Source organism: Xanthobacter sp. NM-25 (assembly GCF_022138605.1).
GTDB lineage: Bacteria > Pseudomonadota > Alphaproteobacteria > Rhizobiales > Xanthobacteraceae > Xanthobacter.
In genome coordinates, this window is sequence record NZ_JACBFS010000006.1 from 1 (window position 1) to 53,852 (window position 53,852).

Below are 53,852 nucleotides of genomic sequence, written 5' to 3' on the forward strand. Positions count from 1 at the left end.
CCCGACCCCGATCACCATGGACGAGCTGGAAGACCTGCTCATGGAGCACGGCATCATGAAGGCCGTGGACGAGAGCCAGGTCGGCAAGACCGCCGCCGAGCTCACCGCCTGATCGGCTGACCACTCGCGCTTCAGGCGGAAATATCAAAATTTCTGCCTGAAGCGATTTTTCCTCCGGCCCTTTCTTTCAAGTCCTGTCCTTTTTCAGACGGCCGGACACTCCTCATAGTCTTTGTCGAATTTTATCGACTTTTCCTAACCTTCCCCCATTCATCATCTGGCCTCTCGCCACCCGGCGAGAGGCCATTTTTCAAGCTGCCCGAGCGCCGCGCGTCACGGCGCTCGCAGCGATCCTGTCGGCATTCATCCATGGGCGACAGCCCCGTCGCACGACTGCGACGAACCTCTCGCGCGCCCCTGCTGCCAGCGCTGCGATCGGGCGCGTGTCGTGGGTTGCTTCTGCGAATCTGTCGCGTTCCCGACATGGTTTGGCGCACCCCCGGCGCCATCACCGGCAACGCCCGGCTGCGGCGCCTCAGCGATCTTTATAAGTTATTGTAATCAAAATCTAATATGACACGCGACTGCATTGGTACGGTGCTTGCTAGTCCTGGCCCAGGAGCCAAAACAAGGGCTCGGAGCACTCTCATGCACATCGTCGTCTGCATCAAACAGGTCCCGGATTCGGCACAGATCCGCGTCCACCCCGTCACCAACACGATCATGCGGCAGGGCGTGCCGACGATCATCAATCCGTATGATCTGTTCGCCCTCGAAGAAGCCATGCGCCTGCGCGACAAGTTCGGCGGCGAAGTGACCGTGCTCACCATGGGCCCGCCCTCGGCCGAGGACAGCCTGCGCAAGGCCCTCACCTTCGGCGTCGACCGCGCGGTGCTGCTCACCGACCGTTTCTTCGCCGGTTCCGATACCCTGGCCACCTCCTTCGCGCTGGCCACCGCCATCAGCAAGATCGGCGAGACCTGGGGCAAGCCGGACATCGTCTTCACCGGCAAGCAGACCATCGACGGCGACACCGCCCAGGTCGGCCCCGGCATCGCCAAGCGGCTCGGCCTGATGCAGGTCACCTATGTGGCCAAGGTCGCCGAATATGACGGCGAGGAGCGGACCGTCACCCTGGAGCGCCGCGCCGAAGGCGGCACCCAGGTGCTGAAGAGCTCGCTGCCGTGCCTCATCGCCATGCTGGAAGGCACCAACGAGATCCGTCGCGGCACCATGGCCGACGCCCTGCGCGGCGCCCGCGCGGAGATCGTCAAGTGGAGCGCCAAGGACGCTGGCGTCGAGGACCTCACCAAGTGCGGGCTGAAGGGCTCACCCACCATCGTGAAGCGCGTGTTCGCGCCGAGCCCCCGGGCCGAGAAGGCGCAGATGATCGAGGTTCCGGAAGGCGCGTCCCTGGCCGACGCGCTGATCGACGACATCTTCAAGCGCCAGCCCAATCTCGAACCCGATCTCACCGCGCTGGCCCGCGGCTTCTGACCGGCGGACCCCAACGAGGACAAAGAAGAAGGCACTAGCCATGAGCGAGCCGAAAAAGACCCCCGCCGCCGGCGGCCGCGCCTCCACCAAGAAAGAGCTTCCGGAACACTTCAAGGCGTACAAGCACGTCTGGGTGTTCGTCGAACAGGAGCGCGGGCAGGTTCATCCCGTGTCGTGGGAGCTGCTCGGCGCCGGCCGCAAGCTCGCCGACAAACTGGGCGTCGAGCTCGCCGCCGTGGTGCTGGGCGCCGAAGGCGAGACCGTGCGGCACGCCGTGGCCGAATCCTTCTGCTACGGCGCCGACCTCGCCTATGTGGTGGCCGACCCGGTGCTGACCGATTATCGCAACGAAGCCTACACGGCTGCGATGACCACCCTGGTCAACACCTACAAGCCGGAGATCCTGCTGCTGGGCGCGACCACCCTCGGCCGCGATCTCGCCGGCGCTGTCGCCACCACCCTGCTCACCGGCCTCACCGCCGATTCCACCGAGCTCGACGTGGACGCGGACGGTTCCCTGGCCGCCACCCGCCCCACCTTCGGCGGCTCGCTCCTGTGCACCATCTACACGCTGAACTACCGGCCGCAGATGGCCACCGTGCGGCCCCGCGTGATGTCCATGCCGGAGCGGGTGGAAAAGCCGGTGGGCAAGGTGATCGAGCATCCCCTCGGCGTGGTCGAGGCGGACATCGTCACCAAGGTTCTGAATTTCATTCCCGACCGGGACTCCTCCAAGTCCAACCTCGCCTATGCCGACGTGGTGGTGGCGGGCGGCATGGGCCTCGGCTCGCCGGAGAACTTCCAGCTGGTGCGCCAGCTGGCGCTCACCATCGGCGCCGAATACGGCTGCTCGCGGCCGCTGGTGCAGAAGGGCTGGGTCACCTCCGACCGCCAGATCGGCCAGACCGGCAAGACCATCCGGCCGCGGCTCTACATCGCCGCCGGCATCTCGGGCGCCATCCAGCACCGAGTGGGCGTTGAGGGCGCGGACCTCATCGTCGCCATCAACACCGACAAGAACGCCCCCATCTTCGATTTCGCCCATGTGGGCCTCATCACCGATGCGGTGCGCTTCCTGCCGGCGCTGACCGAGGCCTTCAAGAAGCGCCTCTCCGCCCATTCCACCGACAAGCTGGCCAGCTGAGGAGACGTGCCATGATCGACGAAAGGTTCGATGCCATCGTGGTGGGTGCCGGCATGGCCGGCAATGCCGCCGCCTACAGCCTGGCCACCAAGGGCCTGAAGGTGCTGCAGCTGGAGCGCGGCGAATATTCCGGCTCCAAGAATGTGCAGGGCGCCATTCTGTATGCCGACATGCTCGAGAAGATCATTCCGGACTTCCGTGAGGACGCCCCGCTCGAGCGCCACCTCATCGAGCAGCGCTTCTGGATGATGGGGGAGAGCTCCCACACCGGCCTGCACTACCGGTCCGACGACTTCAACGAGGAGAAGCCGAACCGCTACACCATCATCCGCGCCCAGTTCGACAAGTGGTTCAACAAGAAGGTCCAGGAGGCCGGCGCCCTGGTGGTGTGCGAGACCACGGTGACCGAGCTGGTTCAGGATGCCTATGGCAAGGTGATCGGCGTGAAGACCGATCGCGGCGGCGGCCAGATCCATGCCGACGTGGTGGTGCTCGCCGAAGGCGTCAGCGGCCTGCTCGGCACCCGGGCCGGCCTGCGCAAGATCCCCAAGCCCACCGACGTGGCGCTGGCGGTGAAGGAAATGCACTTCCTGCCGCAGGAGGTGATCGAAGAGCGCTTCAACCTCAAGGGCAACGAGGGCGCGGTGATCGAGGCCGCCGGCACCATCTCCGCGGGGATGACCGGCATGGGCTTCATCTACACCAACCGGGAGTGCATCTCGCTGGGCATCGGCTGCCTGGTGTCGGATTTCCAGAAGAGCGGGGAATCCCCCTACACCCTCCTGGAGAAGTTCAAGAAGCACCCCTCCGTCGCCCCCCTCATCGAGGGCTCGGAAGTGAAGGAATACGCCGCCCACCTCATCCCCGAGGGCGGCTACAAGGCCATTCCGCAGCTGTTCGGCGATGGCTGGGTGGTGGTGGGCGATGCCGCCCAGCTCAACAACGCCATCCACCGCGAGGGCTCCAACCTCGCCATGACCTCCGGCCGCATTGCCGCTGAGGCCATCTTCCAGGTCAAGTCCCGCAAGGAGCCGATGACCGCCAGCAACCTCGCGCTCTACAAAAAGATGCTCGAGGACAGCTTCGTCATGAAGGACCTCAAGAAGTACAAGGACATGCCGCAGCTGCTGCACGTCCAGTCTCAGAACTTCTTCCTCACCTATCCGCAGCTCGTCAACAAGGCGATGCAGAACTTCGTGCGCGTCGACGGCACGCCGAAGAAGGAGAAGGAGAAGCTCACCATGAAGTCGTTCACCTCGGCGCGGTCATGGGCGGGCCTGTTCGGCGACGCCTTCCGCCTCGCCCGGGCGTGGCGCTGAGCACCGAACTGTCACGACAACGCCGCGTCCGGATGAGAGCACGGACGCGGCTCACCGAGGGAGATGGACATGGCTACCGAGACCGCAGTCCGCGTCGAAGACAAACTCTTTCAGAACCGCTACCTGGTGGATGCCGGCCGCGCCCACATCAAGGTGCGTCCCCACAATGAGCCGACCCCGGCCCTCAAGGCCCTGCTCACCGCCTGCCCGGCGCGCTGCTACGAGCTGAACGACAAGGGCCAGGTGGAAATCACCGCCGACGGCTGCGTCGAGTGCGGCACCTGCCGGATCATCGGCGAGCCCTCCGGCGACATCGAGTGGAACTATCCGCGCGGCGGCTACGGCGTGCTGTTCAAGTTCGGCTGACCCCGCGCCGGCGGGCGCAGGCCCGCCCCCGCCCCGGCCTTCTCCGGCGGTCCGCCGCCTCGGATCTCACGTTGGAATTGCCGATCTATCGACCCGGTGAGGCGCCGTTCTTTCAGCCTTAAGTCCGCGGTAGATCATATGCATTTGCGCTTGACCATTCGTCGCCGTCTTCAGCCGCATGGGGCCGCCGCCCCATGCGGCTGACTTGCCTCTGCGGCCCCGTGAGGCTGATGAGCGCCACCCGCCGGCCCGGCTTCGCTGCCAGGAGCCGGACCGCGCGCCCGGGCGCGGTTCAGCGGATCTCGCCGTTTCCGACGGCAAGGCGCGCACCGCCTTCGGGTGCACGGCCGCCCGCCCCTGTCCAGGCTGCTCAGCAAAAGCAAAAGGCGCGGCAGACTGGATCTGCCGCGCCGCATGCGCATCCTCGATCAGCCGCGCCCGCGCACCGCACCCGGCGCGCGGCTCACTCGATGCCTTCGCTGCGGGCGCGCCACATCATGGCGATGCGAAAGCGCTCGTTGATGGCGGCCGGGCTCGCGAGAATCTCCGCTTCTGCCTCCTTGAAGGCCTTCTCCACCAGATCGGCTTCCTCCTGGTTCAGCGTTACCCGCCCCGCCATGTGAGTGGCGTCCGGTGCCACGTCCCAGATCTTGCGGCGATTGGGGTGCAGCTTCACCTCCATGAGATCGAAGGCTTCGAGCTTGCCATCGAGCATAATGGCCAGGCCCACCACCTCGAGCTTGCGTCCGTCCGCCGTGGTCTTGATCAATGTGGTTGCCATGATGATCACCCGTCCTGAATGGCCAGCCAGCTGTACCCCCCCTGATCCCAGAGCTGAGCCAGCATCTGGTCACAGGCCCAATCCGGATATTGCGCCTTCACGGCGTCGAAATCCGACCGGAAGCGTTCCGCGTCCTCGCCCTCGAGCAGCGCGCTCAGCTGCTCGGTCTTGAAGCGCAGCAGATAGCGCGCGCCATCGGCGGAGGCGTGGAGGGAATAGTCTTCGCCGTCGCAGAGCAGGTCCGCCGGCTCATCTTGCTGCGCGCCCATCGCTGGCTCCAAGCTGGCTTGCGCGATGCCACCGTCACGCGGCGGCTGCGGGAGTGTCCTCGGCCTGGCCCCATTCGGCCCACGAGCCGTCATAGACCGCCGCCGCGGGGCAGCCGATCAGATGAAGTCCGAGCGCCAGAACGCAGGAGATGGTGCCGCTGGCGCAGGTGACCACGATCGGCCGCTGAAGGTCGATGCCGGCCGCGGCGAACCGCGCGGCAATGGCCTCCTGAGGAATGAACGCACCGCTGTCCGGCACGATCAGGTCGCCCCAGGGCACGTTAATGGCGTTGGGAATGTGGCCATTCTTGCGCACCGGAAAGACATCCGGCTGGCTACCGTCAAACTTCGCCGGGCCGCGCGCGTCCAGCACCTGTTCGGCGCCGCTGGTGATATTGCCCCGCATCTGGTCCAGGGTGCGCACCAGGGCGGACGAGAAGGTGGCGGTGAAGGTCTTCGGTTCCGGCCGCACCGGCGACATTTCGGTGGCGCGCTTTTCCGCCACCCATTTGCCATAGCCGCCATCGAGCACGGCAACCGTATCGTAGCCGAAGACGCGGAACATCCACCACACGCGGGCCGCCGCCGAGCCGCCGCAATTGCGGTCATAGACCACCACCCGGTCGCCGTCGCCAATGCCGAGCAGGCCGACCTTCTTGGCGAAATCGGCGGCGGAGGGCAGCATGTGGGGCAGGCTGGTGGCCTTGTCGGCCACGTGGTCGATGTCGAAATGCACCGCGCCGGGCAGGTGGCGTCCGCGATACTGCGTGCGGCCGTCGAGATTGGTGCTCTCGTGATGCCAGGTGCAGTCGAGGATCTTGAGATCCGGGTCCGAAAGATGCTCGGCGAGCCACTCGGTGCTGACCAGGGGCCCGGGAAGTGGAGTGCTCATGAGGTCCCGTTCTCCTTCTCGACAAGCCGGCGCGACCATCTGAGCCGCCACCGGGCGTGATGACCTGACAGGCGCACGGGGCCGGCGCGCAAGGGGCCGGCGCGCCAGAGGCCGGCGCACACGACCCCGGCCGGCGCCTCAGCGCACCTTCGGCAGTTCGAAACCGGGCCGCGGATGGCTGTCGTAATAGTCCTCGCGCTCCGGCCAACCGCCTTCCGCGTTGAACTTGAACGACGCCACCTTCACCGGCGCGCCATTGGAGCACGACACTTCGGTGAACTTGATCTCGCGATCCCCCGGGCCGGCGGAGAAGTCCGCCACCACCGTGCCATCCGCCTTGCAGGCGCGGGCAAAGCCGGGCGTGCCCACATCCACCGCCGGCACCGCGGCGACCACGAAATTGGGCACCTCCGAACCGTCCTCAGAGGGGGTATTGAAGGCGGGCGTGCCGAAGGTGAAGGCCGCCAGCTTGCCGCTGCGATCCACCGCGGCATCGGCCGACAGGGGCCGCGCCACCGAATAGACGGTGAGCGTGCCACCAGCCAGGGCTTCCTTGATCTCATCGAGGGAGCATTTCGCGAAATCCGACGCGACGATCATTGGCAATCTCCAAAGGCAATCAAACGGGTGCTGTCGACGAATTCATCAAATTTCATGCCAATTGATCCCATGGCGCAGACGAGGCAACGACCCGGAACCGCGTAGCCTTTGCGCGGTCAGGACTTTCCGTGTTTCCGCCCCGCCCTGATAGAGGACGCCGATTGGCTCGCCCGCCCCGCGCCGTGTCAGGAAGCCGCCGCGCGGCGCGACAATGCCGACGTCCGTGTCGCAGTTGGCCCCAGCCGGCGCGGCGCGGGCACCTCGCTGTTCTCTGGTCGCCGACCGCGAACCGCTGCCATGCCTTGCGTTTCGCCGCTGGCGGGGGCGGCGCGCGCGGGACGGCGGCGGTGAGCGCGAATCTTGCAAGAGCTCCAAAGACGCGCGTCTCGCGAACACGTCATGCGAAGGACAGTCCATGCTCGACACAGCGATCATCGGCGGCGGACTTTGCGGCCTCGCCCTGGCCCGGCAGCTCCACCGGCAGGATCGGGATTTCGCCCTCTACGAGGCGCGCCCCCGCCTCGGCGGCCGCATCCTCACCGCCGTCTCGGCGACCAGCGGCGAAGCCCTCGACCTCGGCCCCACCTGGTTCTGGCCCGACAGCCAGCCCCTCATCAGCGCCTTCCTGACCGACCTCGACATCCCCACCTTCCTGCAGCACGACGAAGACGCGGTGCTGCACCTTACGGAAGCCGACAAGAGCGCCCAGCCGGTGGCCACGCAGGGCGTGCACGGCGGCGCCCGGCGGGTGGAGGGCGGCCTGTCGCGGGTGATCGCCACCCTCGCCGCCGAGCTGCCGGAAGACAGCATTCATCGCGGCCACGTGCTGGTGGCGCTGGCGGACAAGGGCGATCACGTCACCCTCACCCTGCGTTCCGGCGACTGCCTGATGGAGGTGGACGCCCGCCATGTGGTGCTGGCGCTGCCGCCGCGCCTGGTGGTGGAAACCGTCGCCTTCACCCCCGAGCTGGACGCCGCCACCCGCGAGGCCATGGCTGCCGCGCCCACCTGGATGGCCGCCCAGGCCAAGGTCGTGATCGTTTACACCGCGCCCCACTGGCGCCACGCCGGCCAATCGGGCAACGCCTTCGTCACCCACGAGCAGGCGGTGGTGGGCGAGATCTTCGATGCCTGCAACGCCAATGGCACCAAGGCGGCGCTCGGCGGCTTCCTGGCCTTTCCGCCGGAGCTGCGGGAGAGCTTCGCGGTCGGCCTGCCCATGCTCATGAAGAGCCAGATGGTGCAGGTGTTCGGCACCGCCCTCGATGGCGAGGGCGAGCTGCATTACCAGGATTGGGCGCGCGAGCCCTTCACCTGCAGCGCCCGCGACCGCGCCGAACCGGCCGGCGAGCATGTGGCCTTCTCCAATCCCCTGCTGCGCCGGCCACTGTGGGACGGGCGGCTCTATCTCGGTGGCTCGGAGACCGCCACCCAGGGCGCCGGCTATCTGGAAGGGGCGCTGGAGGCGGCGCGGCGGATCGACCGGGCCCTGACCCGCCAGCGGGTGGCCGATGCGCTGAACGACGGCCTGCCCACCATCGCCGGCACCGTCAACGCCATCAGCCTCGCCCGCTTTGCCGCCTGGGTCTCCGGCCAGAACGATGCCGCGTTCGACATGTATCGCAGCCGCCTCAACCGGGCGCTGGCGAGCCAGGAGCGCGAGCAGCTGACCCAGCGCGCCATGCTGGGCGCCATCGAGGATATCTATGAGCGGGCGGTGGATCTGCTCGACACCCTGCCCTTCGACATGCGCGAGGTGCCGGTGGAAAAGGGTCGCTCGGCCTTGATGACCCAGGTGCAGGCGCCGTTCCGCGACTTCATCCAGACCCTGCTCGACGACGTGGTCGCCTTCAACCGCACCTCGTGCGCCTTGTCCAACTTCCCCGGAGAGCACCATCTGTCGAAGGACTATGTGCAGACCATCCTGAGGGACGTCGCGGCGGCCTGGCGCGACTTCTCCCTGGCCGCCAATCGCCGGCTGCTGGCCAAGGCCGAGCAATCGGCCGCCCAACCCCATCTGGCTTGAAGGCCCAGCCCCATCGACCCGCTAAAGAGGACCACATGGAACCCAACGTCGCGCAAGACGAAGCCCCCGGCGAGATCATCGCCTACGCCATCTGCTCCATGAGCGACATTCCCAGCCAGCGGGCCCGTGGCTTCCAGCTGGTGCGGCTCGACGAGAACGGCGTGGAGCAGCCGTTCAACATCGTCGTGGTGCGCTGGGGCAAGCAGGTGTTCGGCTATGAGAACGTCTGCCCCCACAACCAGGTCAATCTGGATTGGGAGCGCCACCAGTTCATGGACCCCAACGGCATCCGCCTGATGTGCGGCAAGCACGGCGCCATCTTCGAGATCGGCACCGGCGCGTGCCTCGATGGGCCCTGCAAGGGCGAGGGCCTCACCCCCGTGCCGCTGGCGGTGCTCGACAATGAAATCTGCGTGGTGGGCATTCCCCTGGCGGAGGACGAGGAGGAGGACATCACCTCCTGCTCCGACGAGGGCGGCGGCGTGTGAGCGCGCGCCCGCATCGCCAGTCCCGCTGTCGCGCGCCCCCTGCAGCACCGGCCGCCCGGCCGGCTCCGAGGCCGGCCTGCAGCCGGCCTCGGGCGGGAGACACTGAAGGGACAGGATGGGAAAGGACGCGGCTCAGACCGGCCGGTTCGCGTTGCGGTTCTTCACCGGCTCCATCACCTCAAGGCCCTTTTCATAGGTGATGGGCTCATACTCCTCATGCCAGGCCGCGGCTGCGTCCAGCACCACATCGGTCTTGGCGCCGGTATCGAGCTTCTTGATGTCGTTCTTGTCGATGCTCAGGAGGTCGGTCATCTCCTTCCACACCGTGGATTCATCGCAGGGCAGCACATAGAAGGTCTTGCCGCCGTAGCTGACGCGATACTTCGCTAGAAGGTCGATGTTGTTGCAGAACAGGAAATATTTTCCGTCGGGCGCAAGCGCGTCGCCCATCACCTCGACCACGTCCTTGAGGAAGGCGAAATTCTGCAGGTAGCCGGCCAGCACCGGGACAGCGGACTTGCCCGCCTCGCCGAAGGTGATCACCTGTTCCATGGTGTATTCCGGCGGCCGCTTCTCATCGGCGAGCTGGGTCTGGAACTTCAAGGCGATGTCCCCGCGGAAGTCGAACCGGCCAGCCTTCGTGGGCTGCTTCAACACCGCGTTGAGCAGCCGCCCTTCCTTGTCGAGGCGGCCCAGGGGAGTATCGTCGATCGCAGTCATGTGGTGTCTCCGAGTTTTCGCGCACAACGGCACCGGCGCATGTGGCTTCCGCCCCTCGGCGCGACGTGCGACCCGCGCGAACGCAGGCGCGATCGTTATGCAAAGGCTTTGCCGAACCGCCCGACGCCACCGACGAACTCTGAGCAAACGCAATAAGGCATTGACCGAACGCGTCTTTCTTCTGATGGGCGCGGCCCACACGCGGCCCTCGCCATGACACCTCCCAGGCTGTCCGAAACCGGACAAGCGTCGCAAACACAACAGCCGCCCGGCGAAAAATTGATATAAATCAGTTCTTTGGATATTGGCACGCGACTTGCTGATTGAGGGCGGAGCGCTCCTCTTCAGCGAAGGTCGAAGCGATGATTAATCTGACCGACAGCGCCTTGAACGCCGTGCGCGAGGCGATCGTCAGCGCCCCGGAACCCATGGGCGGGCTGCGCATCATGGTCGAGGCCGGTGGCTGCGCCGGGTACAAATATCTCATGGGCCTCGTCAACGATGGCGAACCGGATGACACGGTCATCGAGCGCGAGGGCGTGAAGGTGTTCGTGGACATGAACAGCCATGAACTGCTGGCCGGCACCACCATCGACTTCGTTGTGGCGCTGGAGGGCTCCGGCTTCACCTTCGAGAATCCCAACGCCACCAGCAGCTGCTCCTGCGGCAAGTCGTTCGGCTGACGCCGCCGCACGCTCCCTGCGCCCGGTCCACCCCGGGCGCCGAACCGACCCTCTTCACGAAAAGGACAGTGCGATGTTGGTCGAGACCGACGAGCTGAAGACCGAGAACCGCGCCCCCGCGTCTGCCCGGCAGGCGGAACGCGAGGCGATCATCCGCGCCGTGATCGAGGAAGTCCGTCCCAACCTCAAGCGCGACGGCGGCGACTGCGAGTTGGTCGAGATCGACGGCAACAAGGTCATGGTGAAGATGACCGGCGCCTGTGTCTTCTGCAAGCTGGCCAGCGAGACCATCGAGGGCATCCAGTCCAAGATCGTCGAGCGGCTCGGCGAGCTGGTGCGGCTGATCCCGGTGGCGGGCAGCCTCAACAAGCCGCTGGTGAACCTGAAGGCCCCCGCCCCGGCGCAATGAGCGCCGGGCCCGCCGTCCCCGCCCGAACCCGAAGGGATTAGCCGTGTCGCCCGTCTATCTGGACAACAACGCGACGACCCGGACCGACCCGTCCGTGGTGGACGCCATGTTGCCGTTCTTCTCGGAGCACTTCGGCAACGCCTCGTCCACCCACGCTTTCGGCGAGACGGTCGGCGAGGCCGTGAAGGCCGCCCGCAAGCAATTGCAGGCGCTGCTGGGCACAACCCATGATCACGAGATCATCTTCACCTCCGGCGGCACGGAATCCGACAATGCCGCCCTCCTCTCGGCCCTGGAGGTTCAGGACGGCCGGGACGAGGTGGTGACCACCCAGGTGGAGCACCAGGCTATCCTGGCGCCCCTGGCGCACCTAGAAAAGACGCGCGGCATCAAGGTCCATTACATCGGCGTCGACCGCAACGGGCGGCTGGATATGGACGCCTACGCGGCGGCGCTCGGCCCGCGCACGGCCCTCGCCACCGTCATGTGGGCGAACAACGAGACCGGCACCCTGTTCCCTGTGAACACCCTGGCGCAGATGGCCCACGCCGCCGGCGCGCTGTTCCACACGGACGCGGTGCAGGCGGTGGGCAAGCTGCCCATGGACCTCAAGTCCATGGACATCGACATGCTCTCCCTGTCGAGCCACAAGCTGCACGGCCCCAAGGGCGTCGGCGCGCTCTATGTGAAGAAGGGCGTGAAGTTCAAGCCGCTCATCCGTGGTGGCCACCAGGAGCGCGGGCGGCGCGGCGGCACCGAGAACGTGCCGGGCGTCATCGGCCTCGGCGCCGCGGCGGTCCTGGCCCTGGGCCATCTCGAGGACGAGGCGACGCGGGTGAAGGCCCTGCGCGATCGCCTGGAACAGGGCGTGCTGCAGCAGGTGCCCCATTGCCTGGCTAATGGCGACAGCGCCAACCGGCTGCCCAACACCGCCAACATCGCCTTCGAGTATCTCGATGGCGAAGCGGTGCTGCTGCATCTCAACCGGGCCGGCATCGCCGCCTCCACGGGCTCCGCCTGCACCTCGGGCTCCACCGAGCCCTCCCATGTGCTCAAGGCCATGAACCTGCCCACCACCGCCCTGCACGGCGCGATCCGCTTCTCGCTCTCGCGCGAGAACACCGGCGCGGACGTGGACCGGGTGCTGGATGCGCTGCCCGACATCATCACCCGGCTGCGGGACCTCTCCCCGGCCTGGAAGAACCGGCCTCAGACCGCCCCGGCGGCCTCCGATGCCTGATCCTCATGCCGTCACCCGGCCGCGTCGTGGTGACCTCCGAATGACCGGACCGCGGGCGCAGCGCCCCGATCATGGTCGCAGCGGCGAGTTGAACGCGATCCAGGAGCTCAACGTATGAAAGTCATGATTCGCCGTTCCCCGGAGATGGGTCTGTCGATCTATGTCCCGAAGAAGGACCTCGAGGAGCCGATCGTCGAGACCGAACACGAAACCCTGTGGGGTGGCTGGATCAAGATCGCCAACGGCTGGGTGCTCGAGCTGCCGGAGATGGCTGCCGACACCAACCTGCCCATCACTGTGAACGCCCGCAAACGGGGCGAGGACGAGTAAGCGCCATGAACCTTCCCGTTCCCCCCGGGGATGTCCTGAAGCTGGCCGACGCCGAGGCGGTCCTCGCCGACGTGGCGCGCGAGCTGCCCTCGGGCAACATCATCCCCTATCTCGGCTCCGCCATCAGCGACGGGGTCAACCCCGCCGTGCCCATGACCCCGGAGGCGCTGGCCGCCTTCTTCGCCACCAAGGTGGCGCTGCCCAAGCGGGCCAAGGGCAATCCCTGGTCGGCCGCCCAGCACATCGAGGGCAGCAAGCTGCGGGCCACGGTCACCCACCTGATGACCGAGGCCTTCAGCCCCGTGGTGGAGCCCACGGCGCTGCACACCCTTCTGGCCAGCCTGCCGCTGCCCGTCATCATCGACACCTGGTATGACGGCACCATGCGGCGGGCCCTCGAAGGGCGGGCCGACTGGGGCGAGGTGCAGGGCATCAGCCGCGCCGGCATCGGCGAGGACCGCTGGTATCGCTTCTATGACACCACCGGCGCCGAGACCAACCGCGACGCCGCCGAAGGCTGGACCACCATCCTCTACACACCCCACGGCAGCGTCAGCCCGGCGAAGAACTACCTCATCTCCGATGCGGACTATGTGGAGGTTCTGACGGAGATCGACATTCAGACGCCGATCCCCGACATCATCAAGCAGCGGCGCACGGAACGCTCGTTCCTGTTCCTCGGCTGTCGCTTTCACGACCAGATGCTGCGCAACTACGCGCGGCAGATCTCCAAGCGCTCCCGCACACCCCATTATGCTTTGGTGGATCCCGACCAGCTCACCAAGAACGAACTGCGCTTCCTGCTGAGCCACGCCATCACCCCCATCGCCGTGCCGCTGGCGCGCGCCACTGAGATCATCACGGCCAACGCCAAGGCGTGATAGGCCCGATCGACGGACACGAGGAGCGGGGCCCGCGCAACGGGCCCCGCTCCTCGCGTTTGTGGGTCGCCACGTTGGCAGACCAATGCATTCGATGAGATGTGTTCAAATTTCCAGGGTTGAGCGCGTCCCGCGATCCGTATTTTTCCGGAATAGATTTCCGGTTCGACTTTGAATAAATGGTGCGTTTGTCGCATGTGCTGTTGTCGTCCATCTGCGTGTAACGTTTCCAACATGTCGTGAGCGCCCCACCTCTGTTTGGGCCCATGTGCGGAACGTGACAGCCGCGACAAACTCCAACGTTTTGAAATTTCTAAAGAAAATTCTCACGCGCAAGCTGGCACGCCTGTTGCTCCAAGCCTCTCAGGATTGAGTTTTTGGGATCCTGCTGAGAGCAAGGAGCAGAACCATGGACGCGACGACACAGCACGAGGGCGAGGCCATCGGCACGCCCGAGAAGCTCGCGGAAATCATGCAGGCCAAGGCCGAGCACCAGGGTTGCGGCACATCGGGCGGCTCGGGCAAGGCGAGCTGCGGCTCGTCTGCCGGCCAGGGCGACCTGCCCACCGAGATCTGGGAAAAGGTGAAGAACCATCCTTGCTACAGCGAGGAAGCCCACCACCATTATGCGCGCATGCATGTTGCCGTCGCCCCGGCGTGCAACATCCAGTGCAACTACTGCAATCGCAAGTATGACTGCGCCAACGAGAGCCGTCCCGGCGTGGTTTCCGAGAAGCTGACCCCCGAGCAGGCCGCCAAGAAGGTGCTGGCGGTGGCCTCCACCATCCCGCAAATGACCGTGCTCGGCATCGCCGGCCCGGGCGACCCGCTGGCCAACCCGGAAAAGACCTTCAAGACCTTCGAGCTGATCAACCGGACCGCGCCCGACATCAAGCTTTGCCTGTCCACCAACGGCCTGGCCCTGCCCGACCACGTGGACACCATCGCCGGCTTCAATGTCGACCACGTGACCATCACCATCAACATGGTGGATCCCGAAGTCGGCGCGAAGATCTATCCGTGGGTGTTCTGGAAGCACAAGCGCTACACCGGCTACGAGGCGGCCAAGATCCTCACCGATCGCCAGCTGCAGGGCCTGGAGATGCTCACCGAGCGTGGCATCCTCTGCAAGATCAACTCGGTGATGATCCCCGGCATCAACGACAACCACCTGGTTGAAGTGAACCGGGCGGTGAAGTCGCGCGGCGCCTTCCTGCACAACATCATGCCCCTCATCTCCTCGCCCGAGCACGGCACCGTGTTCGGCCTCAACGGCCAGCGCGGCCCGACCGCCCAGGAGCTCAAGGCGCTCCAGGACCGGTGCGAGGGCGAGATGAACATGATGCGCCACTGCCGCCAGTGCCGTGCCGACGCCGTCGGCCTCCTGGGTGAGGACCGCTCGGCCGAGTTCACCACCGACAAGATCATGGCCATGGAGGTCAATTACGACCTCGAGAGCCGCCAGGCCTACCAGGCCCTGGTGGAGGAAGAGCGCGTCGCCAAGGTGGCCGCCAAGCAGGCGGAGCTGGAAAGCCTCGCCGGTGAGCAGAGCGACATCAAGCTGCTGGTCGCCGTCGCCACCAAGGGCTCGGGCCTGGTGAACGAGCACTTCGGCCACGCCAAGGAGTTCCAGGTGTGGGAACTCTCCACCGGCGGCGCCAAGTTCGTCGGCCATCGCCGGGTCGATCTCTACTGCCAGGGCGGCTATGGCGAGGAGGACTCGCTGGAGACCATCATCCGCGCCATCAACGATTGCCATGCGGTGTTCGTGGCGAAGATCGGCGGCTGCCCGAAGGCGGACCTCATCAAGGCCGGTATCGAGCCCGTGGACCAGTTCGCCCACGAATTCATCGAGAAGTCCGCCATCACCTGGTTCAAGGACTACCTGGCCAAGGTGAAGAGCGGCGAGATCGAGCACACCGTGCGCGGTGACGCCGAGATCCGCCAGGGCGCCCTCATCAGCGCCGCCTGACCGGTTCCGCACACCTTCCCGGGGACGGCGGCATGGCCCGCCGCCCCCCTTTCACACAGCGCAAGCCAAAGAGGACCCAGCCATGGCGCTGAAGATCGTCGCCTCGCAATGCACCAGTTGCTCCGCCTGCGAGCCCGAATGCCCGAACGTGGCCATTTTCGAGAAGAACGGCACCTTCGTCATCGACCCCAAGAAATGCACCGAGTGCATCGGCCATTTCGATGCGCCGCAGTGCGCCGCCGTCTGCCCGGTGGACGACACCTGCATCATCGACACCTCCTATCCCCGCTATCAGCCGCCCGCGTAGGACCTGCAACCATGAATTTCACCCTCACTCCGGCCGCCAAGAAGTTCATTCGCCTGATGATCATGGCCGATGGCGGCCCGGGGGCCGGCTTCCGCATGGCGGTGTCGCCGGGCGGCTGCTCCGGCCTCAATGCGGACATCTCCGTGCTGCCGCAGCCCACGCCGGGTGATGCCGTGGTGGAGCGCGAAGGCATCAAATTCTTCCTGCCCGCGGAGAGCCGCCTTCTGCTGGAGGGCGTGACGGTGGACTTCACCGACACCGCCGCCAAGACCGGCCTGGTGTTCCACGATCCCAAGGCCACCGGCACCTGCTCGTCCCACGCCCATTGAGCGCGAGAGCGATGGCCAGCGGGGATGAGCGCGGATGACGACGGCCCATTTGGACGACGATTCCGACACGCTCACCCCCGAGGCGCTGATGGCCAGCGCCGTGATGGGCGGCGGCCTGCCGGCCGACGCCCAGGATCACCTCTGGGAGGCCGGCCTCGCCTACCAGCAGGACGAGGTGGCGGAGCGCCATCTGCGGGCGGCGGAGGCCATCGCCCCCGGCCACGCGGCGGTGCTCATCGGCCTCTACCGGTTCTATTTCTACAAGGGCCGGCTGCGGGAGTGCCTGGAGATCGCCCGGCAGTGTCTCGCCAAGGCCCAGCGGGAGACCAACCTGCCCGCCGACTGGCGGGAGGTGCGGCCGGGCGATGCGGAGTTCGACCGCTTCGACCGGCTGATGCCGCGCTTCTTCATGTTCACCCTCAAGGGCTACGCCTATCTCAACATGCGCCTGGGGGAACTGGAGGAAGGACGACAGGCGGCGGAAAAGCTGCTGCAGCTCGACCCCAGCGACAAGATCGGGGCGCGATTGCTGATCGATGTGTTGGACCGGGCGGAAGCCGCCCGAGCGGAGCAGGACGATGACTGACGACATCGACGAGGCGAAGGACTGGCGCGGCGAGGACATCGACTGTGCGAACTGCGCCCATGGCGACCTGCTGGCGCAGGGCCGATGCCGCCTGAAGCACGCCTGCGTGCATGACCGCTACGCCCGGCGCATCGACCGCTTCTTCAACTGGAATCCGGCGCTGGCCAACGGCTATGTCCGGCATCCCCATTTCGAGGTGCGCGCCATCGCCGCCAAGCACGCGGATGTGTTCGTGCTGCCGCCGCTACTGGACGACCCGGAAGAGACGGTGCGCTGGAACGCCGCCCGCCGGCTGCCGAAACGCCTGATCCTGCGGCTGCGCCAGGATCCGCACCGCGAGGTGCGCATCCGCATCGTCTCCCTGCTGGAGGATGCCGACCTCATCCCCATGCTCGCCGACGCCGATTACTACGTGCGTCTGGTGGTGGCCCGCCGGGTGGCTCCGCCGCTGCTGTCCCGCCTCGTCACCGACGAGGAAGCGGAGGTGCGCAAGGTTGTGGCCCAGCGCCTGCCGGCGGAATGGCTGCCGGCGATGATCAATGACCCAGTCGCCACCGTGCGGCTGGAGGTGGTGCAGCGGCTGCCCGTCGACCTGCTCTCCAGCCTGATCCGCGATCCCGACTGGCGGGTGCGCTACGAGGTGGCAGGGCGCATCGCCGTCGACCAGCTCGGCGCGCTCTTGGAAGATGCTGACGATTTCGTTCGAGAGATGGCGCGTTCCCGCCACGAGGGTGGGCCGCAGCTTTTGAAGGAGATGCCGCGATGAGCAATATTGTCCGCGACAGCGATGTGGTGGAAATCTCCGAGCCGCCATACTTCTCCTTTGGCGAGAAGGTGAAGGCCAAGCGCGTCATCCGCAACGACGGCACATATGCCGGCAAGGAGATTGGTGAGGTCCTCGCCCGCAAGGGGGAGATCGGATACGTGGTCTCCATCGGCACCTTCCTGCAGCAATTCTATATCTACGGCGTCGAATTCACCGAGAGCGGCAATCGCGTCGGAATGAAGCGCAAGGAACTCGAGCCCGCCTCGCCGCGGGAAGAAGAAGACATCCCCCTGCCCGGAGTGCCCAGCGCATGATGTTCGAGCCACGGATGCCCAAATACGACTGGGGCATGAAGGTGAAGACTCTCATCGAACTCCACAACGACGGCTCCTATCCCGACGCGCCGGCCGAGGCGCTGCTGGTGGGCCTCGGCGCAGTGGGGGAGATCGTCCAGGTTGGTACCCATACCGAGAGCAATACGCCGATCTACCTGGTGGAGTTCAACGAACGCCTGGTGATCGGCTGCCTCGAAGAGGAGATCGAGCCGGCCTGAGCGGTGCGGCACGGCGACCGGTCACAGACGAAGAGACAGCCCCATGGCGCCGCCGGCCCACCCCAATGAATTCGACCGCAAACGAATCGAGCGGGCCATCCGCCAGCGCCGCCGCTACCGCTATGTGGAGCCGAAGGTGGTGGGCGCCGACCACGGATACCGCATCGAGAGCGCGTGCTGCTCGCGCAACGTGGATCCCGATGGCGGCGTCGTCGACATCGCTCTGGTTCTGCACGATGCCGACAGTGGGAATTGGCATCTTTTTCGCAAGAACCACGGCGCGGACACGTGGGAGCTGGACAGCATCCATCCCCGTCTCCCGCCCCTCCTGGATCTCCTCAACGAGGACCAGGACCGCAAATTCTGGCAGTAGCCGCCGGCGCTGCCACACCGGGCCACCAGCGGCCGACACCCGCGGCGGCCCGGCGATCCGCGTGCACTGGAGTTGAAGCCATGGCTGTGAGCGAAACCGAACTGTCGGAAATCGAGGAGGTGCTCGCGGCGCCGGATCTTGCCCCCGCAGCGGTCAGCGCGCTGCGCCAGCGCTTTCCCAAGCTGTCGTGGACCCAGTGCGATGCCTCCGACGTGGGCGAGACGCCGTTCCGGACCTTCCCGCTGTTCGACCTGCACCTGCTCGACACCGCTGACCACTGCGCGCAGATCACCGCCGATCCGACGCGTGCCACCGGCATCATTCTCGCCAAGCGGAGCTGAGTGTCATGATCGAGCCGGACCTTGTCGCAGACCCGACGGACGACCTGGACGACGCCGCGGAAGCGGCACTGATTCCGTTGTCCGACCCCGACATCACCGTGGGTGAGCTCGAGGCCGTCGCGGCCGCGCTGCAGGCGCCCCGGCTGTCCAGCGGCCCCACGGTCGAGACCTTCGAGGCCGCGTTCGCCGATTATCTCAGCCGCAAATATGCCATCGCCGTTCCCAGCGGCACCATGGGTCTGCTCATGACCCTGCAGGCGTATGGCATCGGGCCCGGGGACGAGGTGATCGCATCCCCCTATTCCTTCCGCGAGACGGTGCACGCGATCAGCCTTGCTGGAGCCCGGCCGGTGTTCGCCGACATCGACTATTGGGCGGGCACGCTGGTGCCAGAGAAGGCCGAGGCGCGGATTACCGAGAAGACCCGTGCCATTGTCGCCGGCAACACCAACGGCCATCCGGCGGCCTGGACCGGCCTCCAGGAGGTGGCCACCCGCCACCGGCTGCACCTCATCGAGGATTCCACCGAGGCCATCGGCTCGCGCTACAAGGACGCGCTGGTCGGCACGTTCGGCGACACCGCGGTGTTCGACTTCTCCCAGCCTTCGCCCCTCACCTGCGGCGAGGGCGGCATGGTGGTGACCGACGACATCGACATCGCGGTGGCGTTGCGGCGCTATCGCAGCCATCGGCTCGACGAGCGCTCGTCGGTGGTGGTGAGCATGACCGCACCCTACCAGGCGGCCATGAGCGACGTGACCGCGGCCCTCGGCCTCGCCCAGCTCAACCGGCTGGAGGAGATCCTGGAGCGGCGCCGCTATGTGGAGCATCTCTATTACAAATACGTCCAGTCCTTCGAGGGCATCAAGGATCCGTTCATCGGCCCCGACGTCACCGAGGTGAACTGGTTCTTGTACGCCGTGCACCTCGGCACCCGCTTTTCCAAATCGAGCCGCGACGCCATCGTCGACGACCTCAAGGTGGAAAAGGTGGAATCCGCCGCCTACAGCACGCCGCTCCATCTTCAGCGTCATTATTTCGACCTCGGCTATCGCCGGGGCGATTATCTCGTCACGGAAAAGGTCGCGGATCGGGCCATCGCCCTGCCGTTCCACACCCACCTCACCGAAGACGAAATCGAGTTCATCGTCGCAACGATGAAGGATGCCTCCATCAACGTGGGGGCGGGCTCCGCCATCTACTAGGCATCCTCAACATCCAAGCAAAAATCTGGAAATGACAGGAGCATTTGATGTCCTCGGTGACGATTAAGATTCTCCCCGCCGGCAAGACCGTGGAGGCGACCGAAGGTTCGAACTTGTTCGAGGTACTCACGGCCATCGAGCCCCGCCTCGCCGATCGGCAGAAGAGCGACAAGGACGGCAGCTTCGGCCACGTCTTCATTCAGGAAGGCCGCAAGGGCCTGTCCAAGACCTCCCGCGAGGAGAATGAAAAGCTCGACGCCATCGTCGGTGTCGGCTCCAAGTCCCGTCTGGCCGACATGGTCACGGTGCTCGGCACCGAAAATGTGACGGTGGAGCTGCTCGGGTTCGACTACGCCGGCCTGTGAGTCTCTTCCGGCCGGCGCGGCTCGCCTGCGCCGGCCTTCTTTTCAAGCCGGACACACCGCGCTGCACTTTTCGGCGCGTAGGGTGTTTTTATTTTTCATCAGTACATATAACTTGATTTTCATAAAATTTATTCTTGATCTTCGCGCCTCACATCCGGATAATTACGGATAGTCAAAGGGCGAATGGCATGAAGCGCACGCTCCCCTGTGCGCAATCCAGCCACCACCTCGCGACGCTGAAGCCGCTCCGCGCGCTGTGTTGTGGCGCAGGCGGCAGCGATGCCAGATACGTCTTGCGCAGGCATTGAAGATGTCTTGTGAAGGGATCGTCATCGGGAAGTCAACGCAGGCGCGGCGCGCGCTCCACGGACGGACAAAGAGCGTCAACCGCTATCCGAGCGTCAGGCTTGTCCAAATTGAAACATGCGCGCGCTGTTAGCGCGCTGATCCAGCGGCAGCGCCGACCAGCAGATCGCTCCGCAGATTAACGAGAACTTACGCGCAGCGGACACACGACCACGCGCGGGACCACTCACCGGAAGAGCCGCGCCAGATTTGGCCGGCGATACACATTAGGCAACTCACGCGCACCAGGAGATTTCAGATGGACGATCAGAAAATCCTCATCCACGCCCGCTTCTCTCCGAACGGCTCCGTCGTCGAGATCAGTGAACGCCCGACCAGCCTGACTGCTCAGGAATGGTTCGACTACCTCGCCAACCATGCCGGCACCACCTATCAGGCTCTCGCCGGTGGTCGTGGCATCTACCGCCTGGCGGCTGCGCAGCTCGCGGATTTCAAGGCCCCCTTCGACTCGAAGGCCGCGTGATCGCGCCGTTTCTGTCTAAGGCGTGATGGCGGTCGCGACAATTGGGGGGAATACGTAGGCCCTCCGTGCGTGGCCGCCACCGCATCGGGCGAGGCCCCAGCATCCACCGCGGCTCTGCGTCGGATGCCGCCCGGCCGACCTCGAAGCGCCCCTGGGCCGCCCCTGTTCAAGCCCCCACATCCTCGCTAGCCTTTCGGCACGGAGGACGCACATGGCGGAGCAGAGCGAAGCGCGAAACGAAGCCCTGGATTGGCAAGGCCGGCCGCTGCGCTGCCAGGACTGCCCCCATGAAGACATTCACGCGGAAGGCCGTTGTGACCTGGGCGCGGTCTGCGTGGCCGATCGGCGCAGCCGGCGCATCGAGAACTTCTTTCGCCGCAACGAGGCTCTGGCCGAGCGTTACTTGCGGCATCCCTATTTCGAGGTCCGTGTTCTCGCCGCGCGCCATGCCAGCCTGTTCGCACTGCCGGCGTTGCTGAACGACCCCGAGCCCGACGTTCGCGCGGTCCTGGCGGAACGCCTCCCCCTCAGCCGGGCGCGGCCTCTGCGCCGCGACCCCGATCCGCAGGTCCGGGCCGTGTTGGCCCGTCGGTTGGAGGGCCCGGAGCTCACCACCCTGCTCCAGGATCCCGATTATGGGGTGCGCATGGTGGCTGCCCGTCGTGTCACGCCCGATGCGCTCGTCCTTTTGGTGCATGATCGCGAGGCCGAGGTCCGGCGCATTGCGGCGCGCCACGCGCCAGACCACCTGCTGCTGCGCTTCGTCGGGGACGAAGATGCGCTGGTGCGGCTGGAGGTGGCCCGGCGTCTTGCCCCCAACCACCTGCACCTGCTGCGCGACGACCGCGACATGCGGGTTCGCCACGCCGTCGCCGAACGCCTGCCCCTGTCCGAACTGGCGGCGCTTCGCGACGATCCCGTCGACGAGATCGCCGAACTGGTGCGGGCACGGCTCTCGGCATCGGCACGCGACGGACTGTAATTACGGCCCAAGGCCAGACCTCAAAGCACCGCGAAAGATATTGCATCAATATAATAAAATCTTCGATCATAGAATACGATCATTATTGGCCCCTTTTCTGCATCCCCACAAGTGTCGAGTGGCGGAACGAGCAAACCTGCCCCTCTCAGAAGACGCTCGAGAAGTGAGGATGCCATGATCGAATTGAGCACAGGCGACAATCAGGTCTTTTCCGCTTATCGGGCCGATCCCGAAGGCGCCCCGCGCGGCGCGGTGGTCGTTCTCCAGGATGTCTTCGGCGTGACCGCGGATATCCGCAAGCTGGCCGATGGCTTCGCCGCCGCCGGCTATGTGGCGGTCGCCCCGGCCCTGTTCGACAAGGTGAAGGCGAGCACGGAGCTCGATTGTTCCGACGATGGCGAGAGCGCCGGTCGTGGCCTGGTGGCGGAAGTGGGCACGGAATGGCCGCTTTCCGCCATTCAGGCCACGGTGGATTCCGTGCAGGACGCGGGCAAGGTGGCGGTGGTCGGCTTTTCCTGGGGCGGCTACCTCGCCTATCACGCCGCCAACCGGGTGCGCGGCCTGGCCTGCGCCATCGGCTATTACGCGGGCGGCATTCTCGACGGCGCGCGGGAAAAGCGGCGGGTGCCCACCCTGCTCCATTTCGCGGAGCATGACGCCTATCTGCCCGAGGAGGACATCGTCCAGTTTCGCGCCGCCCGGCCGGATGTCTCGGCGTTCCTTTACCCTGGCGCGAGTCACGGCTTTTCCTGCGCGGCCGGCGCCACTTACGATGCCAGCGCGGCGCAGGCAGCGCAGGAGCGCACGCTGTTCTGGATCTCCCAGTACGTGGTCGGCCAAGGGCCCGTTCTGCTGAAGAATGCCGGCGCCTATGCCCAGGCGAAGACCGACAAGAAGGGCCGCAAGCAGGCCGACAGCGACATGGGTCCACCCGACGCCTGAGGCGACATGGGTCCACCCGACGCCCAAGGCGTCATGGGTCCACCCGACGCTTGAGGCGCCATGGCCGGCTGGGGCGCAGGCGCAGCCCCAGCCGGCGGTTGTAAGCGCACGTCGCCCTGCTATCCTGTCGTACACGCGACACCGAACGCGGGTTTTGGGCGATTTTCTGCGGGCACAGGCCGGCATGACTGCCGGACAACTGCGGCTGCGGAGATCTTCTCCGGCCGCGTCGCGCCCCTCCCGGCAATGAGGTCCGCCATGAGTGTGATCACCCATGATTTCGGCGGCGACAAGCGACGCGCCACCCGCCGCTTTCGCACCCTGCTCAAGCTGGACGCGCTGCATGAGGCCAATATCGAGGCCAACCCCCTGCCCTATCTAGAACGGGCCAGCGAGCGGATCTTTCAACTGGAGCGCACCATCTTCGAGGCGCTCCTCGCCGCGCGACCACCGGTCCCCGCACCGCCGCAGGACCCCCATGCGGCGCTCGTAACCATTGATGCGGCGGAATATGAAAGGCTGCGCGCCTGCGTGGCGCTGCTCGAGGCGGCCCATGCGGAGCTGGAAAACCCCGACGACGACGGCGAGTGACAGGCCCGGGGTCGCCCCGGGCCCTTCAGGGGCGGCCTTATGGGCGTGCCGTTATTGCACCGCCGGCGGCGTCCATTGATAGAGATCGCCCCATCCGCTGGCCGCATGCACCTCATGGGTGAAGCCCAGGCTGCCCAGGGCGTGCACCAGGCCCTGCTGTTCGCCAGCCTTGACGCTGGCCAGAACCGCCACCTTCTGCTGCTGCAGCCCCGCCATGAGCTGGGCAAACAGATCGCCGCCGCGCACGTCCGGGGCCAGCGCCACATAGGACACATGGATCGCCGGATTGTTGCGCAGGCCCCACTCCAGATCATCGCGCCGGGCCAGCAGCGCCGCCACGATGCCCTTCTCGTCGTCCACCGCCACTGGCGTCAGCCCGGAGGTGCAGCAGGCCATCAATTCCGACAGCATGCTCTCCTGCGCACGCTCATCCTCAAGGGCAAAAGGCACATCCGCCGAGATTTGCCGCAACAATCCCCACAGGCCCTGCACGTCGTCCATGCCGGCTATGCGCTGTGTCAATTCAGCCATCTGAATCTCCAATAGATTATAATATTGTTCTATTATACTTGAATTTCTCTCCCTCAAAAATAGATAAAGAAAATATTCGCAAAATACGATCTCGCCGCACCCGCGGGGCGACCGGCCGCGCCGCGCCGGAGGCCGGGGGCGCGCGTTTTGGCAAGAACCTTTTGGCAAGAACCTTGCTGGGACAACCAGACCCCGGGACCACGCCCCGGGCGCATGTTCGGAGATCACGCATGTCCATGACTGAGGGCTTTTTCGTCGATTGGGATGGCAACATCCGCAGCACCAACGACCCCGGTGGCGGCTACCTGTGCGAAACCGACAGGGTGGCCCGCTATGTGGCGGTGACCACCAAGACCGGGACGCTGGTGCACGAAGGCACCTTCTACAAGAGCTTGGGCGACGTGGAAAAAGCCGGCATCAAGGCGTCCCTGGTGCCGGGCTCCCATCCCTGGGGCACCAAGGAAGACGGCTTCTGAGGCGCGGTGCCCCGTGCGCTGCCGATGGCCCCGCTGCGCTGGCGTTCCCCCTGCCGCCGGCGCATGCTCAATGGCGGATGCGCCGGCCTCACAGCGGCCGCGCGTCCACCCCTGCTGAGAGGTGATCGATGCTCCCGACGACCATTCTCATCGACGAAGCGCCCCGTTGCGTGGTGCGGCCGAACGACATGAAGGCGCTCAACCGCTTTATCAAGAACGCAAAACCCTATCTCCTGGCGGACAATCCCGATGGCAAGATCACCCATCGGGGGGCGCTGGAGGACGAGGCTGCGCGATGGCAGGCGGGCTTTGCCCTGCACAAAGCCTGGGGTGGAGAGGACGAGGATTATTTCGGCGTCCCGCTTTAGCGCCCCGCCGGCGGGCTCAGCCCCCGGCGAACGCCGGTGTCACGGATGGGCGTGATGGCCCCGGGTATCATGCGGATTGTCGGCCGTGTTGCGCATCCAGTCGGCGAGCTTCGCCATGGCGCCGAACAGCTCGTCGCGGGCGGTGGCATCGGCGATGGTCTCATCAAGGGCCCCGCGCATGCATAGGAGCCAGGCGTCCCGCTCCGCGGCGCCGATGGGAATGCGCATGTGGCGCTGGCGCAGGCGCGGATGGCCCTTCTCCGGCGAATAGAGCTTCGGCCCGCCGGTCCATTCGGAGAGATAGCGCTTCAGCACCCGCTTGGTCTCGCCCAGATCCGGCGCATGCATGCCGCGGATGTCCTGCGCCTCCGGCAGACGGTCCATGCGCGCGTAGAAGGCTTCGACCAGGCGGTCGATGGCCACGTCACCGCCCATGCGCGCGTACATGGTCTGGGTCTCAACGACGTCGGACATGTCATCCCTCGACTTCACACGGTCCACACCCGCCCGCATGGCAGCCGCGCCACCGGCGGGCGCCGGCTCATTCGTCCATGTTCGGCAGCAGGATCACTTCCGCCGGGGCGCCGGCCCCCTGCTCCTCGACGAACTCCAGCCCGCTCACCAGCGACAGGCCGCCATCGGCCTCCATCAGCACCACGGCCTCGGGCGGCATCTTGCCCAGAGCGTCCAGCAGCTGCGCAACCGTCATCCGCCCCTCCTCGTTCCGCCGTCAGGCCTGCGCCACCGGCGCGCCCTGCGCATCGAAGCACAGCACCACCGGATCCTCGTCCACCATGGTCACCTCCGCACGGCGGAGCTGGCCATTGTCGTGGTAGCTGTAGCGGTGGGCCAGTTCGATCTCGCCATACACCATCTTGTCGAAGCCCGTGAGGCCGCCGGCCGCGTCAAAATAGGCGCGGATGAAGGTGTTGCGATGATTCAGCTGCGCTTCGGGAATGTGTTCCACCAGCTTGAAGGGCATCTTCACGCCGGTATAGGTCACATAATAGGCGCATCGCTCCGCCTGCTCGGCTGCCGGCTGCGGCGCGCCCGTCTCCAGAGAATCCATGTGTGCTGCACTGCCTCCCAGCCGGACGGGGGCGGGAAACCACCCGTGGCGCCTCCCCCTCAATCGGGGGAGATCATGATTTCCATGGTGTCGTCGAGATCGTCGTAGGGGAAAGGGCGTGCCTCCTCCTCCACCAGCTCCACGCCGCACAGGCAGACATCGCCGCCCACCACCGCCAAAGCGATGGGCTCAAGGTGCTGGTCCTTGCACGGCCCCTCGGTGCACACTCCGCTTTCGATGTCGAACAGGGCGCCGTGCCGGCCACACCGCAGCTGCGTGCCGTCCTTGTTGAAGAACTCGCCGCCGCCGATGTTCAGCCAGGTGCCCTGGTGGGGGCAGGCGTTCACGAAGCCCACGGCCTCTTTCGCTCCTGTGCGGATGACGACAATGCGGAACGGCCGCGCCTCGCCTTCGGCACCGACCCGGGAAAGATTGAAGGCCTTCGCCTCACCCGGATCGATGTCGTCGATCTCGCAGATGGCGTAAACCTCGATCTCTTCGCCGGCCGCTCCTTCAGTCGCCGGTCCCTCAGCCGCAGTCCCTTCAGCCGCAGTCCCTTCAGCCGTCATGGCTCATCACCTTCCAAGCGGACGCGCAACGGCGGCACCGAGACGCCCCGGCGTTTGCGCCACAAGACCTGTCGCGATTGGCACATTCCTGTCGGATTTACTCCCGGCGGATGGCGCCAATACAGAATTGACCCGATATTTGCATGAACCATGCCGGGCTTCGGCCTTATCGATCGCGAGCAGGCAAGGACCGCGGCAGCAGCATGGCCAACATGAAATTCTACATGACCCCCGGATCGTGCTCGACAGCGATCCATATCGTGCTCGAAGAGCTTGAAGAGGTGTTCGAGGCGCACATCGTCAACCTCCCGGCGGGCGATCATTTCAAGGCCGATTATGTGGCCATCAACCCCAAGTCCACCATTCCCGCCCTGGTACGGCCCGATGGCAGCGTGCTCACCGACATGCTGGCCATCGCCTTCTGGCTGGCGCGCAGCCGCCCCCGCGCGGGGCTGTGGCCGGCGGAGCTGGAGGCGGAGACCCGCGCGCTGGAAACCATGGCCTATGTGGTGAATACCGTGCACGGCCAGGGCTTCGCCCGCATCTTCGCCACCCCCTCCTTCGCCGGCACTGCCAGCGACCAGGACAAGGTAAAGAGCCTCGGCCGGGACATCGTCACCCAGGGCTTCGGCATTCTCGACAAGGTGCTGGAGGGGCGCCCCTATATTGCCGACACCTTCTCCGTGGCCGACCCCATCCTGTTCTACGTGGAGTTCTGGGCCGACAAGACCCATGTGCCCCTGCCCCCCAATCTCGCCGCCCATTACCGGCGCATGCTGGAGCGCCACACGGTGCAGCAGGTGCTGCGGGAGGAAGGCTACAACGTGGCACTGCTGGGCGGCGCGGCGCGTGTCCTCAACTGAGCCCCGCGACCCCACGCGGGGTCACGCGGCCGCAATCGGGAAGCTGAACCATGCCTGAAATGCTGCTGGTGGACGAAGCCAATCGCGATGACCTGTCGCGCAAGGCCGGGCTGTTCCTCTACACGCAGACCCGCCTGTGGCTCGACAATGGCGAGGTGCACCGCGCCGACGGCCCCGCCCTTCTCTCCCCTGACGGGGTCGAGCGCTGGTATCTGCATGGCCAGGAAGTCACGCGCGCGGTGAAGGATTTCTTCGCGGCGCAAAGCTGGCCCCTCGGCACCGGCCTCGACACCTGCGAAAAGCGGGCGACCTTCGCCCAACACTTCGGCGCCTGAAACCGCGCACGGGCTGCGGGCGGCTCCTGCCGCTCCCACCCGGTCGGCCATCCGCGGAGCACGGCCCCCGCCCGCGAAACCTGGAGCACCGAGCCCGGGGCACGGGACCCAGCCCCGATCGGGGGCGGCCCCTCAGGTCACAGCAGGCCCAGCTCCAGCTGGACTTCTTCCGACATGCGGGACTTGTCCCATGGCGGATCGAACACGAGATTCATCTTCACCTCGCTAACCCCCGCCACCACGTCGACCGCCTGCTGCACCCAGCCCATCATGGTGCCGGCGACGGGGCAGCCGGGCGCGGTGAGCGTCATGTCGATCTCCACCACGCCGTCCGGCTTCAGGTCGATACGATAGACCAGCCCCAGGTCATAGATGTTCACCGGGATTTCGGGATCGTTCACCGTGCGCAAGGCCGCGACGATCCCTTCGAGCAGCGCCGCATCCTGCGGCGCGAATTCGGCATAGGAGGTCTCGGCCCCGTCCCGATAGAGCGAGGGCGCCGAAGGGGCGTCGAAGCCGTAATCTATGTTCTCCGTCATCTGCCAGTCGCCTCCAGCAACCTCACCGGCACGGGCCATCGGCACCGGGCCGAGCCGCCTCGCCTTCGGGGCGCGGCAACGCAGGCGCCAGTACCCCTCGGCCAAGGCCGTGCCGCGCCCGCCCTCGGCGACGCGCGGCAGATTGAAAATCCCACCCCCGGATCTGATATGGGTCGCTCCCCCGCATTCGGCGAGGGTGCGATCGGGCCCGTTCTCCATGCTCCGGAAATGCCGGCTCCGCCCCACCAGGCACCTCCGCCGGACCCCTCCGCGCCGCGGCGCGAAGCCGCCGTTCGTCGCAGCATATGCGACATCGGGCCGGCCCATCCGCGACAACGCCGCAGCCTTGTCGCCACCATGAGAGGCCTGCAAAGCTGATGCCAAGACAACGTGCCGAGACAACGTGCCGAGACAAGATGCGAGAACAAGATGGCATCACGTCCGCGCCGACCAGGGGCGGACGCCAGCCCGGCGCTGCGCCGGCGCCTAAGCCTCCAGCCCTTCCGCAAGCGCCGCCACCACCGGCCAGCCGACTGCGCCGGTCGGGTCCAACACCTTGAGCGCGGCGAGCTTCTCGGCCGCCGCCTCGGGACGGCTCTGGCGCAGATGAATGAAGGCCAGGGCCTTGAGGGTGTAAAGGGCGAACCGGCCGGCGCCCTCGGGCAGGAGCGGTTCCGGCAGCCATTTGCGCCAGTCGGTGTCCCAGCCGGCCTGGGTTGCCGCCTCCTTCAGCCCCCCGTCGGCCGCCCGCTCCGCTTCCTCCAGATTCCCCTGGTAGGTGTGGATCTTGTAGAGGCAGAAATAGGTGGGCAGTTCATGGGGCGCGGCGGCCAGCGCCTGGCGGAACAATTGATCCGCCTGGGCCCGATCGCGCCGATAGGCGATGACGCCCTGCTGCAGCAGGGCGTTGATACCGGGCGGCAGGTCCCCGAAATTGATGACATCCGTATTGGGGAACAATTCGATCATGAACAACGGCCTGTTCTGAAAAGTGGCCGCGGCGTGGGATGTGGGAACCCGCCTCAGAAGATCGAGCGCAGCTCCTTCTCCGTCGCCTTGGCCTTGCGAAAGGAGAGCGCCCGGCTCACCGCCTTGGAAATGATAAGGGCGCGGGCATCGAGCCCCGTCCAATTGGCGTTGCGCCCGCGCGGATCCAGCTCCAGCAGTTTCACGCCGGCGGGCACCTCGGTGCCGTCTCGCACCACGCCGCGCACCATGCCATCGAACGGGGCGCGCACCGGAATGCCCCCCAGATGACCCACCAGGAAGTCCTTGTAGACCCGGGTTCCGATCTCGATGGCGCTGTGCCAGCGCCCGGCCACCTCGGCATGAACGAAGCGCTCGGAGCGGCTACCGCCGAGCGGGCGGGCCACCCCGTCGGGGGCGTCGGTGGAGCCGTGCTGGATGATCTGGCCTTCCTTGCCCGGCCGCGTCTCAATGGCGACATCGCAATTGGCGCCACCGGTGAAGCCCGGCCCGAGCCCGATGGTGAGCCGCGCCAGCCGGCGCAGGTCGGGGGTGACCTGGTATTTGTTCATCCGCGCATCCACCAGAAGGTCGATGGAGCCGATGACCAGGAGATCCAGCAGGCCGAGATGGGTCACCATCACCCGGCCATCGCGCTGCGACAGGCCGCGGCGGATCTCCATGCCCGTATCCACCCGGGTGGCGGCGATGCCGTCCACATCCACGCCGTCGTCGAACAGCGCGTCGTGAAACGCCATCTTGCGGCGGATCACCGGCGGCATGGGGTCGTGAGAGAGAACAACGCCGTATCCAGACCGATACAGCTTAACCGCCACCGCCGAGGCGATCTCATTGGTCCCGAGGATTGTCGCGAACGCCGGAGACCGGCGGCGGTCCTCATGTCGTGTTTCGCTCATCATCCGTCTCTCATCGCAAAGCTCGAGACCGGCAAGCAAGACACGGGCCGTTCTTCCCACCCGACACGACCGCTCGCCTGCCGCCCGGCTGGAACGGCCCCGGACGCGCCGCGACGTCGCCATGTCGCGAAGGCGACAGCAGGGATCGCGCGAAGGCGACAGTGGGGATCTCGCGAAGGCGACAGCGGATGCGGCAGAGCACCACTGGCCGTGCATTTTTCCTGTGCTGGCCAATGCTTGCCCGCTTCGCCCGCGGCTGGTGCCGAGTTTGCATGCAACAGCCGAGCAAAGGAGCACAGCCCATGGCCATGGACGGAGCCGAAATCGAGCGGTTGGTGAAGACCGCCCTGCCCGACGCCCACGTCGTCATCGTCGACCTCGCCGGCGACGGCGATCATTATGCCGCGCGCATCACCTCAGAGGCCTTCAAGGGCAAGAGCCGCGTGCAGCAGCACCAGCTGGTCTATGCCGCGCTCCAGGGCCAGATGGGCGGGGCGCTGCATGCCCTCGCCCTGGAGACCATCGTTCCCAAATGAGTCCCCCAGCTGCGCGCAAGGCGGGGCGACCCGACGGATCCCCCGGCGCGCGCAGCCCGCATTCCTCACTGCATTGCCTCACTCTGATTGCAGGATTTATCCCATGTCTGCCACATCCGATCGCATCCAGGAGATCATCGACAGCGCCGATGTCGTGCTGTTCATGAAGGGCGTGCCCCAGGCCCCCCAGTGCGGCTTCTCCGCCGCCGTGGTGCAGGTGCTGGGCCAGCTGGCGGTGCCGTTCCGCTCCGTCGACGTGCTGCAGGATTTCGAGGTGCGGGAAGGCATCAAGGCCTTCTCCAATTGGCCCACCATTCCACAGCTCTACATCAAGGGCGAGTTCGTCGGCGGCTGCGACATCGTCCGCGAGATGTTCCAGGCGGGCGAGCTGGCGGCGCTGCTGAGCGAAAAGGGCATCACCGCGCCCGCCGCCTGACCCCTGCCGTCCTTCCCTGCCGCACAGGAACGCACCCGAAGCACGGGGCGCGCGGCAAGCCGGCGCCCAGACCGGGCGCCGAGTGCACGCCGACAGGTCTGAACGTGGCCCGAAACGACAACGGCACCGTGGGCCAGATGGCTCACGGTGCCGTCACCTCTTCCCACTCCCGCCGTGCCGGAGATGCTCATCCACGGCAGCCGAAGCAGACCCTTCAGGGGCGCGCCCACATGAAAGCGCGCTCACGCAGCCCGGCGGAGATCAGGGCGCGGTGACTGCGGCACTGACCGCGCCGGCGGCCCATTCCTGGGGCGTGACGCCGGCGGCCTGGGCCTTCTTGTTGACGCCATCCACCACCGTGGGTGCCAGCGGAATGTCGAGGATCACCGCATCCTCGGTCTCCAGGCTGTACACCGTGCGCACCACGCGGCCGGCGAAGGTGCGCATGCGCTGCAGCTTCTGGGCGTCGGAGAGGGTGGCGTTCGCGGCCACCTCGGGGCAATAGGTGCTCACCAGATTGTCGATGATGAGGGCGCGGCTCATGCCGCCCGCCTGCAGCTTCTGCACGGCGGCATTGAGCACTTCCGGCTTGTCGAGCGGGTCGCCGGCGGCCAATAGAGCCTTCATCTCGCCGGTGGGCATGTGCCCCTCGGGCAGCCAGCCGCATGTGAACTTGGCCGGCGCGGCAAGGCCCAGCTGCGGCAGAGCGCACAGCGCAGCGGTGGTGACGGCAACAAAGAGAGACGCCTTTTTCATGTCGGATCCCGCACTTGAAAGCCCTGCGGCAAAGATCTCATGTGCTCTTGGCACGGGGCGCCGCAGAATGCAATGTCGGGAATGGCCTCGCCAAAGCCCTCGCGGCGCCGATGATCTGGGCGCCGTCAGCCTCGGCGCGCCGCGATATAGTCGATGAGGTCTTCCACTTCCGCCACCGCCTGTCGCTCGGGGTGGAAATAACGGGAATGCGCGATATAGGCCGCGTGGAAGACCGCCTCCAGATCCCGCGCCCGGCCGCGCCGTTCCAGCGTGATGCAGTCTTCGGTCAGGCCCCAGCCGGCGTAGAAGGGCAGCCCGAAGCAATGCACCCGCTTGCCGGCGAGCAACGCCTCGAATCCCAGTTGCGCGGTGACCACGAACACCTCGTCCACCTGATCGAGCAGAGCGTAGGCGTGAATATCGTCCTCGATCACGAGAACCTTGTCGGCCAACCCCAGGGCCGCCAGTTGACCGGCATCGAGATGACTGACAGGCGCCCCCGCGGCCGGGCTCGACGGACGCTTCAGCAGAATGTCGCAATCGCCACAGGTGGCCACCACCTCCTGCAGCATGCGCGGGAAAGCGGTCGCATCGACGCCGCCGGCGGCCACCAATGGGTCGGACAGGGGCTGATCCACCACCAGCACCTTGCGCCGGCCCGCAGTGCCCACGGAGGGCGGGCGATCGGGCGCCACATTGTCCTGCGCCACCCGCAGACGCACCATCTGGTCGATGGCCGCCCGCGCCCGCGCCCGCGCCTCGGCGGTGAGGTCCGGCCCAGCCGCCAGCCAGCGCTCCAGGCGCGTGGGCTGCCGGGCGTCATAATAAGCGGTGCGATCATCGAGCACGATGGACAAGCCGGGAGCCTCCTCCCCCTCCGGCGCGCCGATCAGGCCGGCGGCGAGGCTCGCCGTCGACCGGCCGAGGGCGCGGGCAGCCTCCGCCTGCGCCGCCACCTCCGGGCTATCGGCAACGCCCCAGCGCAGGAACAGGTCCACGGAGGCGATGGGCTTGAGATGGGCGACGCCGCCCACGCTTTCGACACGGGTACGGGCATTAAGAAGGGGCAGAAGATGGGGCTGGCGCGCCTCCGCCAGCTCCGGCAGCGGCGGCACGCCGATCACGTCGAGCCGCTCACCGGCGAACAGGCGCTCCACGGCGGAAGCACGCGGCACCAGCATGTGCTCGTCGGCGGCCAGCTGCGCCAGATAGCGGCCGATGCGGGCCGAAGCCAGACCGTCGAAGGCGCCGGCGCCGAACATCTCCGCCGCCCATGCCATGCCGCTTTCGGGATAGGTCCAGCCGCCCGCCAGCATGCGTTCCAGCACCGGCTCCATCTCCGCCACGTTGCGCGCCGCGGGAATGCCCACCTTCTCCCAGAGCTGGTCGAACTCCACATATTTCATGGACAGCGCCGGCCGCCCGAGCAGCGCCGCCTCGAACAGCATGGTGCTGTTGACCGAGCTGACCACATCGGCGTGAAACAAGGCTTCCTCGGGGGTCACCAGATAGCAATGGGCGTCATCCACCGCCCCAAGGCCGGATTTGGTGAGAAGGTTGCGCGTCTCCGGGCCGAGAACATCGTCCTTCGAGGGAGGCAGTCGCACCAGAAGCTGCGCCCCGCGCGCTTCCAGATAAGTGAACAGATCCTCCACCGCCTGGCGCTGCGACTTGCGGGCCATGCGGGTGTCGAGCTGCGAATCCAGCGGCTGGGTGGCGAACAGCACCAGCTTGCGGTCGGGGTCCAGTCCATAAAGCCGGCAGAACTGCGCCCGCGTCAGCGCAGGCTGATAATCGGCATAGACATCGAACTTGGGCGCGCCGACGACCTTGAAGCGATCCGCCGGATAGCCGCGTTCCAGAAAGATTTCGCGCTGCAGGGCGCCCCAGCCGAGGATCACATCGGCCATGGGAATGGAGGCTTTTGCCGTGGGGTCCCAGTAATATTTACTGCGATCCACGAACACCGATTCATGGGGAATGAGGATCTTCGGAATTTCCAGCTCTTCGCAGACACTGGCGATGACATGGGTCACCGGCGTCCAGTCGAAGGTGAAGATGATGCCGCGAATATGGCGACGCATCTGTACCAGGCGTCGCACTACCAGGCGCCGGTAGCTGTCCGTATTTTCCTGCGCGAAGCGAAAGATGGCGCGGCGCGTGGTGTTATCCTCAATGCCGCTGAACATGTCGAACGGCACGAGCTCGTAATCGTTGCTGGTGCCCAGCCGGGCGATCAGGGCATCGGTATGCTCGGTGATCCACGGCATGTAGAGGAAGACCGCCTTGCCCGTGGCGAAGTGGCGCTTGGTTTCCACCGACAGATGCGGCCGATACCAGCGGGGCACTTGAACCGCCACCTGCGTGCCCTCTCGGGCGGCCAGTTCGGCCTTGGTGGGTCCGCCCCCCAGGGCGCGCGGCAGCACCTTGCGCAGGGCCGAGGAGGTTTCGGAAACGAACTTCTTCAGAGCGCCCATCGCCCAATCCTCTCAACAGCCGGCATCCCGATGCGATCGCGTGGTCGCGGCTCGGTCCACTTGAGCACGAAAGGTTCACCTTTCCCTTCGCACAGGCACAACAGCCCACCCAGGGCGCAAGGCCGCCAACGCCGGTCGCCCCGCGACAGCCTTGGCATGCGCCCGAGGCGCGGTGCGGTTCTGAAAACGATGCGCCCCCTGCCCCATGCGTCGTCCGCCGGACTTCGCGCGGGATCGCCTCGCGACGGACGCGGCTCTAGTGCCGCCTGTCGCCAGCACTGTCAATGCCGCCCCCACAACCCTGCCGTGCAGGCTGCAGGCATCGCCCGCACGGGCGGCTGGATGGCGGCACCCGGCTCCGGAACGGGGCACAGCATGGTGAGGACGATCCGGCCTCAAAACGAAACCGCCCCGGGCCGGCTGGCGCGGGGCGGCATCAAACAGGAACAGGGCGCGGGCAACGCGACGGGGCGCCTCACCGCTCGGGCGCGGGCAACGCGACGGGGCGCCTCACCGCTCGGGCGCGAACACCGGCACCGGCGCGGCTCCCACCAGCTCGGCGGCGACGCGATCGCGCACCGGCTGGGCCGCCTCCACCACCGCATAAGCGGAGCGATCGGCGAGCAGGGCTTCCACCATGGAGAAATTCAGCTTGTGGCCACCGCGAAACGAACGGTAGCGCGCCAGCAGCGGCAGGCCGGCCAGGGCCAGATCACCCACCGCATCAAGGGCCTTGTGGCGCACGAACTCGTCGGCGAAGCGCAGGCCATCAGAATTGAGGATGCCGCTGTCATCGAGGCAGACGGTGTTTTCCAGGGCCGCACCGCGGGCGTAGCCGGCGGCGCGCAGGCGCTCCACGTCCTTCAGAAAGCCGAAGGTGCGCGCGCTCGACAGCTCCCGGCGGAACACCGAGGGCGCCATGGTGGCTGCGAAGCGCTGACGACCGATGGCGTCGTGGGCAAACTCGATCTCGACTTCCAGTCGGAAGCCGGCGTCATAGGGCAGGAGCTCGCCGAAGGCCGCCCCGTTCTCCACCCGCACCGGCTTGAGAACCTTCAGATATTTCCGACGCCCACGCACCGTGGCAACGCCAGCGGCGTCGATGGCCTCCACGAAGGCGGCGGCGCTGCCGTCCAGGATCGGCACTTCCGGGCCGTCGATCTCCACCACGGCATTGTCGACACCGAGCCCGCTGAACGCCGCCAGCAGATGCTCCACAGTGGAGACGAGAGCGCCGGAGCGATCCCCCAGGACGGTGGCGAAATCAGTGGCCTGAACCGACTTGTGAGACACGACCGCCTTGCGCGGCGCGCTATCGGCGAAGGAGCGAATGAAGACGATACCCGTATCGGCAGTGGCCGGCTTCAGAGTAAGGGTCGCCTCGACCCCGGCGTGAACGCCGGCCCCCTTCAGGGCAATCTCGCGAGCCAGAGTGGTCTGCATAATCGGTGTCGTCCCATGCTCGGGGAGCACCGGCCATCAGATGGCCCCAGGCTCTCCCACAAAGCTCCACCTTGCCTTCCCACTTTCGCCCCGGTTGTCCAAAGAAACTGTCAACGCGGGGCATGTGGCCGGTGAAGATGGGCGCACCCTAGTCCTCTCGCGGCACTGCGCCAAATCACGCTTGCTTACCGCCTGTTACCAACTTCGCATCCCATTTTTTCGTTGTTTAACAAATGCTTAAGGCCAACCTTTCGGGTTGGCCTTAAGCCTGTTGTTACAGCCGTTTCGGCGGGATCAGGACCGAATCAGTTGGCCTGACGACGCAGGAAGGCGGGGATTTCGAGCTGGTCGTCCTCCTCGCCACGCTGCGGTGCGGGACGAGAGGGCACTTCCATCACCGGACGGGTCTGCGGCCGCTTGGCGAACTCCGACACGGCCTCGCCGGGATGGCCCTGCATGGCGCGGGGATCCTGAGCCCGAGGGTCCTGAGCGCGGGGCTCGAGCGGACGGCGCTCGGGGGCCCGCATGCTCGGCTGCTCACGGCGCGGCGCCTCGGCCGGCTCCTCCTCGCGGCGTCCCACGTGAGCGAGACGCTGCAGCAGGGTCATGCGCTTCTTGTCGGGCTGGGCCTGCTCCACCGGCGGCTCACCGCGCTGAGCGCGGATCTGGTTCTGCGCCGGCAGCGGCAGCTCATCCACCCGCGGCATGCGCGGCGCGCGGGGGCGCTGGCTCTGCGGCGGGATATAGGGGGCGAACTCATCTTCCTCGTGCACCGGGGCGGGGGCCGGGGCCGGCTCCGGCTCGGAGAAGAAGGACGGCTTCGGCGCGGCGGCGCGGATGGTCACGTTGTCGATGGCCACCGGCTCCTCCTCGTGCATCATGGGCTGGCCCATGCTGGCGGGGGTGCCGAAATCTTCCATGCCGATGAGATCTTCGGTGGAGATGGCGGCCACCGCGTCGCGGATCTGCGCCTCGCGGCCAGCTTCCACGGCGGCGCGGCCGGCGTTGGACATCTTGCGGCCCTGCACCTCGGCCGGCGGCTGGATCTGATCCGGGATGGAGAGCGGATCGATGCCGGTGGCCACGACGGACACGCGGATGATGCCGTCCAGCATCTCGTCGAAGGTGGCGCCCAGGATGATGTTGGCGTCGGGGTCGACTTCCTCGCGGATGCGGGTCGCCGCCTCGTCCACCTCGAACAAGGTCATGTCCTTGCCGCCGGTGATGGAGATCAGCAGGCCGCGGGCCCCCTGCATGGAGGTCTCGTCGAGCAGCGGATTGGCGATGGCGGCTTCGGCAGCCTGCAGGGCGCGCTTGTCGCCGGAGGCTTCGCCGGTGCCCATCATCGCCTTGCCCATGTCGCGCATCACGGCGCGCACGTCGGCGAAGTCGAGGTTGATGAGGCCTTCCTTCACCATCAGGTCGGTGATGCAGGCCACGCCCGAATAGAGCACCTGGTCGGCCATGGCGAAGGCATCGGCGAAGGTGGTCTTCTCATTGGCCACCCGGAACAGGTTCTGGTTCGGGATGACGATGAGGGTGTCGACGCTCTTCTGCAGCTCGGTGATGCCGTGCTCGGCCACCCGCATGCGGCGCAGGCCTTCGAAGTGGAAGGGCTTGGTGACCACACCCACGGTGAGGATGCCGAGCTCACGGGCGGCGCGGGCCACCACGGCGGCGGCGCCGGTGCCGGTGCCACCACCCATGCCGGCGGTGATGAACACCATGTGCGAGCCGGACAGGTGGTCGCGGATCTCGTCGATGACCTCTTCGGCGGCGGCGCGGCCGACTTCCGGCTGCGAGCCGGCGCCGAGGCCTTCCGTCACGGCCACACCCATCTGCACCACGCGCTCGGCCTTGGTGAGGGTGAGGGCCTGGGCATCGGTGTTCGCGACCACGAACTCGACGCCGCTGAGGCCAGAGGAAATCATGTTGTTGACGGCGTTGCCCCCGGCCCCGCCCACACCGAACACCGTGATCCGCGGACGGAGCTCACGAATGTCGGGCATCTGAAGGTTGATCGTCATATTTTCGCTCCGTCGAACCCGCTCGGCTCAGTCCGCCTCTGAATGAATCCGGTCGACCACTTTGTTACGGCTGATTTGGTTAACCATGTCTAAAAGCTGTCCTTCAGCCAGCGTCCCACGCGGCCGAAATATCCCTGGGGCTCAGCCCCAACCGCCTGCCGCCGGCGCGGCTCAAAGTGTTCCAGGCCAGCAACTTGCGGGTAGACGAGCAGGCCCGCGGTGACCGCGAACGCCGCGCCGCGCGCCGCTTCCGGCAAACGAGAAACTCCTAACGGACGACCGATGCGCACCTGCGGCCCGATCGCCCGCGCCACCAGGTCCGCCAGCCCCTGCAACTGAGCGGCGCCGCCGGTGAGAACCACCCGCCGGCCGGCGTCCCCGGCATGGCCGGAGGCCTTCAGGCGCTCTCGAATCAGCTCCACGATCTCCTCCGCCCGCGGACGGACGATGGTGACGAGGCGAGACTTGGGGATCATCTGCGGCTGGTCGCGCGAATCACCCGAGAGGGGCGGCACGGTGAGCATGTCGTGCTCGTCGGCCGAGACCGCCACCACCGCGCCGTGGAGCGCCTTCATGCGCTCGGCATCGGCGAGGCGGGCGGGCAGGCCGCGGGCCACGTCGTTGGTGATGTGCTGGCCACCCAGCGCCACCCCGTCCACATAGACGCAGTGGCCGCCGGTGACGATGGAGAAGGTGGTGGTGCCGGCGCCCATGTCGATGAGGGTGACGCCCAGCTCCATCTCGTCATCGGTGAGGGAGGAGAGGGCCGCCGCATAGGGCGCCGCCACCATGGCCTCGATGGAGAGGTGGCAGCGCTCCACGCACAGCACCAGGTTCTTGAGGGCGGTGAGATCGGCGGTGATGACGTGCATGTCGGCGCCGAGTTCCTGGCCCAGCATGCCGCACGGCTCGCCGATGCCCGCGCGCCCGTCGAGGGAATAGCCCACCGGCAGCGCGTGCATCACGGCCCGGCCATCGCCCACCGCATAGGTGGAGGCGGCCTCGAGCACCCGGCGGATGTCGAACTCCTCCACCGACGGCGCGGTGAGCCGCACCGCCGCTTCATAATGCTGGGAGGCGAGCCGCCCGCCGGAGACGCCGACCACCACGGAGGCGATCTGCACGCCGGAGGCACGCTCCGCCATGTCCACGGCCTGGCGAATGGCGAGCTCCGCCTTCGCCATGTCCACCACCGTGCCCCCCTTGATGCCATAGGCACGGGTATGGCCGATGCCCAGGACGTCGATGGAATGGGTGCGTCGGCGCAGCACGTCGGAGCCACCGCGCGGCTTCAGCTTGGCGATGGCGCACACCACCTTGCTGGTCCCGATGTCCAGCACGCCGACGATGCCGCTCTTCTTGCCGGGCAAGGGGCGCATCTTGGGAGCAAAACCCTGGGCGAGCCGGGACCTCATGCGGGGCCTCCTTTCTTGGCTTTGGACTTGGCCTTCAACGCCTCGTCGCGGGCCGCGGCGGCGGCGTCGGAGAGGCGCACCACCACCCGGTCGGGCAGCCGCAGGTCAACGATGGTGATGTCGCGGGTGAGAATCTTCTTGTCGCGGTCGAGGGCAGCGAGCTCCAGAAGCGCGCCCTCCATGCCCTTCTCCGGCAGCCGCACGTCGATGCCGTTGCGCATCTTCAGGGTCCAGCGGCGGTCCGCCACCAGAATGGCGGCCCGCACCTGCTCCTTCACCGCCGGCAGCCGCGCCAGCGAATCGACGATCTCGCCCACCCGCTTCTCGGCCCCCTCGCCCACCACGATGGGCAGGTCCACATAGCGCGGGTCGTCCGAATAAGGGGCGATGGGAATGCCGTCGCGGGCGATCACCTTGATCTCGCCATTGGCCTGCCACAGCGCGAAGGCCTGGCGCTCGTTGATGGAAATGTCGATGCGGTCGGGGAATTGCTTGCGCACGCTCGCCGCCTGGATCCAGGGCATGGCCTCCAGCCTGGCGCGCATGTCGTCGGCATTGACGAACAGGATGGAGGTGGAGGCCTTGATCCCGGCCCCCTGCAGGATCTCCGCCGGCGTCATGTGGTTGTAGCCGGAGAGATTGACCTCGCGGATCTTGAATCCCGCGAGGTTGGCCGCCGCATCGGCAATGTCCATGCCGATGCCCTTGGCCTCCTCCACGTGCTCGCCGCGCACGATACCATAGGCCGAGAAGCCGCCGATCACCGCCACCGTCAGCAGGCTGGCGCCGCGCCGACCGAGCCGGGACCCCGCCAGCCGCACGTGCAGGCGCCGCAGCAGAAGGGCGAACCGGCTGGCCGGACGCGGATCGGCCGGCAGCCTTTTGTGCCGGCCGGGCGGAACGGGCGCCCCGCGCGGCGTCTGCCGCGAGGCCCTTACCGTTCCAGCGACGCGTCCTCCACCATCCATGTCACTAGCTCACCGAATGAGATGCCCGCGTGGGCTGCCATGTCGGGCACCAGAGACGTTTCGGTCATGCCGGGCTGGGTGTTCACTTCCAGGCAGACGAGGCCAGAGGCATTCCCCTTGGACACGTCGTATCGGAAGTCCGCTCGGGACACCCCCCGGCAGCCGAGAGCTCGGTGCGCCGTTAGGCTTAACATCTGCACCTGCTCGTAAACTTCAGGTAAAATCCGCGCCGGAAGGATGTGTCTGGAGCCGCCGGGCGCGTATTTGCTCTCGTAGTCGTAAAACGGCTGGGTGGCCTCCACCTCGATTACAGCCAGGGGTTGGTCGCCCATCACCCCGCAGGTGAGCTCCATGCCGGGGATGAATTCCTCGGCCAGAAGGGTCTCGCCGAAGGCCCAATCTTCCCTGTGGAGTTCCTGGGGCGGGTGGGCCTGGCCCTCGCGCACGATGAACACGCCGATGCTGGAGCCACCCACCACGTGCTTCAGAACATAGGGTGGCTTCATCACATGGCCCTGCGCCGCCTCAGCGCGACTCACGGTGCGCCCCGCCGCCACCGGCACACCGGCGGCCGCCAGCATGATGCGGGCCTGCCCCTTGTCCATGGCCAGCGCCGAGGCGAGCACGCCCGAATGGCTGTAGGGAATGCGCAGGATCTCCAGGATGCCCTGGATAGTGCCATCCTCGCCCGGATGGCCATGCAGCACGTTCAGCGCCACGTCAGGCGCCAGGCGCGCCAGCACCTCCGCCACATCCCGCTGGACATCGACACGGGTGACCCGATAGCCGGCCCCCTCCAGCGCCGCGGCGCAGGCGGCGCCGGAGCGCAGCGAGACCTCCCGCTCGGACGACCAGCCGCCCATGAGCACCGCCACGTGTTTGGTCATTGTCTTGGTCCTGGATCTGTCAAAGTTGTGGACACCCACCATGGGGCGCGCGCCTTGCGCTTTTGCTAATCGGCGGCCGGCATGGCCAGAGGAAGGCCGATTCGCTTGATCTCCCATTGGAGATCCACCCCCGAATGCTCCCGCACCCGGCGCCGCACCTCTTCGCCCAGGGCCTCGATCTCGGCCGCTGTGGCTCCGCCCAGATTGACCAGGAAATTGGTGTGCAGCTCCGACACCTGGGCGCGGCCAAGGGTGAGGCCGCGACAGCCGGCAGCGTCCACCAGCTTCCAGGCGCTGGTGCCGGGCGGGTTCTTGAAGGTGGAACCGCCGGTGCGGCTCTTGATGGGCTGGGTGGCTTCCCGGCTTTCGGTGATCTTGGCCATCTGCGCGGCGATCTCGCCCGCATCCCCCGGCCGGCCCTCGAAGGTGGCGCGGGTGAAGATGAGATCATCCGGCGCCCCGCAATGCCGATAGGTAAAGTCCATGTCGGTGGCGGAGAGCGTCACCCGGGCGCCGGTCCGCGTCACCGCCTCGGCGCCCACGAACACGTCCTTCACCTCGCCCCCGTAGGCGCCGCCGTTCATGCGCAGGGCGCCGCCGATGGCGCCGGGAATGCCGCGCAGGAAGGCAAAGCCCTCGAGCCCCGCCTCTGCCGCCGCCCGCGCCACCTTCACGTCGGGCACGCCGGCCCCCGCGCTGATGCGCGTGCCGTCCACCGCGATGTCGGTGAAGCCCTTGGCCAGCCGCACCACCACGCCGGGCACGCCGCCATCGCGCACGATGAGGTTGGAGCCGAGGCCGATGACCGTCACCGGCACCTCCGCCGGCAGCACCGCCAGCAGGCCGGCCAGATCGTCCGCATCGGCCGGCAGGAACAGCAGCTGGGCCGGCCCGCCCACCCGGAACCAGGTGAGCTCCGCCAGCGGCGCGTTGGCGATGAGCCGGCCGCGCAGGTTCGGGACCCGGGCGCGCAGCTCGGGCACCAGATCGGCGAACGGCGCCGATCTGGTGCCCGGGTTCACCGGATGTTCCCCCACGCTCATGCGGCCAGCTCCCTTGGTTTTCCGTCCGGGTTCGGCCTGCCTGTCCCACATGGGACGGCCCAGGGCAAGGCCGGCAGCCGCATGGGAGATGCGCCGGGGAACACGGTGCCGTCACCACAGGTGAGGCAAAGGGCGGGTCGTGGCATAATGCACCGGCCCCCTCGCCAGGAACTGCCCCATGCGCGACCTCACCCCCGACGGCGCCGACCCGTCCGCCCCCACCAAGCTCACCACCAGCAAGACCCGCTGGGCGCAGGAGCGGCGCTTCCTGACCGGCCAGCCGGGCCGGCCCGCGGCGCAGCGCCTGCCCCCCGGCCAGCATCTGGTGACCGATTGGCCGGTGCTCGATCTCGGCATCCAGCCCGAAATTCCGCTGGAGGCGTTCCGGCTGGACATCACCGGCGCGGTGGAGCGCCCGCAGTCCTGGGACTGGTCCGGCTTCACCGGCCTGCCGCAGACCCGCCTCGTCAGCGACATCCATTGCGTGACCACCTGGTCGCGCTACGACAATGCCTGGGAGGGGGTCACCACCCGCGACCTTCTGGATCTGGTGGGCCCCACCGCCGAGGCCCGGGCGGTGATGCTGCGCAGCCATGACGGCTACACCACCAACCTGCCGCTGGAGGATTTCGCCGATCCGCAGGCACTGGTGGCCCATTCCTGGCAAGGCGCGCCGCTCTCCCGCGCCCATGGCGGGCCGGTGCGGCTGATCGTGCCCCACCTCTATTTCTGGAAGAGCGCCAAGTGGCTGCGCAAGATCGAGGTGATCCCCGCCGACAAGCCCGGCTTCTGGGAGCGGCGCGGCTATCACATGCGCGGCGATCCGTGGGCCGAGGAGCGCTATGCCGAAGACTGACCGCCCCTAGCCGGCCTTGCCGCCGGTGAGCAAAGTGATGGCCTGGCCGGCGGCACGCTCGCCCGACTGCCACGCCCCGGCCACCGTGCCCCACAGGCGCTCGTGGGCATGCTCACCAGCAAACAGCAGGCGGCTGGCGACCACATCGAGAAACACCCGCCGCAGGTTGCCGGCCCCCGGCATGGCGCAGGACATGGCGCCGAGGGCCAGCGGCTCCTTGGTCCAGCGGGTGTGATGCACCCGGCCGATGCGCTTGGCCGCCTCGGCCCCGAACTCGCGGGTGATCGCCTCCTCCAGGAAGGCGCGCACCCCACCAGGGGTCGCATCCGCCAGAGTGGCCGCCAGGTCACCGCCCACGTCGAGGCTGTGGAGCCGGGTGCCGGCGAGCCGCGCCTGCAGCATGTAGCCACGCCCCGCCTCGGTGCGGAAATACACCAGCTCGTCAGGCCGCAGGCCGCCGGGATTGCCCGGCCACTCGAAGCCGATATGGTCATAGGCGCCCAGCGGAATCCGCTCCACGGCGGTGCGATAGCGGGCCGGCAGATTGGGCAGAATGCGCAGCCGGCCATTCGCCAGCAGGGTGGGCGGCACGGCCACGATCACCATCCGCGCCTGCAGGGTGCCGCGATTGGTCTGCACGCTCACCCCGCGTCGGGCGTTGAGATCGACGCTGCGGGCGGCGGTGTCGAGCTGCACCGTCAGCGGCGTTGCCAGGCTCGCGATCAGCGCCCCCAGCCCCTGCCGGCAGACATCCGCCAGTTCCCGCTCCTCGGCGTGGGATACGTCGACGGTGGAGACATCGGCGAGATCGCGGCCGCGCAGGTAGGGCCCGGTGACGAAATCGGCGGATGCGGACCACGGGCCCAGATCCGGCAGCACCCGGGCCGCGGGCAGATCACGACCGGCATCGCCGGCGGCGACGATGGCCCGCTCGGCCCGGCGTACGGCGCCCACGAACCCCTCATATTCGGAATCCGTCGCTTCCTTGCCGCCCAGGTAGAGCCGGCCGGCCTCCGGCGCGCGCGCCACGTCGAAGCCGGCGACCCGCCCCAGGGTGGAGATCTCGGTGGCGGCGGGGAAATGAATGCGATTGGCCCCCAGGTCGAACGGCAGGCCGAAGATGGCGTTATCGGTGAAGGCGCGCCCGCCGACCCGGCGCCCCGCCTCGATCAGCGCATAGGTGATGCCGGCCGCCGCCAGCTTGCGCGCCGCGGCGATGCCCGCCGCGCCGGCGCCGATGATAATCACGTCGGGCTGGCTGCTCTGCCCGAGCGCGGCGGCCCCCGCCAGCGGCGCCGTCGCCAGCGCCAGGCCGCCGGCCAGAAAACGGCGACGATCCAGAATATGGCGGCGATCCGGAGATCGGGAGACGGCGCGGAGCGGGTTCACAGTCACGATGGGGCCCCTGGAGCCGGATCCGCCTCGCGGCAAGAGCGGTGCAAGCGTTTCAAGACCGGCCCGGCAACGCAGGGCGCCGCCGGCTGGCCGGCACTCTAGCATGGCCGCCCGCAGCGGAGGAACGGCCGCAGGATGATCCCCTCAGCTCTGCCGTTCCGCAACGAAATGCGCCGCCGCCGCCAGGGTCGCCCCGCGGGCGCCGAACGGCGCCAGCGCCGCCTCGGCGGTGGCCACCAGCCCGTTGAGGCGGTCCCGCGCCGCCGGCAGGCCGAGGCGCGACACCAAGGTGCCCTTGCCGGCGGCAATGTCCTTGTGCACCTTCTTGCCCATGGCTGCGGCATCGCCCTCCACGTCGAGAATGTCATCGGCGATCTGGAAGGCAGCCCCGAGCGCGCGCCCATAGGCCGTCAGCGCCGCCCGCTCCTCTGGGGAAGCCCCCGCCAGCAGACCGCCCGCCTCAGCCGAGAACAGCAGCAGCGCCCCGGTCTTCATGCTCTGCAGCCGCAGGATCTCCGCCTCCGAAAGAGCCAGGGGGGTACCGTCATCGAACCGTCCCTCGGCGGTGAGATCGAGGACCTGCCCGCCCACCATGCCGCCCAGCCCGCCCGCCCGGGCCAGAGCGCGCACCAAGGCGACCCGCACCGCTGGATCGGGATGGGCATCAGCCCCGGCCAGCAGGTCGAACGCCAGCGTCAGCAGGCCATCCCCCGCGAGAATGGCGGTGGCGACATCGAAGGCCTTGTGCACGGTCGGCCGGCCACGCCGCAGGTCGTCGTCGTCCATGGCTGGCAGATCATCATGGACCAAAGAATAGCAATGCAGGCACTCCACCGCCGCCGCAGTGGTCACCGCCGCTTCGGTGGGCAGGCCGAACAGCGCCGCGCTCTCGATCACGAGGAAGGGGCGCAGCCGCTTGCCGCCCGCGAGCGCTCCATGGCGCATGGCAGCCAGCAAACGGTCGGGACGCGCGATCTCCCCTTCCGCCGGCGTTGCGGCAAGGGCAAGGGCGAGGCGCGCCTCGGTGGCGGCGGCGGCGGCATCGAGGCGGATCGCGAGCGGCTGGGTCACGGGCGGCCTTCACACGGAATGGGACGGTGGATGGAACGCCGAGCGCCGGCGCCCCGTTGACGCAAGGCTTCCGGTGCCCCAACCAGGAGGCCAGGTCAAGGCGCGGCGCGTCAGGGCCGCTGTCGTCCTCGCGCTCCCGGACCCAAGGGTGACCGATGATCCGCTTTCTCATCCAGCTCGCCTGTGTGGCCATCGCGGTGCCCCTGGTGCTGGCGGTGCTCTACAATGTGGGCCATCCCGCCTCGACCCTGATGCTGGCCCGCATGCTGACCGGCGAGCGGGTGGAGCGGATCTGGACCCCGCTGGCCGACTTCTCCCCGGCCCTCGTGCGCACGGTGGTCGCCTCGGAGGATGCCCGCTTCTGCGTCCACCACGGCGTCGACGTGGAGGAAATGCGCAAGGTGGTGGAGAAGGCCGACGATCTCGAGGACCTGCGCGGCACCTCCACCATCACCATGCAGGTGGTGAAGAACCTGTTCCTGTGGCAACGGCCGGAAGTGCCACGCAAGATCATCGAGCTGCCCCTGGCGGTGTGGCTCGACGCGGTGATGAGCAAGCGGCGGATCCTCGAAATCTACCTCAACATCGCTGAATGGGGCCCGGACGGCACCTTCGGAGCCGAGGCGGCGGCGCAGCAGCAGTTCGGCATTGCCGCCGCGCGCATCAGCGCCGACCAGGCCGCCCGGCTGGCGGTGATGCTGCCCAACCCACAGCGCCGCAGTGCCGGCAACCCGGGCCCCGGCCTGCGCCGGCTGGCCGACCGGCTGGAGGCGCGGGTCCCCCGCGAGGGCCCCGAGCTCATCGCCTGCCTGTGACCGCCCGAACGGCCGAACCCCGCGCCTTTGCCTTGATTGTGCCGGCCATCCGCGCCACATGGGCAGCAGGAGACCTTTGCCCCATGACCGAAGCCGTCAGGCCGCCCGCCCCTTCGTCCCCCTCGGCGTCCACCCGCGCCCCTATGAGCCCGCTGCTGAAAATCGGCCTGGAGATCGGGCCCCTGGTTCTCTTCTTCGCCGCCAATGCCTATGGCGGCATCTACGCCGCCACCGGGGTGTTCATGGTGGCGACCCTGGCCTCCCTCGGGCTGATGTGGGTGCTGGCGCGCCGCATCGCGGTGATGCCGCTGGTCTCGGCGTTGGTGGTGATGGTGTTCGGCGGCCTGACTCTGTGGCTGCAGGACGACCATTTCATCAAGATGAAGCCGACCCTGGTGAATGGGGTGTTCGCGGTGCTGCTGTTCGGAGGGCTGGTGTTCAAGAAGCCCCTGCTGCCCTACGTCTTCGACGGCATGGTTCAGCTCACGGATGCGGGCTGGCGGGCGCTGACCCTTCGCTGGGGGTTGTTCTTCCTGGTGATGGCGGTGCTGAACGAGGTGGTGTGGCGCTCCTTCTCAACCGACACTTGGGTCGCCTTCAAGACCTTCGGCTATCTGCCCATGACCTTTGCCTTCGCCTTGGCCCAGGCGCCCCTGATGGCCCGGCACGACCTCAAGGCCAACACGGACGGCGCCGATGGGGCCGCGTGATCCACGCGGCCCGTTGACGCCGCCCACGCGCAGCCCCATAAGCCAAGCGGAGGGCGCCGCATGCTGACGAAAAAAGGAAAATACGGGCTGAAGGCCGCTGTGCATCTGGCGCGGCTGCCGACGGGCGGCTCCACGCAGGTGGCCGACATCGCCGAGGCCAACAACATCCCGAAGAAGTTCCTCGACGTGATCCTCGGCGAGCTGCGCAATGCCGGCTTTCTCGCCAGCAAGAAGGGCAAGCTCGGCGGCTACCGTCTGGCCAAGCCGGCGGAGGACATCCTCGTCGGCGACATGATCCGCGCCCTCGACGGCCCGCTCGCCCCCTTTCCCTGCGCCAGCCGCAATGCCTACGAGCCCTGCGAGGACTGCGACATTTCCACCTGCGAGGTGCGATTGCTGATGGTGCGGGTGCGCGATGCCATCGGCACGGTGCTCGACACCACCACCCTCGCCCAGATGCGCGACATGTCGCAGGAACAGCTGGCCTCCTTCGTCGACTACATCTGACCGGCAGCGCCGCCCCCTCGCACTTCCAGCATGCCCACACGACCACGCCAAAGGTGCGCCCGCCGCCTTCACTGCTGCGCGGCGAGGAACTTGCGGAAGCGGGCCAGCGCCACCGAGAAGAACAGCATGCCCACCACGAACGTGGCGAGGAACCGCGGCCAGACCGTCTCCATGCCGGCACCGCGATAGAGGATCGCCTGGGCGAACGCCACGAACTGGGTGGAGGGCGACACCTGCATGGTGGCCTGCAGCCATTGCGGCATGCTCTCCAGCGGGGTGAAGCCACCGGACAGCATGTTCATGGGCAGCACGGTGAGAAAGAACAGCAGTCCGAACTGCGGCATGGACCCCGACAGCGTGCCGAGGAAGATCCCGAGCGCGGCCGTGAAGAACAAATAGAGCGCGGTTCCCACCAGGAACAGCGGCACCGAGCCGGCGATCTCCATGCCCATCACCAGCTTCAGCACGACGATGATGCTGAAGGCGGTGCCCACCAGGATCACGAGGCCGTTGGCGAGGATCTTGGCCAGCATGATCTCGGAAGGGCGCACCGGCAGCACCAGCAGATGCTCCAGCGTGCCATGCTCGCGCTCACGGATGAGCGCCGCCCCGGCCAGCAGCACCGACAGCATGGTGATGTTGGTGATCAGCCCCATGGTGCCGGTGAACCAGGAGGATTCCAGCCCCTGGTTGAAGGCGATGCGGATCTTGAGCTCCACCGGCGTGGCCGTCTCCCGCGCGGTGCGCGAGACGTATTCGTTCACCTGCTGCTGGAAGATGGCCGAGATGTCGGTGGCCCCGAGGCCGGCCTGCATGAGGGCGGTGGCGTCGATCAGCAATTGCACCGAAGGCGCGCGGCCGGCCAGCACGTCCTGCTGGAAATTGGGCGGCACGTTCAGCACGAAGGTGTAGCGCGCCGCGTCCATCTCCTTGTCCACCTCATCGGGCTTCAACGCCACCGGCGGCTGGAAGCGCGGTGGCAGGAAGCCGTCGAGAATGGCGTGGGACAAAGGCGAGTTGTCCTCGTCCACCACCCCCACCGTGGCCCGGTTGAGATCGTGCTTCATGCCGTTGGCCTGGATGTAGATGGCCGCGGTGAAGGCATAGAGCACCAGCACCAGCAGCGCCCGGTCCCGCCACAGGCTGATGAGCTCCTTCTTGAACAGGTTCACCACATTAGTGATGCGTGCGGCGAGGCGCTGCCCCAGGGAGCGCCGCGGCCGCGATGGCGCCGCCATCCCACGCGCGCCGGGGCCTTCTTGCTTCACGTCCGTCGGGGCCATGTCAGCGCTCCTGCTTGCGCAAGATGAGATGGGCCAACAGCAGCAGCGCCGGCCAGAAGGCAGCGGTGGCCAGGATGAACGGCAGCAGCTCGCTGAAATCGAGGCCCTTGGTGAAGGCCCCGACGCTGATGCGCATGAAATAAGTGGTGGGGAAGAAGGTGCCCACCACCCAGGCCCCGCCTTCCAGGGTCGCCACCGGCTGCAGCAGGCCGGAGAATTGGGTGGCCGGCATCATCGTACCGATCGCCGTGCCGAACAGGGCCGCCACCTGGGTGTTGGTGAGGGTGGAGGAGACGAGCCCGATGGCGGTGGTGGCCAGCACATAGACCACCGCGCCGAGCAGCAGGCCGAGGAACGAGCCCTTGAGGGGCACCCCGAACAGCAGCAGCGCCAGCGCCACCATGACGAAGAAATTGAACACCGCCACCGCCACATAAGGCGCCTGCTTGCCGAGCAGGAATTCAAGCTTGGTCACCGGTGTCACATAAAGGTTGGTGATGGAGCCCAGCTCCTTCTCCGTCACCACCCCGAGCGCTGTCAGGATGGCGGGAATGAAGATCAGCATGAGCGCGATGACCGCCGGCACCATGGCATCAATGGAGCGGAACGACTGATTGTAGCGGTAGCGCATCTCCAGGCTGGCGGCGCTCGACAGGCTGCCGCCAGCCGCCTCGGCCATCTGCTGCAAAAACAGGAGATGCACCTGCTGCACATAGCCCTTGATGGTCTCGGCGCGGAACGGCATGGCACCGTCGATGGTCACCAGCACCTCGGTGGGCCGGCCGGAGCGCAGATCGGCGCCGAACTTGGGCGGCAGCTCGATGGCGAAGGCGATGTCGTTGGCTTTCAGTCGCCGGTCCAGATCCTCAGGACTGGTGATGGGGGCCTCGACCACGAAATAGGTGGAGTGGGCGAAGCCGTCGATATAGGCGCGGCTTTCCGCGGTCTGGTCGCGATCGAGCACAGCAAAGCGCAGCTTGTCCACGTCGAGCGTGATGCCGTAGCCGAAGATGATCATCAAGATGGCGGTGCCCACCAGCGCGAAGGCGAGCCGCACCGGATCACGCCGCAGCTCCAGGGCCTCGCGCCATGCATAGGCGCCGAGCCGCGCCCAGGAGAAGCCACTCGGGCGGGCATGCCCTGCCTGCGGCGGCGGCAGGCGGGCGTCATTCGCCGCCTCGCGGCCTCCCATCTCCATGTAAGCGATGAAGGCTTCCTCAAGGGACGCCGACTGCTTGGCCGCCTTCAGCGCGTCGGGGGCCCCGGTGGCGATCACCCGGCCCGCATGCATGAAGGAGATGCGGTCACACCGCTCCGCCTCGCCCATGAAATGGGTGGAGACGAAGATCGTCACCCCTTCCTGCCGCGACAGACGCTGCAGGTGGTCCCAAAAATTGTCGCGCGCCACCGGGTCGACGCCCGATGTGGGCTCGTCGAGGATCAGCAGCTCGGGATCATGCAGGATCGCCACCGCCAGGGACAGGCGCTGGCGCACCCCCAGCGGCAAGCCCTCCGACAGATCATCGAGATGATCGGCCAGGTCGAAATCGGCCACCAGCTTGGCGATGCGGGCGCCGGCCGCCGGCTCGAGCAGTGAAAACAGGCGAGCGTGCAGCTCCAGATTCTGCCGGACGGTCAGCTCGCCATAGAGAGAAAAGGCCTGGGACATGTAGCCCACGCGCCGGCGGCTCTCGATGTCGGACGGGTCGACCGGCACCCCGAACAGCAGCGCTTCGCCCTCGCTGGCCGGCAAGAGGCCGGTGAGCATCTTCATGGTGGTGGACTTGCCGCAGCCGTTGGAGCCGAGAAAGCCGAAGATCTCGCCCCGGCGGATCTTGAAGCTCACATGGTCCACCGCCACGAAATCCCCGAACCGCCGGGTGAGGCCCCGGGATTCGATGGCGATGGGCGCATCGTCCGCCAGCGGCGCCACCGGGCCGGAGCCCTCGCCATCGCCCCGCCGGTCCTCTGGCAGCAGCGAGATGAAGGCCCGTTCCAGGCTGGGCTGGCCGGTGGCGGTCAGCAGTTCCGCCGGCGTATCGTCCGCCAGCAGGCGGCCGGCATCCACCATCACCACGCGCTCGAAGCGCGCCGCCTCTTCCATGTCGGAGGTGGCCACCAGAAGTGTCAGCTGGGGCCGGTCGGCCCGAATGCTGTCGACGAAATCCCAGAACTGGCGCCGCGAGAGCGGATCGACGCCGGTGGTGGGCTCGTCGAGGATCAGCAGATCCGGATCGTGCACCAGCGCGCAGCACAGGCCGAGCTTCTGCTTCATGCCACCCGACAGCTTGCGCATGAGCCGGCCGGCGAATGGGGTGAGGCCTGTCGCCTCCAGCAGCGGCGCCACCCGCGCGCCCTTGGCGTCGGCATTCTCACCAAACAGGCGGGCGAAGAAAGCGATGTTCTCCGCCACCGTCAGGTTGGGATAGAGGTTGCGCCCCAGGCCCTGGGGCATGAAGGCCACCCGCGGCTGCACAAGATCACGGGCCCGGCGCTGAGCGAGGTCCGCCCCCAGCACCTCAACCTGCCCCTGCTGGATGCGCTTGGCGCCCGAGATCAGGCCAAGCAAGGTGGATTTGCCCACCCCGTCGGGCCCCACGAGAGCCACGGCGGCGCCTTCGGCGATCTCCAGATCAATGCCGTCCACGGCCAGGGTCTTGCCGTAGCGATGGTGCACCCCGGCCAGCCGAACGGCGGCGGGGCGCAGCCCGGATGCCGGGCTCACTTGTCGGCCTTCCCGTCGGCCTTCCCGTCCGCAGCGCCGTTCGCCGGCGGCACGACGATGGCCTTGCCGCCCTCATCCGGCACCGCTCCCGCGCCTTCGGCCTGCTGCACCAGATCGGAGTCCAGCCACGCCGGCCACGGAGCGTTGGCGTCGATCCGCACATAGCCGACACCAGTCACGCCGGTCTTCACCTGGTCGAGATACTTCTCCACCAGCACCTGCGGCACCCGCAGCTTGGCGCGGAACATCATGCGGTCGCGCTCGCTCTGGGTCTCCACCTGCTTCGGCGTGAACTGGGCGCGGGCGGACACGAATGAGACGTTGGCCGGCACCGCCCGATCGGGCAGCGGCTCCAGCAGCAGCCGCGCCTGCGACCCGAGCGCCAGGTGGCCGGCCGCGGACGCGGGCAGGAAGATGGTCATGTAGACGTTCGAGAGGTCGAGCAACGTCAGCACCTTGCCGCCCGCGGCCAGCACCTCGCCCGGCTCGGCCAGACGATAGATGACGCGGCCCGTCTTGGGCGCCACCAGCGTGCCGTCCTCCACCAGCCGCGTCAGCCGCTCCACCTCCGCCTGAGCCGCGCGGATGGCCGAATCACTGGCCGCGAGGCTGCTTTCCGCCGCCGCCAACGCCGCCTCGGCGGTGAGCTTCGTCGTGCGGTATTGATCCACCTTCTGAACGGTGGTGAAGCCGCTGGCCACCAGGGTGGTCTGCCGCTCCAGCTCCTTGGTGGCGAGATCGAGCTCGCTCTTGCGCTGCTCGACGATATGGGCCGCCTCGTCGCGCGACTTGATGGCCTGCGTCTCGCGCGCCTGGGCGGTGCGCAACGCGGCGGCGGTGTCGGCCACATCCATGTGGGCCACCACCTGGCCTTCGCGGACGAAGTCGCCCTCCTCCACCAGAACATCGATGATCCGACCGGCGGCCTTGGTCGCCACGTCCACTTCGGTGGCCTCGATCCGGCCATTGCCCGAGGCAAAGCCCGCTGGCAGGGTGCGGGCGCGGGATGCGAGGTAATAGGCGCCAGCGCCACCGATGGCGACCACGATCAGAAGGGCGGAAACGATGAAAACAGTCCGCTTCATCGGCGGGGGACCTCCAAAAGACCAGCGACAACCCTGTGCACGGCAGGGTGCGATCGAAGTTCGCCCCCCGAGCTCCGATCGCATTTTGATGCGCCCCCTTCATCCCACACTCTAGGGAGGTGCCGCAATGCGGCATGCGCGAACTTCAGCCGGAACCCCGTCGCTCCACGAAGACAGCCCCACCGCAAGGGCGCGGCGCCACAACGGGGCCCGTGCGCGGACACAGCTGTTCTTGGGGCCGTGCATCCGAACCCGGCCTTGCCACCTGCGGCCGCCCCACCGACCGGCGCGCAACGGGTTAGACGCGGCCCTTTCGACGGATCGTCCCGCCACGCGGACAGCACCGGCCGTGGCTTCGGCAGGCCCGGCCGCGCGGCCGCCGGACCCGCACCGCGGCCACGGGCTGCAACGCCAAAGAGGAAGATGCGCAGTTCGGGGATAGCCCATCAAGAGCGCTTGCCCGAACGGCTCCGGTCCGCTAGAAGCCCCGAACCACGATCGCGCGTCGCCCCGGCGACGTCCCTCTGCGGAGAGGTGGCAGAGTGGTCGAATGCACCGCACTCGAAATGCGGCATGGGCGCAAGTCCATCGGGGGTTCGAATCCCCCCCTCTCCGCCATTCTATCTGCCTTATGTGGCTGGTATTTAAGAAAAATTTCGTCCCGGGAAAATGGTTGCCCCAGCATCTGCCCCAGCGCGATCGTCGGCTTTCGGCGGATATGTACGGACGAGCTGAACTTCAGCTGGATCGATTCTGGATGCTCTTGGGTAACGTCGAATCTCGAGGGATCAGACTGACCCGTTCTTCTCGTCTTGTACCAAAGCTGGGTCAGTAACGGTATCCGAATGGCCGGCGGCCTTGAAAGGCCAAGTCTTCGCTACGGTTCTTTCCCTCCGGACCCGAAGCGGACGACGCTCGGTGTCTTGCTAACTCGGCGCAGTTCACCCCGACGTCGCCGATGATCGGCCCATGGGCCTAAACAGACGGGCGACCAACAT

The 53,852-nt window shown here is 67.1% G+C and carries 62 protein-coding genes, 1 tRNA gene and 1 pseudogene; 38 read left to right on the forward strand and 26 right to left on the reverse strand.

All coding sequences use genetic code 11. From position 1 onward, the window contains the following. The 5 genes and pseudogenes from nifH to MEU52_RS16595 form a co-directional block, all read left to right on the forward strand. Positions 1-112, forward strand: a pseudogene (nifH, locus tag MEU52_RS16575) (nitrogenase reductase); the annotation flags it as partial. A 536-nt stretch (positions 113-648) separates the two neighbouring features. Beyond that, positions 649-1,497, forward strand: a complete 849-nt coding sequence (locus tag MEU52_RS16580; RefSeq protein WP_238123442.1) for an electron transfer flavoprotein subunit beta/FixA family protein — start codon at positions 649-651, stop codon at positions 1,495-1,497. Between the two features lie 40 nt (positions 1,498-1,537). After that, on the forward strand, positions 1,538-2,641 hold the full coding sequence (locus MEU52_RS16585; RefSeq protein WP_238123440.1) for an electron transfer flavoprotein subunit alpha/FixB family protein: 1,104 nt from the start codon (positions 1,538-1,540) through the stop codon (positions 2,639-2,641). 11 nt (positions 2,642-2,652) lie between these two features. Then, complete coding sequence (locus tag MEU52_RS16590; protein ID WP_238123438.1) at positions 2,653-3,960, forward strand: FAD-dependent oxidoreductase; 1,308 nt, start codon at positions 2,653-2,655, stop codon at positions 3,958-3,960. Between the two features lie 69 nt (positions 3,961-4,029). After that, positions 4,030-4,326 (forward strand): ferredoxin family protein, encoded by a 297-nt coding sequence (locus tag MEU52_RS16595; protein ID WP_238123436.1) that lies wholly within the window; start codon positions 4,030-4,032, stop codon positions 4,324-4,326. 463 nt (positions 4,327-4,789) lie between these two features. Here the strand turns inward: MEU52_RS16595 and MEU52_RS16600 are convergent, their stop codons facing one another. The 4 genes from MEU52_RS16600 to MEU52_RS16615 all read right to left on the reverse strand — a co-directional run bounded on the left by MEU52_RS16600 (position 4,790) and on the right by MEU52_RS16615 (position 6,868). After that, positions 4,790-5,107 carry a hypothetical protein gene (locus MEU52_RS16600; RefSeq protein ID WP_238123435.1) on the reverse strand — a complete coding sequence of 106 codons (318 nt, stop codon included), beginning with the start codon at positions 5,105-5,107 and terminating at the stop codon, positions 4,790-4,792. Between the two features lie 5 nt (positions 5,108-5,112). Further along, positions 5,113-5,376 carry a hypothetical protein gene (locus MEU52_RS16605; RefSeq protein WP_238123433.1) on the reverse strand — a complete coding sequence of 88 codons (264 nt, stop codon included), beginning with the start codon at positions 5,374-5,376 and terminating at the stop codon, positions 5,113-5,115. A 34-nt stretch (positions 5,377-5,410) separates the two neighbouring features. Beyond that, positions 5,411-6,268, reverse strand: coding sequence for a sulfurtransferase (locus MEU52_RS16610; RefSeq protein WP_238123431.1), 858 nt, complete (start codon positions 6,266-6,268; stop codon positions 5,411-5,413). 138 nt (positions 6,269-6,406) lie between these two features. Beyond that, positions 6,407-6,868, reverse strand: a complete 462-nt coding sequence (locus MEU52_RS16615; protein ID WP_238123429.1) for a hypothetical protein — start codon at positions 6,866-6,868, stop codon at positions 6,407-6,409. Positions 6,869-7,283: 415 nt separating this feature from the next. On the opposite strand from MEU52_RS16615, the gene MEU52_RS16620 reads away from it, so the two are divergent. Together MEU52_RS16620 and MEU52_RS16625 are read left to right on the forward strand one after the other, a co-directional pair. Beyond that, positions 7,284-8,894, forward strand: coding sequence for a flavin monoamine oxidase family protein (locus MEU52_RS16620; protein ID WP_238123427.1), 1,611 nt, complete (start codon positions 7,284-7,286; stop codon positions 8,892-8,894). 35 nt (positions 8,895-8,929) lie between these two features. Next, on the forward strand, positions 8,930-9,382 hold the full coding sequence (locus tag MEU52_RS16625; protein ID WP_238123426.1) for a Rieske (2Fe-2S) protein: 453 nt from the start codon (positions 8,930-8,932) through the stop codon (positions 9,380-9,382). A gap of 132 nt (positions 9,383-9,514) precedes the next feature. On the opposite strand, the gene MEU52_RS16630 is transcribed toward MEU52_RS16625, so the two are convergent. Continuing rightward, the gene (locus MEU52_RS16630; protein ID WP_238123424.1) at positions 9,515-10,102 is read right to left on the reverse strand and encodes a hypothetical protein; all 588 of its coding nucleotides are present in this window, start codon (positions 10,100-10,102) and stop codon (positions 9,515-9,517) included. 362 nt (positions 10,103-10,464) lie between these two features. On the opposite strand from MEU52_RS16630, the gene MEU52_RS16635 reads away from it, so the two are divergent. From MEU52_RS16635 to MEU52_RS16730, 20 genes are all read left to right on the forward strand, one after another. Beyond that, positions 10,465-10,785, forward strand: coding sequence for a HesB/IscA family protein (locus tag MEU52_RS16635; RefSeq protein WP_238123422.1), 321 nt, complete (start codon positions 10,465-10,467; stop codon positions 10,783-10,785). A 73-nt stretch (positions 10,786-10,858) separates the two neighbouring features. Beyond that, positions 10,859-11,194, forward strand: a complete 336-nt coding sequence (locus MEU52_RS16640; protein ID WP_238123421.1) for a NifU family protein — start codon at positions 10,859-10,861, stop codon at positions 11,192-11,194. A 43-nt stretch (positions 11,195-11,237) separates the two neighbouring features. After that, positions 11,238-12,434: a cysteine desulfurase NifS gene (nifS, locus tag MEU52_RS16645; protein ID WP_238123419.1), complete on the forward strand. Its 1,197-nt coding sequence runs from the start codon at positions 11,238-11,240 to the stop codon at positions 12,432-12,434. Positions 12,435-12,548: 114 nt separating this feature from the next. After that, positions 12,549-12,764: a putative nitrogen fixation protein NifT gene (nifT, locus tag MEU52_RS16650; protein WP_238123417.1), complete on the forward strand. Its 216-nt coding sequence runs from the start codon at positions 12,549-12,551 to the stop codon at positions 12,762-12,764. A gap of 5 nt (positions 12,765-12,769) precedes the next feature. Continuing rightward, on the forward strand, positions 12,770-13,645 hold the full coding sequence (locus tag MEU52_RS16655) for an SIR2 family NAD-dependent protein deacylase (protein WP_238123416.1): 876 nt from the start codon (positions 12,770-12,772) through the stop codon (positions 13,643-13,645). 409 nt (positions 13,646-14,054) lie between these two features. After that, positions 14,055-15,617 (forward strand): nitrogenase cofactor biosynthesis protein NifB, encoded by a 1,563-nt coding sequence (nifB, locus tag MEU52_RS16660; RefSeq protein ID WP_238123415.1) that lies wholly within the window; start codon positions 14,055-14,057, stop codon positions 15,615-15,617. 82 nt (positions 15,618-15,699) lie between these two features. After that, positions 15,700-15,924, forward strand: a complete 225-nt coding sequence (locus MEU52_RS16665; RefSeq protein WP_238123414.1) for a 4Fe-4S binding protein — start codon at positions 15,700-15,702, stop codon at positions 15,922-15,924. Positions 15,925-15,935: 11 nt separating this feature from the next. Further along, positions 15,936-16,253, forward strand: coding sequence for a HesB/IscA family protein (locus MEU52_RS16670; RefSeq protein ID WP_238123413.1), 318 nt, complete (start codon positions 15,936-15,938; stop codon positions 16,251-16,253). A 34-nt stretch (positions 16,254-16,287) separates the two neighbouring features. Then, positions 16,288-16,839, forward strand: coding sequence for a hypothetical protein (locus MEU52_RS16675; protein ID WP_238123412.1), 552 nt, complete (start codon positions 16,288-16,290; stop codon positions 16,837-16,839). Continuing rightward, positions 16,832-17,605, forward strand: a complete 774-nt coding sequence (locus MEU52_RS16680; protein ID WP_238123411.1) for a 4Fe4S-binding leucine-rich repeat protein — start codon at positions 16,832-16,834, stop codon at positions 17,603-17,605. The genes MEU52_RS16675 and MEU52_RS16680 overlap by 8 nt, the downstream gene beginning before the upstream one ends. Continuing rightward, the gene (locus MEU52_RS16685) at positions 17,602-17,919 is read left to right on the forward strand and encodes a nitrogen fixation protein NifZ (protein ID WP_238123410.1); all 318 of its coding nucleotides are present in this window, start codon (positions 17,602-17,604) and stop codon (positions 17,917-17,919) included. The genes MEU52_RS16680 and MEU52_RS16685 overlap by 4 nt, the downstream gene beginning before the upstream one ends. After that, positions 17,919-18,158, forward strand: a complete 240-nt coding sequence (locus MEU52_RS16690; protein ID WP_238123456.1) for a nitrogen fixation protein NifZ — start codon at positions 17,919-17,921, stop codon at positions 18,156-18,158. Before MEU52_RS16685 ends, MEU52_RS16690 begins: the two co-directional genes overlap by 1 nt. Before the next feature lie 43 nt (positions 18,159-18,201). Beyond that, complete coding sequence (locus MEU52_RS16695; RefSeq protein WP_238123409.1) at positions 18,202-18,531, forward strand: DUF3024 domain-containing protein; 330 nt, start codon at positions 18,202-18,204, stop codon at positions 18,529-18,531. Positions 18,532-18,611: 80 nt separating this feature from the next. Beyond that, the gene (locus tag MEU52_RS16700; protein WP_238123408.1) at positions 18,612-18,872 is read left to right on the forward strand and encodes a DUF6129 family protein; all 261 of its coding nucleotides are present in this window, start codon (positions 18,612-18,614) and stop codon (positions 18,870-18,872) included. Positions 18,873-18,877: 5 nt separating this feature from the next. Then, positions 18,878-20,077, forward strand: coding sequence for a DegT/DnrJ/EryC1/StrS family aminotransferase (locus tag MEU52_RS16705; RefSeq protein WP_238123407.1), 1,200 nt, complete (start codon positions 18,878-18,880; stop codon positions 20,075-20,077). 47 nt (positions 20,078-20,124) lie between these two features. Beyond that, complete coding sequence (locus MEU52_RS16710; RefSeq protein WP_238123405.1) at positions 20,125-20,442, forward strand: ferredoxin; 318 nt, start codon at positions 20,125-20,127, stop codon at positions 20,440-20,442. 604 nt (positions 20,443-21,046) lie between these two features. Then, positions 21,047-21,271 (forward strand): hypothetical protein, encoded by a 225-nt coding sequence (locus tag MEU52_RS16715; RefSeq protein WP_238123404.1) that lies wholly within the window; start codon positions 21,047-21,049, stop codon positions 21,269-21,271. Positions 21,272-21,482: 211 nt separating this feature from the next. Next, positions 21,483-22,253 (forward strand): 4Fe4S-binding leucine-rich repeat protein, encoded by a 771-nt coding sequence (locus tag MEU52_RS16720; protein WP_238123403.1) that lies wholly within the window; start codon positions 21,483-21,485, stop codon positions 22,251-22,253. Positions 22,254-22,427: 174 nt separating this feature from the next. Then, a complete protein-coding gene (locus MEU52_RS16725) occupies positions 22,428-23,195 on the forward strand; it encodes a dienelactone hydrolase family protein (RefSeq protein WP_238123401.1) in 768 nt (255 codons plus the stop codon). 258 nt (positions 23,196-23,453) lie between these two features. After that, entirely contained in the window at positions 23,454-23,786 is a 333-nt protein-coding gene (locus MEU52_RS16730) for a hypothetical protein (RefSeq protein ID WP_238123400.1), read from the forward strand. Positions 23,787-23,837: 51 nt separating this feature from the next. On the opposite strand, the gene MEU52_RS16735 is transcribed toward MEU52_RS16730, so the two are convergent. Then, on the reverse strand, positions 23,838-24,317 hold the full coding sequence (locus MEU52_RS16735) for a hypothetical protein (protein WP_238123398.1): 480 nt from the start codon (positions 24,315-24,317) through the stop codon (positions 23,838-23,840). A gap of 236 nt (positions 24,318-24,553) precedes the next feature. On the opposite strand from MEU52_RS16735, the gene MEU52_RS16740 reads away from it, so the two are divergent. Then, the gene (locus MEU52_RS16740; RefSeq protein WP_238123455.1) at positions 24,554-24,793 is read left to right on the forward strand and encodes a hypothetical protein; all 240 of its coding nucleotides are present in this window, start codon (positions 24,554-24,556) and stop codon (positions 24,791-24,793) included. Positions 24,794-24,921: 128 nt separating this feature from the next. Continuing rightward, positions 24,922-25,161 carry a hypothetical protein gene (locus MEU52_RS16745; RefSeq protein WP_238123397.1) on the forward strand — a complete coding sequence of 80 codons (240 nt, stop codon included), beginning with the start codon at positions 24,922-24,924 and terminating at the stop codon, positions 25,159-25,161. A gap of 39 nt (positions 25,162-25,200) precedes the next feature. Here MEU52_RS16745 and MEU52_RS16750 read toward each other — a convergent pair whose 3' ends face one another. The 4 genes from MEU52_RS16750 to MEU52_RS16765 all read right to left on the reverse strand — a co-directional run bounded on the left by MEU52_RS16750 (position 25,201) and on the right by MEU52_RS16765 (position 26,799). After that, positions 25,201-25,635 carry a group II truncated hemoglobin gene (locus tag MEU52_RS16750; protein ID WP_238123395.1) on the reverse strand — a complete coding sequence of 145 codons (435 nt, stop codon included), beginning with the start codon at positions 25,633-25,635 and terminating at the stop codon, positions 25,201-25,203. 67 nt (positions 25,636-25,702) lie between these two features. Continuing rightward, the gene (locus MEU52_RS16755) at positions 25,703-25,870 is read right to left on the reverse strand and encodes a hypothetical protein (RefSeq protein WP_238123394.1); all 168 of its coding nucleotides are present in this window, start codon (positions 25,868-25,870) and stop codon (positions 25,703-25,705) included. Between the two features lie 21 nt (positions 25,871-25,891). Beyond that, entirely contained in the window at positions 25,892-26,230 is a 339-nt protein-coding gene (locus tag MEU52_RS16760; RefSeq protein WP_238123393.1) for a DUF6156 family protein, read from the reverse strand. 59 nt (positions 26,231-26,289) lie between these two features. Beyond that, positions 26,290-26,799: a Rieske (2Fe-2S) protein gene (locus MEU52_RS16765; RefSeq protein ID WP_238123392.1), complete on the reverse strand. Its 510-nt coding sequence runs from the start codon at positions 26,797-26,799 to the stop codon at positions 26,290-26,292. Between the two features lie 212 nt (positions 26,800-27,011). Between MEU52_RS16765 and MEU52_RS16770 the strand changes: the two genes are divergently transcribed. After that, on the forward strand, positions 27,012-27,662 hold the full coding sequence (locus tag MEU52_RS16770; RefSeq protein WP_238123454.1) for a glutathione S-transferase family protein: 651 nt from the start codon (positions 27,012-27,014) through the stop codon (positions 27,660-27,662). A 50-nt stretch (positions 27,663-27,712) separates the two neighbouring features. Further along, a complete protein-coding gene (locus tag MEU52_RS16775) occupies positions 27,713-27,997 on the forward strand; it encodes an aldehyde dehydrogenase (RefSeq protein WP_238123391.1) in 285 nt (94 codons plus the stop codon). 137 nt (positions 27,998-28,134) lie between these two features. Here MEU52_RS16775 and MEU52_RS16780 read toward each other — a convergent pair whose 3' ends face one another. The 3 genes from MEU52_RS16780 to MEU52_RS16790 all read right to left on the reverse strand — a co-directional run bounded on the left by MEU52_RS16780 (position 28,135) and on the right by MEU52_RS16790 (position 30,260). Then, on the reverse strand, positions 28,135-28,536 hold the full coding sequence (locus MEU52_RS16780; RefSeq protein WP_238123390.1) for a DUF59 domain-containing protein: 402 nt from the start codon (positions 28,534-28,536) through the stop codon (positions 28,135-28,137). 486 nt (positions 28,537-29,022) lie between these two features. Next, a complete protein-coding gene (locus MEU52_RS16785; protein WP_238123389.1) occupies positions 29,023-29,505 on the reverse strand; it encodes a putative porin in 483 nt (160 codons plus the stop codon). A 53-nt stretch (positions 29,506-29,558) separates the two neighbouring features. Further along, a complete protein-coding gene (locus tag MEU52_RS16790) occupies positions 29,559-30,260 on the reverse strand; it encodes a xanthine dehydrogenase (protein WP_337927150.1) in 702 nt (233 codons plus the stop codon). A gap of 461 nt (positions 30,261-30,721) precedes the next feature. Between MEU52_RS16790 and MEU52_RS16795 the strand changes: the two genes are divergently transcribed. Both MEU52_RS16795 and grxD read left to right on the forward strand, forming a co-directional pair. Beyond that, complete coding sequence (locus tag MEU52_RS16795) at positions 30,722-30,955, forward strand: BolA/IbaG family iron-sulfur metabolism protein (protein WP_238123388.1); 234 nt, start codon at positions 30,722-30,724, stop codon at positions 30,953-30,955. A 103-nt stretch (positions 30,956-31,058) separates the two neighbouring features. Next, positions 31,059-31,391, forward strand: coding sequence for a Grx4 family monothiol glutaredoxin (gene grxD / locus MEU52_RS16800; protein WP_238123387.1), 333 nt, complete (start codon positions 31,059-31,061; stop codon positions 31,389-31,391). 261 nt (positions 31,392-31,652) lie between these two features. Here grxD and MEU52_RS16805 read toward each other — a convergent pair whose 3' ends face one another. The 8 genes from MEU52_RS16805 to murB form a co-directional block, all read right to left on the reverse strand. After that, positions 31,653-32,147, reverse strand: coding sequence for a hypothetical protein (locus tag MEU52_RS16805; RefSeq protein WP_238123386.1), 495 nt, complete (start codon positions 32,145-32,147; stop codon positions 31,653-31,655). 125 nt (positions 32,148-32,272) lie between these two features. Continuing rightward, a complete protein-coding gene (locus MEU52_RS16810) occupies positions 32,273-34,624 on the reverse strand; it encodes a capsular polysaccharide export protein, LipB/KpsS family (RefSeq protein ID WP_238123385.1) in 2,352 nt (783 codons plus the stop codon). Between the two features lie 510 nt (positions 34,625-35,134). Then, the gene (lpxC, locus tag MEU52_RS16815) at positions 35,135-36,067 is read right to left on the reverse strand and encodes a UDP-3-O-acyl-N-acetylglucosamine deacetylase (RefSeq protein ID WP_238123384.1); all 933 of its coding nucleotides are present in this window, start codon (positions 36,065-36,067) and stop codon (positions 35,135-35,137) included. Positions 36,068-36,372: 305 nt separating this feature from the next. Then, positions 36,373-38,094, reverse strand: a complete 1,722-nt coding sequence (gene ftsZ / locus MEU52_RS16820; RefSeq protein WP_238123383.1) for a cell division protein FtsZ — start codon at positions 38,092-38,094, stop codon at positions 36,373-36,375. Positions 38,095-38,183: 89 nt separating this feature from the next. Then, positions 38,184-39,509 (reverse strand): cell division protein FtsA, encoded by a 1,326-nt coding sequence (ftsA, locus tag MEU52_RS16825; RefSeq protein WP_238123382.1) that lies wholly within the window; start codon positions 39,507-39,509, stop codon positions 38,184-38,186. Continuing rightward, positions 39,506-40,477 (reverse strand): cell division protein FtsQ/DivIB, encoded by a 972-nt coding sequence (locus MEU52_RS16830; protein ID WP_238123381.1) that lies wholly within the window; start codon positions 40,475-40,477, stop codon positions 39,506-39,508. Before MEU52_RS16830 ends, ftsA begins: the two co-directional genes overlap by 4 nt. Further along, positions 40,444-41,364 (reverse strand): D-alanine--D-alanine ligase, encoded by a 921-nt coding sequence (locus MEU52_RS16835; protein ID WP_238123380.1) that lies wholly within the window; start codon positions 41,362-41,364, stop codon positions 40,444-40,446. Before MEU52_RS16835 ends, MEU52_RS16830 begins: the two co-directional genes overlap by 34 nt. A gap of 65 nt (positions 41,365-41,429) precedes the next feature. Beyond that, a complete protein-coding gene (gene murB / locus MEU52_RS16840) occupies positions 41,430-42,407 on the reverse strand; it encodes a UDP-N-acetylmuramate dehydrogenase (RefSeq protein WP_238123379.1) in 978 nt (325 codons plus the stop codon). 178 nt (positions 42,408-42,585) lie between these two features. On the opposite strand from murB, the gene MEU52_RS16845 reads away from it, so the two are divergent. Further along, positions 42,586-43,263, forward strand: coding sequence for a sulfite oxidase-like oxidoreductase (locus tag MEU52_RS16845; protein ID WP_238123378.1), 678 nt, complete (start codon positions 42,586-42,588; stop codon positions 43,261-43,263). A gap of 6 nt (positions 43,264-43,269) precedes the next feature. On the opposite strand, the gene MEU52_RS16850 is transcribed toward MEU52_RS16845, so the two are convergent. Both MEU52_RS16850 and MEU52_RS16855 read right to left on the reverse strand, forming a co-directional pair. After that, positions 43,270-44,658, reverse strand: coding sequence for a flavin monoamine oxidase family protein (locus MEU52_RS16850; RefSeq protein ID WP_238123377.1), 1,389 nt, complete (start codon positions 44,656-44,658; stop codon positions 43,270-43,272). A gap of 144 nt (positions 44,659-44,802) precedes the next feature. Continuing rightward, entirely contained in the window at positions 44,803-45,729 is a 927-nt protein-coding gene (locus MEU52_RS16855) for a polyprenyl synthetase family protein (RefSeq protein WP_238123376.1), read from the reverse strand. A 155-nt stretch (positions 45,730-45,884) separates the two neighbouring features. On the opposite strand from MEU52_RS16855, the gene MEU52_RS16860 reads away from it, so the two are divergent. The 3 genes from MEU52_RS16860 (at position 45,885) to MEU52_RS16870 (ending at position 47,761) form a co-directional block, all read left to right on the forward strand. Beyond that, positions 45,885-46,544: a transglycosylase domain-containing protein gene (locus MEU52_RS16860; RefSeq protein ID WP_238123375.1), complete on the forward strand. Its 660-nt coding sequence runs from the start codon at positions 45,885-45,887 to the stop codon at positions 46,542-46,544. Positions 46,545-46,627: 83 nt separating this feature from the next. After that, the gene (locus MEU52_RS16865; protein WP_238123374.1) at positions 46,628-47,254 is read left to right on the forward strand and encodes a septation protein A; all 627 of its coding nucleotides are present in this window, start codon (positions 46,628-46,630) and stop codon (positions 47,252-47,254) included. Positions 47,255-47,314: 60 nt separating this feature from the next. After that, positions 47,315-47,761: an RrF2 family transcriptional regulator gene (locus tag MEU52_RS16870; RefSeq protein ID WP_238123373.1), complete on the forward strand. Its 447-nt coding sequence runs from the start codon at positions 47,315-47,317 to the stop codon at positions 47,759-47,761. A 68-nt stretch (positions 47,762-47,829) separates the two neighbouring features. Here the strand turns inward: MEU52_RS16870 and MEU52_RS16875 are convergent, their stop codons facing one another. Genes MEU52_RS16875 through MEU52_RS16885 form a run of 3 tightly spaced genes read right to left on the reverse strand, consistent with a single transcriptional unit; the run spans position 47,830 to position 52,854 of the window. Next, positions 47,830-49,044 carry an ABC transporter permease gene (locus tag MEU52_RS16875; RefSeq protein WP_238123372.1) on the reverse strand — a complete coding sequence of 405 codons (1,215 nt, stop codon included), beginning with the start codon at positions 49,042-49,044 and terminating at the stop codon, positions 47,830-47,832. Position 49,045: 1 nt separating this feature from the next. Then, a complete protein-coding gene (gene rbbA, locus MEU52_RS16880; protein WP_238123371.1) occupies positions 49,046-51,769 on the reverse strand; it encodes a ribosome-associated ATPase/putative transporter RbbA in 2,724 nt (907 codons plus the stop codon). Continuing rightward, positions 51,766-52,854 carry an HlyD family secretion protein gene (locus tag MEU52_RS16885; protein WP_238123370.1) on the reverse strand — a complete coding sequence of 363 codons (1,089 nt, stop codon included), beginning with the start codon at positions 52,852-52,854 and terminating at the stop codon, positions 51,766-51,768. The genes rbbA and MEU52_RS16885 overlap by 4 nt, the downstream gene beginning before the upstream one ends. Positions 52,855-53,382: 528 nt before the next feature. On the opposite strand from MEU52_RS16885, the gene MEU52_RS16890 reads away from it, so the two are divergent. After that, positions 53,383-53,472, forward strand: a tRNA-Ser gene (locus MEU52_RS16890). The last annotated feature ends 380 nt before the right edge of the window (positions 53,473-53,852 follow it).

Coding starts and splice junctions, on each gene's coding strand:
- nifT (WP_238123417.1), top strand. CDS start 12,549: ATGAAAGTCATGATTCGCCGTTCCCCGGAGATGGGTCTGTCGATCTAT.
- MEU52_RS16585 (WP_238123440.1), top strand. CDS start 1,538: ATGAGCGAGCCGAAAAAGACCCCCGCCGCCGGCGGCCGCGCCTCCACC.
- MEU52_RS16845 (WP_238123378.1), top strand. CDS start 42,586: ATGCGCGACCTCACCCCCGACGGCGCCGACCCGTCCGCCCCCACCAAG.
- MEU52_RS16685 (WP_238123410.1), top strand. CDS start 17,602: ATGAGCAATATTGTCCGCGACAGCGATGTGGTGGAAATCTCCGAGCCG.
- MEU52_RS16760 (WP_238123393.1), bottom strand. CDS start 26,230: ATGGATTCTCTGGAGACGGGCGCGCCGCAGCCGGCAGCCGAGCAGGCG.
- lpxC (WP_238123384.1), bottom strand. CDS start 36,067: ATGCAGACCACTCTGGCTCGCGAGATTGCCCTGAAGGGGGCCGGCGTT.
- MEU52_RS16690 (WP_238123456.1), top strand. CDS start 17,919: ATGTTCGAGCCACGGATGCCCAAATACGACTGGGGCATGAAGGTGAAG.
- MEU52_RS16715 (WP_238123404.1), top strand. CDS start 21,047: ATGGACGATCAGAAAATCCTCATCCACGCCCGCTTCTCTCCGAACGGC.
- murB (WP_238123379.1), bottom strand. CDS start 42,407: ATGAGCGTGGGGGAACATCCGGTGAACCCGGGCACCAGATCGGCGCCG.
- MEU52_RS16635 (WP_238123422.1), top strand. CDS start 10,465: ATGATTAATCTGACCGACAGCGCCTTGAACGCCGTGCGCGAGGCGATC.
- MEU52_RS16735 (WP_238123398.1), bottom strand. CDS start 24,317: ATGGCTGAATTGACACAGCGCATAGCCGGCATGGACGACGTGCAGGGC.
- MEU52_RS16885 (WP_238123370.1), bottom strand. CDS start 52,854: ATGAAGCGGACTGTTTTCATCGTTTCCGCCCTTCTGATCGTGGTCGCC.
- MEU52_RS16875 (WP_238123372.1), bottom strand. CDS start 49,044: ATGGCCCCGACGGACGTGAAGCAAGAAGGCCCCGGCGCGCGTGGGATG.
- MEU52_RS16610 (WP_238123431.1), bottom strand. CDS start 6,268: ATGAGCACTCCACTTCCCGGGCCCCTGGTCAGCACCGAGTGGCTCGCC.
- MEU52_RS16605 (WP_238123433.1), bottom strand. CDS start 5,376: ATGGGCGCGCAGCAAGATGAGCCGGCGGACCTGCTCTGCGACGGCGAA.
- MEU52_RS16710 (WP_238123405.1), top strand. CDS start 20,125: ATGTCCTCGGTGACGATTAAGATTCTCCCCGCCGGCAAGACCGTGGAG.
- MEU52_RS16830 (WP_238123381.1), bottom strand. CDS start 40,477: ATGGATGGTGGAGGACGCGTCGCTGGAACGGTAAGGGCCTCGCGGCAG.
- MEU52_RS16600 (WP_238123435.1), bottom strand. CDS start 5,107: ATGGCAACCACATTGATCAAGACCACGGCGGACGGACGCAAGCTCGAG.
- MEU52_RS16625 (WP_238123426.1), top strand. CDS start 8,930: ATGGAACCCAACGTCGCGCAAGACGAAGCCCCCGGCGAGATCATCGCC.
- MEU52_RS16765 (WP_238123392.1), bottom strand. CDS start 26,799: ATGACGGCTGAAGGGACTGCGGCTGAAGGGACTGCGGCTGAGGGACCG.
- MEU52_RS16750 (WP_238123395.1), bottom strand. CDS start 25,635: ATGTCCGACGTCGTTGAGACCCAGACCATGTACGCGCGCATGGGCGGT.
- MEU52_RS16665 (WP_238123414.1), top strand. CDS start 15,700: ATGGCGCTGAAGATCGTCGCCTCGCAATGCACCAGTTGCTCCGCCTGC.
- MEU52_RS16745 (WP_238123397.1), top strand. CDS start 24,922: ATGCTCCCGACGACCATTCTCATCGACGAAGCGCCCCGTTGCGTGGTG.
- ftsZ (WP_238123383.1), bottom strand. CDS start 38,094: ATGACGATCAACCTTCAGATGCCCGACATTCGTGAGCTCCGTCCGCGG.
- MEU52_RS16695 (WP_238123409.1), top strand. CDS start 18,202: ATGGCGCCGCCGGCCCACCCCAATGAATTCGACCGCAAACGAATCGAG.
- MEU52_RS16770 (WP_238123454.1), top strand. CDS start 27,012: ATGAAATTCTACATGACCCCCGGATCGTGCTCGACAGCGATCCATATC.
- MEU52_RS16700 (WP_238123408.1), top strand. CDS start 18,612: ATGGCTGTGAGCGAAACCGAACTGTCGGAAATCGAGGAGGTGCTCGCG.
- MEU52_RS16720 (WP_238123403.1), top strand. CDS start 21,483: ATGGCGGAGCAGAGCGAAGCGCGAAACGAAGCCCTGGATTGGCAAGGC.
- MEU52_RS16780 (WP_238123390.1), bottom strand. CDS start 28,536: ATGACGGAGAACATAGATTACGGCTTCGACGCCCCTTCGGCGCCCTCG.
- MEU52_RS16860 (WP_238123375.1), top strand. CDS start 45,885: ATGATCCGCTTTCTCATCCAGCTCGCCTGTGTGGCCATCGCGGTGCCC.
- MEU52_RS16810 (WP_238123385.1), bottom strand. CDS start 34,624: ATGGGCGCTCTGAAGAAGTTCGTTTCCGAAACCTCCTCGGCCCTGCGC.
- MEU52_RS16755 (WP_238123394.1), bottom strand. CDS start 25,870: ATGACGGTTGCGCAGCTGCTGGACGCTCTGGGCAAGATGCCGCCCGAG.
- MEU52_RS16620 (WP_238123427.1), top strand. CDS start 7,284: ATGCTCGACACAGCGATCATCGGCGGCGGACTTTGCGGCCTCGCCCTG.
- MEU52_RS16870 (WP_238123373.1), top strand. CDS start 47,315: ATGCTGACGAAAAAAGGAAAATACGGGCTGAAGGCCGCTGTGCATCTG.
- MEU52_RS16740 (WP_238123455.1), top strand. CDS start 24,554: ATGACTGAGGGCTTTTTCGTCGATTGGGATGGCAACATCCGCAGCACC.
- MEU52_RS16580 (WP_238123442.1), top strand. CDS start 649: ATGCACATCGTCGTCTGCATCAAACAGGTCCCGGATTCGGCACAGATC.
- MEU52_RS16670 (WP_238123413.1), top strand. CDS start 15,936: ATGAATTTCACCCTCACTCCGGCCGCCAAGAAGTTCATTCGCCTGATG.
- MEU52_RS16775 (WP_238123391.1), top strand. CDS start 27,713: ATGCCTGAAATGCTGCTGGTGGACGAAGCCAATCGCGATGACCTGTCG.
- MEU52_RS16590 (WP_238123438.1), top strand. CDS start 2,653: ATGATCGACGAAAGGTTCGATGCCATCGTGGTGGGTGCCGGCATGGCC.
- MEU52_RS16680 (WP_238123411.1), top strand. CDS start 16,832: ATGACTGACGACATCGACGAGGCGAAGGACTGGCGCGGCGAGGACATC.
- grxD (WP_238123387.1), top strand. CDS start 31,059: ATGTCTGCCACATCCGATCGCATCCAGGAGATCATCGACAGCGCCGAT.
- MEU52_RS16795 (WP_238123388.1), top strand. CDS start 30,722: ATGGCCATGGACGGAGCCGAAATCGAGCGGTTGGTGAAGACCGCCCTG.
- MEU52_RS16615 (WP_238123429.1), bottom strand. CDS start 6,868: ATGATCGTCGCGTCGGATTTCGCGAAATGCTCCCTCGATGAGATCAAG.
- MEU52_RS16785 (WP_238123389.1), bottom strand. CDS start 29,505: ATGATCGAATTGTTCCCCAATACGGATGTCATCAATTTCGGGGACCTG.
- MEU52_RS16675 (WP_238123412.1), top strand. CDS start 16,288: ATGACGACGGCCCATTTGGACGACGATTCCGACACGCTCACCCCCGAG.
- MEU52_RS16730 (WP_238123400.1), top strand. CDS start 23,454: ATGAGTGTGATCACCCATGATTTCGGCGGCGACAAGCGACGCGCCACC.
- MEU52_RS16705 (WP_238123407.1), top strand. CDS start 18,878: ATGATCGAGCCGGACCTTGTCGCAGACCCGACGGACGACCTGGACGAC.
- MEU52_RS16640 (WP_238123421.1), top strand. CDS start 10,859: ATGTTGGTCGAGACCGACGAGCTGAAGACCGAGAACCGCGCCCCCGCG.
- ftsA (WP_238123382.1), bottom strand. CDS start 39,509: ATGAGGTCCCGGCTCGCCCAGGGTTTTGCTCCCAAGATGCGCCCCTTG.
- nifB (WP_238123415.1), top strand. CDS start 14,055: ATGGACGCGACGACACAGCACGAGGGCGAGGCCATCGGCACGCCCGAG.
- MEU52_RS16805 (WP_238123386.1), bottom strand. CDS start 32,147: ATGAAAAAGGCGTCTCTCTTTGTTGCCGTCACCACCGCTGCGCTGTGC.
- MEU52_RS16725 (WP_238123401.1), top strand. CDS start 22,428: ATGATCGAATTGAGCACAGGCGACAATCAGGTCTTTTCCGCTTATCGG.
- MEU52_RS16790 (WP_337927150.1), bottom strand. CDS start 30,260: ATGGCGTTTCACGACGCGCTGTTCGACGACGGCGTGGATGTGGACGGC.
- MEU52_RS16595 (WP_238123436.1), top strand. CDS start 4,030: ATGGCTACCGAGACCGCAGTCCGCGTCGAAGACAAACTCTTTCAGAAC.
- MEU52_RS16835 (WP_238123380.1), bottom strand. CDS start 41,364: ATGACCAAACACGTGGCGGTGCTCATGGGCGGCTGGTCGTCCGAGCGG.
- MEU52_RS16630 (WP_238123424.1), bottom strand. CDS start 10,102: ATGACTGCGATCGACGATACTCCCCTGGGCCGCCTCGACAAGGAAGGG.
- MEU52_RS16865 (WP_238123374.1), top strand. CDS start 46,628: ATGACCGAAGCCGTCAGGCCGCCCGCCCCTTCGTCCCCCTCGGCGTCC.
- MEU52_RS16655 (WP_238123416.1), top strand. CDS start 12,770: ATGAACCTTCCCGTTCCCCCCGGGGATGTCCTGAAGCTGGCCGACGCC.